Origin of the sequence: Bacillus sp. OV166 (genome assembly GCF_900177675.1) — a bacterium.
In the GTDB taxonomy this organism is placed as follows: domain Bacteria; phylum Bacillota; class Bacilli; order Bacillales; family Cytobacillaceae; genus Neobacillus.
Genome location: NZ_FXWM01000001.1, coordinates 2,465,830 through 2,523,500, shown reverse-complemented (window position 1 = coordinate 2,523,500; position 57,671 = coordinate 2,465,830). Strand labels below are relative to the sequence as shown.

The window sequence follows — 57,671 nt, the reverse complement described above, 5'->3', positions numbered from 1 at the left end:
CCATAGAGTTGTAAAAACTTTAATCCCGTCGTTTTATATAAAGTAATAACAAAAAACTGAAATAGAAAGATTACTAGTAAATCAGGAGCAGCTTCGAAAAAATTGATCCCACTTTTCATTCGATTTTTTGCTTTTTCTGGTGAGAGCATAATTATTATTGCCACAATCATAGCAAGGAAGATAATAAAAAAGAGGCTGATTAGAAGAATCGTCATCGTGTACTGATAACTCTCGGCTATTTCTAATTTCTTAAAAAAAGCTATGTATTGATCACCGTTAAATTCCACTAAAAATTGAAAATCCGACTTCATATTAATCCATAGCGTTTTAAAATTAACTATGACATGGTCTTTTCCAATCCCTAATAACGAGGGAAGATTAAAAATAAACAGAAAGCCTGCTAGTATTAATCCAATTCTGATAAGAGCCCGAAATAAACGTTTCATTTTTTTCCCACCCAAAAATTTTATTCTAAAAAAATACAGTCCTTTTCCATTTTTACATTTATTTAGTAATTTTGCAATATTCCTAATTTATTCAGATTAATAAACATCAACTAAAAGACGATTCGGATCACCGAATCGTCTTCATTTTACTAGTTTATATCCAGCTTCTTAAGTTCTGAGAATGCCTGCTCTCGTTTTAGATTATACGATTGCCACGGCAAGCTTTCAGCAAGTGCTTCCTGTTTTCGCTCTAGTAATATTGTTTTTAGTTCAGGTATATTCTTATCTTTTTCATAAAGGTTTATTAAGCCTAAAACCCCTCTATATGACAAGTTATTAAGGTAATGAACATCAATTTTCCCGCTGGTCTCGTAACGGTTCATATTTTCTTTCACGACGATCTTATCCAAGTCAATAACTGTAATCGCTGTATAATAGATTAATGAAGTAATAAAATAAAAGTGAAATAACGACAGCTTCTCCACCCAAATCTTCACTAGTGTATAGGTAAAGATGACGACTAGGAAAATCATAAACGAATGCACAAGCACCCTAGTGAACGTAAATCCATACGCTTCTTCATACATACTTAACCGTAGGAAGGCGGAACTGAGCATCACGGAGCTCGCAAGGACAAGAATGGTCAGCATAATTTGCGTTGCTCTTCGCATGGAACTGGTTGCACGATTCACGAAGGTTAATACCATTACTGTTATGGATAAATTAATTAGTGTAACAAATAAGAGCTCGAAAAATCCTTTTCTAGCGTATTCGGCAAAGGTAAAATCCGCTTGTAATGTTCCGCTGAAAAAATACCTGAATTGTACGACGGTAAACAAAAGATAAACGGCATTGATGATGACAAGTACTGTAATTGCGATAATTCCATCCATCTGAAACTGTTGCCCATTTGTTTGTTGTTTGATTACGTTCATATGTCTGTTGTATAGGATTTGCATAAATCCAAAGAAGGCGGCGGTTAAGATTAGCATAACAATTAGTCTCATGATCCGTTCAACATTAATGACTTGGAACCATTGTGGTATGCCGCCAATTAATCGTTCAAACTGAGCATCTGCCGAAATTAGTAAATTCAAGACGACAAAGAGGATTGGCAGTGAAATCGCTATCCCCAGAATTATTTTTTTCCATACTACAAATTTGTCCTCATTAACACCTTGTTTAAAGCCCTTTCCAAATAATGCCGCGAAACTAGCATTATATTTTAGTGCTTGGATTAACCTAGTCAATATATAAGTAACAAACGCGGGTTTATTCCATTGAAAATTATTCGGACTGGTGACTAACACTAAATGAAAGATAACCAACCCAGGGATCACCAATATATTCAAGACATAAAATAGCTCGTTATTATTTAAAAAATAACTGGCTGACAGCAGCCAAATACAACAAAGAATGAGGTAACCTAGTCGTTGATGTGAAAATTGAAAGCGGCGGTAGCGCCAAATAAATACCGAGTAAAAAGCTGAAATAAACACAAAATAGGAGATCCCTACCTCACTGCGAAAGAAAGCTTCTTCACCTAAAATCCCAAGCAATAAACATAAGACTAAAAAAATCCAATCAGATTTTGTAATTTTCATTTCCATCTTCATCCCCCTTTTGTATAGAAATTCTATATATATAGTTTTACTAGGTAGTTAAGCAAAAAAAACTGCTTATATCGACGCTTTTCTCCCCCAACGATAGCCAATCCAGCTGACTGGGTATAGAATGATGGTAAAAATGATACAAGCAATAATAAATGTCTTGGTTAATAACGGAGCAAACCAAGAATGTGGAATAATCTGAAAAACTGTTAGGACCATTAATAGCAAATTTGGAACAAGCGATAGTAAAAACGTTTTTCTAAGGAGCACTCTTCCATTATGCCCAAATCCCTTTCCTATTTCATAACCTAACAATGCCCAAAAGAACATATACAAAAAAGCAATTAAGGTTGGAATCGAGGTTAAATGATTCCATAGAACAGAAAGCCATTCCCACTGAAAGATATTGTGAGCCAAGGTTAGTAAACTGCCTCCTCCAAAAAAAAGAACATTTAAGAAGATAAACACCCATTTCATATTACTTGGAGTGACAGAGAACTCTTCTCTCCATACTTGGGCAATTTCTTCAGGGCTGCCAAGCCGGGATACAATCAGGTCAAAAACCGTTTCCTCATCCTGACAATCCGATTCCATTAGAATTTCATCGATATGTGACGCATATTCACGGAGAATCTCCTCTTTATCTAATTGAATTCCCAGCCCTTTTGCTAGTTGTTCAAGAAACCTATTCTTCGGCCGTTCCATGCTTCGATCTCCCTATCACTTTGTTCATCACTTTAACAAAGTCCTGCCATTCACGTGTTTTTTCACCTAATAATTCCTTTCCAGCCGTGGTTATCTTGTAATATTTTCGCGCTGGTCCCTTTTCCTGCTCCTGCCAATAACATTCAATGTACTCTTGCTTTTCAAGCTTGTGAAGTGCAGGATACAGGGTCCCTTCTTTAACACTTAAGTCATTATCACTGCGCTGTTCAAGCACTTTCACTAATTCATAGCCGTACATATCCCGCTCGTTTAATAATTGAAGCAGGATTAATGAAGTACTGCCTTTCACTAATTCACGGTTAAACATTTTATCACCTACCTAGATACATTAGGTACATAGAAATTCTATACTATAGAAATAGTATTGTAAAGAGCGTATAAAAAAATAGTGGTAATTTTTTAATCACCACTACCGAAATCTAACCCTATTTTACTCTTCCGTTATTTCTCAGAACCTTAATATTTTGATTTCGTTCTCCACCATCAGATAATTCCTCTGAAAACTCAAGTTTTGCTTCGCTCCCAACTAATTCTCCATGCTTGATTGTCTTTCGTGGCACATTATTATTGGGTGCAGCTTGTTCATTCCATTTTCCCATCTTCATCACCTCGATAAATAGTATTTGAATTTTGCTTAAACTTATCCAATAACAGAAAAAAACGCTCAATTTCAAGCGTTTTTAACATGGTAAACTATATAATCATTTTTTTATTTTCATGCAGTTGTAATTCTTGTTCACCTTCACCATCTTGTTCGCGGTTCTTTTTAATTCTAAAATGATAAATTAAATAACAGGCTGCTACAAACGGAACCCCAAGATACAGAGCCAAACGTTGTTCTGAATCAAACGCTAAACTTGCCAATACGATAACGTTTAAAGTTAAGGCAATGATTGGCAGTGCTGGATAAAGCGGCGTTTTGAATTTAAGATCCTTTACATTTCCACCTTCACGGATGAATTTTCTACGGAAGGCAATTTGTGAAGCTGTGATTGAAATCCAACCGACTTGAGCCCCTAATCCTGCGACGGAAAGCAGCCATACAAATACTGTTTCTTCGGCAAAGAAGCCCGACAGTAAGGATAATAAAGCGATCCCGATCGTCAAAACAAGCGCATTGATTGGTACTCCTTGTTTATTTACTTTTGCAAGTGCAGGACTAGTCATCTTCTCTTTAGACATCGCATATAACATTCGTGTTGCTGCATATAGTCCTGAGTTTGCAACAGAAAGTAACGCCGTCAGAATAACAAAGTTCATAATGTCTGCTGCATAAGGGATTCCAATACTGTCAAACACGACAACAAATGGACTTTCCACGACCCCAGCTTGTTTCATAGGAATTAAACTGGCTAATACAAATATCGCTAAAACGAAGAAAAATAGAGTTCTCCAAACTGTTTGTTTAATCGATTTCGGTATGGTTTTTTCAGGCTCCTCACTTTCACCTGCAGCTATCCCGATTAATTCTGTGCCCTGAAACGAAAAGTTAACTGCAATCATTGTAATAATTAAGGCAGTAAGACCATGTGGTAATAAACCATGTGCGGTGAAATTAGAGAAAAACGGTGCTGGTTGTCCACCTTTCAAGTGAATTAAACCAAACATCGCCGCTCCACCAAGAACAATAAATGCGATGATAGCTAATATTTTAATACTCGAAAACCAAAATTCGGTTTCGCCAAACGCGCGTGCTGAGAGTGCATTCAGCGAGAATAATACAACAGCAAAAATCGCACACCAAATCCAAATAGGGGAATGAGGAAACCATCTTTGCATGAGCTGTCCTGCAGATAATAACTCCAATGCTACAGTTACAGACCAGCCTAACCAATAAAGCCATCCAAGTGCAAATCCAGTTCCAGGACCAATAAATTTCGTGGTATAAGTTTGAAATGAGCCAGATACCGGCATGGCAACAGATAATTCACCGAGACATAGCATGGTTAAAAACATGATCAAACCACCGACAATATAAGAAAGAATAGCACCCGTTGGTCCTGCTTGGCTAATCGTGTACCCTGAACCTAAGAAAAGACCTGATCCAATTACCCCACCTAAAGAGATCATAAATAAATGTCTCGTCTTCATCGTTCTTTTTAATTCATGATTTGAATTATTTTCCTGCAAATTCATTAAATATCCCCCTTTTTCCCTTAAAGAATACGCTTTCAAACCTTATTAACACAAAATAATAGGATAATTTTCTGCCTAAACTGGCAACTTTACAATATAACCTTTTGCATTAGAAATTATACGGAAATAGTAGCCTATTTTCAATAGCTAATACTAGCTAATAATTTCTAAATTATCACTATATTTCAAAATATTAAAATGCAAGTTTCATGCCAAAATTAATATGCCTATTTGTGAGCATTTTTTGAACAAATAGGCAAAATATTTTTGCATGATTTATAAATATTTTGCACCTATACCGCCAAAATAATTTTTCCACAAAAAAGGAAAGAGTATCTATCTAGCAAAAATTACCGTATTGAGAAATTATCTGATAAACGCCAATATTCTTTGCAAATTTCCACGATTTCTCTATGAAACTGCAAAACTATTTTGCATTATTACGTTTTATTTGGTTAAATAGGTGCATAAGGGATAAAACAAAGGGAATGAATCACGATGGAGAAAACAAAACAAACAGCCAATTACTTACTATATGTAAATCGAATGTATAAACGGATTTTGGACGAGGTGAATGTTGGTGTTCATGCCGTAGATGAGACTGGAAAAACGATTATTTATAATAAAAAAATGATGCAAATGGAATCGATGGACCTTCATGACGTTATTGATAAAAACCTATTAGATGTGTTTATGTTTAAAGACGATCAATCTAGTACTCTTGTAAAAGCGCTGCAAGAAGGAAAAGAAACGAGTAACGTAAAACAAACCTATTTTAACAATAAAGGTCGAGAAATTACGACAATTAATAATACTATCCCAATTTATTCGGAAGAAAAACTCCAGGGAGCAGTTGAAATTGCCAATGATGTTACAAAATTAGAGCGATTAATTAAAGGCAATATGAATAAAGGATCGACTCGATACACGTTTGATAAAATCATCGGAAGTAGCCGTGCCATTAAGGAAGTAATTGAATCAGCTAAACGTGCCACCCGAACTTCCTCCTATGTTTTGATTGTCGGAGATACAGGGACCGGGAAAGAACTTTTCGCCCAAAGTATTCACAACGGGAGCGGGCGATTATCAGCACCATTTATTTCTCAAAACTGTGCAGCTCTTCCTGATAATTTAATCGAAAGCCTCCTATTTGGGACAAAGCGTGGTGCCTTCACGGGTGCTGTTGATACCCCAGGATTATTTGAACAGGCAAATGGTGGAACACTTTTGCTAGATGAGATTAATTCATTAAATTTAAATCTTCAGGCAAAGTTACTTCGTGTTCTTCAGGAAAAGACCATTCGGCGAATAGGTGATACGAAGGATACACCTGTTGATGTACGGGTTATTGCCAATATGAATGAAGATCCGATCGATGCTATTGCAAATAATCGGATGCGTAAAGATTTATATTATCGGCTTGGAGTCGTAACTATTTTTGTCCCACCCTTAAAAGAGCGCAAGGAAGATATACCATTATTAGTCCAAAACTTTATTGAAAAATACAATGAACTTTTTCAGATGAATGTAAAAGGTTTGTCAGAGGAAGTTAAACAGTCTTTCTTTGAGTATGACTGGCTGGGCAATGTTCGTGAGCTTGAGCATATTATTGAAGCAGCTATGAATATTATGATCGATGAAGAATGGATCATGTACACCCATTTACCCTACCAATATAGAAGCAAAATGCAGATGAAAGAAAGAATGATCCCTCTTTCTACAGTTGATAACTTTATAAAAGAAAATGCAGAGATAGCTGTTCCCTTAAAACAACAAATGGAGTTATTTGAAAAATCTTATATTGACCATGTATTAACTAAAAATAATTTTAATGTTTCAAAGTCAGCTCAACTACTTGGACTAAGTCGGCAAAGTTTACAGTATCGAATGAAGAAATTAAACATTACTGGGAAATAGGATGAACACGATTTTATGAAGCTGGAGAGCAATGATGCTTTCCACTTTTTTTATTTCCATTGTAAAACCACTCACAAAAATGACTTTTTTTACATAAAATTATTATAGAAAAGTATTGAAGTTTAATAAATGGAAAATTGTATATTTCAATCGTTTCCCTATATGCAATAAAATAATACAAGCATAATAATTCCATTTTTTCTACATACTAAGAAGAAAAAAGATGAGGTGAATAAAATGGGACTACTCAACTCTTTTAACCAGTGGAAAGAGACTAAATACCAAAATCATGTCTCGAATATGAAAGACCAGGGCAAATGTCCTGATTGTTATGGTCGAGGCTATACCGTGTACCCTTATAATGAATTTGCATACTTTAATTCGTTTGAATGCCCGGGATGTCAAGGCAGTGGTCAATATACAGATTGGGAGGAAATGAGGTAATACTGTACCCCATTTAAAAGAAACATAAAAAATCCCTTCATCAAATCCGTTTTCTCGGTTCAATGAAGGGATTCTGTCTGTCTTTAATGGCATCTTTTCATGTGCCAAAGTTCACATTCTTACTAGCTAGATACCTTTCTTTACTTGGTCTTGGTAGGCTGTTGATGTCCTTACCTCTATTGTTAGTGACCCATTTCTTACAATCGCCTTTAATATTAAAGGTACACCAGATGTATTTTGAAATCTAAAATCTTTGCCGCCATAGGATACGGTAGCATCTCTTCCCTTTGGCACGTAACCGACCTTTAAGGAATGATGATGTTTTTCTACATAAGTTACAGCTAGTTGATCGATTGCATTATACAAAGTAGAAGAAGTTTGGCAAATGCCTCCGCCATATCCTTCGACTAATTTCCCGTAATTAATCTCTGGTGCTTTTTGGTACCCGTGCTCCGCATCACTCGGGCCAACTGTCGTATTGTATGAGAAGTAATCATTCGTTCCAAGGATGACATTATTTATCGCTTCTGCCGATAGTTCAATATTTTTCGTTCTTCCCACAACACCACTATTAAAATAAGTAGTATATGAGGCAATTACCACTTCATCTAAATGGGCCGCGTCTTTGTTTTCATATCCACTCGCAGTAATATATAAAGGAATCTCTACATCGCCGCCTTTTTCAGAAACGTGCATAATCTTTTCAGCCAATTCCTCTTCATCAAGGATTGTTTGAGGTGTTCCTTTGATCACCTGACCATTTCTATCCAACTTATCAAGAACCATTCGTTTATCGTACCCAGGTGTCGATTGAGATCCACGCGCTAATTCTCTGGTCAATTTTGCAATTTCAACTTTATAATTTTCAGGATTCGTTATATACCCTAAATCTTTCGTATTAAAAGTTTTTACCTTGTCTTTCGTGTTCGGATCAATAATATTTACATATACAGGCCTTGCTTCTTCCCGTTTTCGTTCTTCTTCACGTTTCTTTGCTTCTGCCAGTTTTTTTTCTTCTTGTAATTTTTTCTCTTTTTCACTCTTTTGTTGCACTTCTGCTGCCTTTGCTTCTTTTTCCTTTGCGGTTTGTTCCGTACATCCAGTTCCAAATAAACAAACTGCTACTAATAGTGAAAGTACCCAATTATGCTTCGCCATTTTATCCTACTTGACCCCTTTTTTTATAGCTCTATGCCCTTTTATAAATAGTTAGACGATACCCATTGAATTTTGTTTCATATGACTCTCCTATTCTATTCCATTTTTAATTACAATTTCCTGCAAAAAAGTTGGAAATTATAATATAAAAATAATAAACAAGATGAAGTTTGTATAAATCGTAGTCTTTTTTTAAAGGTGCGTGGCAACTAAGCCCATTTCCTCATATGGTATAATTAAAGCAGAAATCAATTAAATATCAATACCACTTTAGTCCCCTCTTTGACTTCAGCACCAAATTATTCCTTGTACTAAACGATTTCTGCACCCTGGTTAGAACGAAAATAAAGGGGGAATTACCATGACAGAAATCTTATTACTTATTAGCATTCTTTTATTTTCAGTATCTCTTGTTTTAGGAGTAATTTCTCATGCCCATCGAAAAAGCAGAAAAGGAATTTATTATACTCTGGCAACAATCTGTTTGCTATGCGTTGTTTCCCTGTTGTTTTTTCACTGGAACCTGCCTGCCCTTAGGAGTGGAGAAACAATTGATCCTCCTAAAACAGAGATACCTTCAAGTTCCGGACAAAATAATGGAACAGATTCAGGAAATGAAAATCCACCCGACGCTGAAAGTCCTCCATCCGAAGAACCTTCAAAAGAAGAACCTAGTCAACCTAACCCGACTACTCCCGAACAAATTATTGTGGGTGATAATGAAACAGTTGAATACAAGGTCGTTAAAGGCGATACATTATTCTCCATCGCCAAACGAGCAAATGTGACTGTAGAAAAAATTAAGCAATGGAACAGTCTCCCTTCCGATGTCATCAATGTGGGTCAAATATTGAAGCTTTATGGGAAGAATGTAGAGCCGGCACAACCTGCAGATCCACCAAAGCAGGTTCCCCCACCTTCATTAGCTTCATCTGTGATTATTTCAAACGGCAGCCTCCATCAGAAAAAAATCGCATTAACCTTTGATGCCGGTAGTGATGCAGTTGGCATTGGGATACTCGATGTGTTGAAAAAGCATAATGTCAAAGCCACCTTCTTCCTTACTGGTAAATGGGTTGTGAAATATCCAAACCTCGCCAAAAGAATTGCCGATGAAGGACATGATATAGGTAACCATTCTTATTCCCATCCGGACGCAGTAAAAACGACAGCTAGTGCTTTTAAAAAGGATATCATCAAAGCTGAAGAAGCAATCAAGAATGCAACGGGAAAATCACCCCAACCGTATTTTCGCTTTCCATTCGGATCATATAATTCATCCGCTCTCAAAACAGCAGGTGAAGCTGGGTACCCGTACAGCATCCAGTGGTCACTTGATACGATAGACTGGCAGCAGCCGGCTACTGGGGTAATCATCTCCCGTATTAAAACTGGAGCAAGCAACGGTGACATCATCCTCATGCATATCGGTGGAATAAACACACCGGAAGCTGTTGATCAAGTAATTCCATGGCTAAAAGCCCAAGGGTACCAACTGGTTCCATTGAGCGACTTATTACAGTAAAAAAAATGGTGCCTGACACTCCATACATAAATGTACCGGGTGTCAGGCACTCCTTATTCAAAAGAATAATATTTTTGTAAAAAGAACGTTAATCTTTATCTAAAAGAACAGCACCTGCGATTCCAGGTTTGGTCATTTCATATATATTCAAAATAAGATCTAATTCCTCTTCGCTTAGGACATCATATTTCAGGCATAATTCACGAACAGACTTGCCAGTTATAGTTGCTTCTCTTGCGATTCTCGCCGCCACTTCATAGCCAAGGTGTGGATTAACCGCAGTAATAATACCTACGCTTTTTTCAACATTCTCTTTTAAGCGAGCCTCGTTAGCCTCAATCCCTACAAGACAATGATCCGTAAACGATCGGAATCCGTTGTTCATAATACTTATAGATTGAAGTAAGTTAAAGACTAATACAGGTTCCATGACGTTCAATTCAAGCTGGCCTGCCTCTGAAGCTAGACAAATGGTATGATCGTTTCCAATCACCTGAAAGGCGATTTGATTAATCAGTTCCGGCATAACAGGGTTTACTTTTCCAGGCATTATCGAAGATCCTGGCTGACGGGCTGGAAGGGAAATCTCAGCAAGGCCAGCACGAGGACCTGATGCCATTAACCGTAGGTCATTGGCGATTTTTGACATGTTCATCATACACACCTTTAATGCTGCTGAAACTTCGGTATAAGCATCCGTATTTTGCGTAGCATCAACCAAATGTTCCGCATTGACCAACGGTAATCCAGTGATTTCTGTAAGCTGTTTGACGACATCTATTATATATTTTGGGTCTGCATTTAATCCTGTTCCAACTGCTGTTGCTCCCATGTTCACTTCATATAAATTCCCACGAGAAAGATTGACCCGTTTAATATCCCGTTCAAGCACTCGAGAGTAAGCCTCAAATTCCTGACCTAATCGAATCGGAACTGCATCCTGAAGATGGGTTCGACCCATTTTGATAACGTTTTCAAATTGCTTAGCTTTATCCTTAAAGACCTTAAGCATACTCTGCATAGTCTCTAGCAATTTTTCAAGTAATCTGAGTGTAGCTATATGAATAGCTGTAGGAAATACATCATTCGTTGATTGCGACATATTCACATGTGTATTGGGACTTAAATGCATATAAGCACCTTTTTCATGACCAAGTAACTCTAGTGCACGGTTGGCAATCACTTCATTAGCGTTCATATTCATTGATGTCCCTGCTCCACCTTGGATCGGGTCGACGATAAACTGATTGTTCCATTTACCTTCAATTATTTCATCAGCTGCTTGGCTAATAACGTTGCCAAGTCCACTATACAGCCTCTTCGTATTCATATTGGCAATTGCAGCCGCTTTTTTAACCATCGCGAGGGCGATTATTAACTCCTCATGAATTCGATAACCTGTAATTGGAAAATTTTCAACTGCCCTAAGTGTTTGAATACCATAGTAAGCATCTGTTGGTATTTCTTTTTTTCCTAAGAAGTCTTGTTCAATTCTTTTAGTGTCCATGATTTTCTTCTCCCACCCTTTATAAAAAACAGTCATTTTAGAGAAATTTTTATTACACAAAGATAATACCAGTTTAATCAACTCATGTCTCTCTTTTTAGAGATATAGTGCGAACTTCCTTTCGAGAGATTTACAGAGCTGTTATCACCGCTGAAGTCCCGATAAAAAAAGAGGTTGATCCAGAAAATTGTCCATCACAACTTTTTGGATTACCTTTTTTCAATTAACTAGGACTTTCCTCTATTTTTCGTATAAAAATTTAGGAATTGAAAGACTGATTGAATTTTTCCAAAAGTATCCCGAATAATTTGCGTTCCTCATCAGACCAGTCTTCTAGTAGTTCGGTAATTCGCTTCAAACGTGCCTGTTTATAATCGATTAATTCCTTTGTACCCTGTTCAGTTAACTGAAGAGTGTACGCTCTCCCATCCAATGGATCGGGAATTCTGTACAAATAACCTTTATGCTCTAAAGCTGCTGCCTGTCTACTGACTGTAGATATATCTAGCTTGAATTCCTCCGCTAAAACTTTAACCCCTGCAGCTCCCTTCGTTTTGATGCGATGAAGGATTAAATAGGCTGATCGATCCAGATTACCGAGCTTTTTATTGCTCGAAATTGAAGTGGTTCGGCGGATCAGAATTGCTAATTCTAGTTCTATCGTTTCTAAAGAATCTACATCCATTTCTTTTACCTCACTGTCAACCTTATTTCCACATATTAATTATGATAACATACGGGCTCTATGATAAGTAATCACGGTCTAACGTACATTGCAAAAACACTATTGACGCAGTGAAAATTAATTGTATAATACAATTATATACTTTCATTATACAACTAATTCAAAAAGTTGGAAACAAGTAAAACTTAGGGGGAAATTAGATGTCACCAAGACCAGAATTTAAATTAACAATGCAACCACACAAATCGGAGGCAAACGGTAAAAAGGTTGGTTTACTTACCCAGCCAAAAGCAGTTTGGGCTGTTTTTTTTGCAAGTATTATCGCGTTCATGGGATTGGGTCTTGTTGATCCTATTTTACCAGCAATCGCCGATCAATTAGATGCCACACATAGTGAAGTAACCCTACTATTCACTAGCTATAATGCAGTTATGGCAGTTGCCATGCTTATTACTGGGGTAATCTCAAGTAGGCTTGGCATCAAATGGACATTACTTTCTGGAATCGTGATTATTGCGGTATTTTCGGCTCTTGGCGGATTTTCAAATGGTATTTGGACGCTCGTTGGGCTTCGAGGCGGCTGGGGCCTTGGAAATGCACTGTTTGTTGCAACGGCTTTATCTGCGATCGTATCCCTCTCCAATAGCGGAACGGCTAAAGCAATCATCTTATACGAAGCTGCAATCGGACTAGGAATTTCAGTTGGCCCACTACTAGGCGGCTGGCTTGGCGCAATGTCCTGGCGAGGCCCGTTTCTTGGGGTGGCCACCTTGATGGTAATTGCCTTTATTGGCCTTTTCATCCTAATGCCAAAAGCAACTGCTCAAAATGCGGTAAAATCTCGCACTTCATTATTAGATCCATTTCGCGCTTTAAAGCATCGTTCACTATTAGTTTTTGGTATAGCAGCTGCCCTTTATAACTTTGGCTTCTTCACCTTGCTGGCTTATGCACCATTTGTCATGGGCTTAGATGAACACGGTCTAGGCTACGTATTCCTTGGATGGGGAATCTTACTGGCTGTCACCTCTGTTTTTATGGCGCCAAAACTTACCGAATGGTTTGGAACCATAAAATCAATGTGTATTATGTTAATTTTGTTTGCTCTCCTTTTAGTCGTAATGGGGATGTGGACGTCGACACAATGGGTGTTAATCGCCGCTGTTATTCTAGCAGGTGCATTATTAGGCAATAACAATACCCTGATCACCACAGCTGTGATGAATGCAGCCCCGGTTGAGCGTTCAACAGCATCTGCTGCATACAGCTTCCTACGTTTTATTGGAGGAGCCATTGCACCCTATACTGCCGGAAAACTTGCGGAAATTTACAATCCAAGTGTTCCATTTCTTGTTGGAGCTGGTTTTGTAATAGTTTCGGTATTATTTATCTGGGTTAATAATAAACATGTGAAGCATGTGGATGATATTGGTTTAGGCCACTAATGATAGTTGAAGGATCTGTGATTCATTTGCAGATCCTTTTATTTATTGTTAATGAATATCCTTTTTCTTAAATCGGCCTCCACGGACTTCTGAAATGTCTGCTATGGCTAAAAAGGCTGTCGGATCAATATCCTCTACAATTGTGGTTAATTTAGATTCTTCCAACCTCGTGATAATACTGAAAATGACCTTCTTGCTATCTCCAGTAAAGGCACCTTGACCCTTAATGTAAGTAACCCCTCTTCCCAGTCTGGCATTGATAGCATTTCCAATTTCTTCTGCCTCATCACTAATAATCCAAACAGATTTGGACTCTTCTAATCCTGCAACAACAGCATCTATCGCTTTAGATGCAATAACATAGGCTAACAGAGAGTACATCGCCCGATCCCAACTAAACACAAAACCGGCAGCTCCTAAGATAAAGATATTGATAAACATGATGATCTGGCCAACTGAAAATGGGACCTTTTTAGTGATCACAAGTGCCAATATTTCTGTCCCGTCTAACGCTCCGCCATTTCGGATGACGATTCCTACGCCCATACCCAGAATCATCCCCCCAAAAACAGTAGCAAGGAGAATATCATCTGTAAATGCAGGAATCGGGTGGAAAAATGATACAAAAATAGATAAAACGATTATTCCATAAACAGTAGAAAATGCAAAGGTTTTCCCCATCTGTTTATATCCCATATAAACAAAAGGCAAGTTTAGAATGAAGATGAAAATCCCTAATTTCCATCCAATTATATGGGCAAGCATAATTGAAATACCTGTAATGCCGCCATCAATAACATGGTTAGGAACTAAAAAAATCTCTAACCCGGTAGCCATAAGAATGGCTCCAATTGTAATAGCAATGGTTCGAAGAATAACTTTTCGAAGTGGTAACTTGCGGTGTTGAATTTTTTCATTTATAAGTTCTGTCACATAATCACATCTTTTCGTTAGATTTTACCATTTTATTATCCCCTGCTTTAGACTCTCTTCTAATAGATTTATTTATGTAAGAGATATTTACATTTACACCTTTATTATAACATTTATCCTATTGAAAAGTGAACTTTAGTTCAGGTTTTAAGATCATTTATATAATATAATTCCAAATAAATAGCTAATAATCCATTGGACTATTAGCTATTGTGCTTTAATAATACTTAGAGTATTTTTAACATCCTGCAACCCGTTCAATGATGATATCCTCAATGACTCGATGTTTGCTAAGCGAACCTGTGTGGATAATTTGCTGACCAAGATTTTGTCTCATGCTGACCTTTTGATCGACTTCCTTTAAAAGTAGACCGGAAAATAATAAATAAGGAACAACGATTATTTTTCCAGTTGATTTTTTGGAAATAGCCTCAAGACCTATTGGGAACTTGGGCTCAGTTGCAGCCAAATAACAAACAGAAACAAGTTTCGTTCTGAGGCGTTCCTGAATCCCTTCAGATATCTGTGCGAAGGCAGTGTGAATGCTCAGGTCACTGCTTCCTCTTCCAACAATTAAAATGGAATCCTCCGAAGATAAATCTACGACAGTATTCCTAACGAGTTCAGCAATTCCATCGAGAATCCGCCCCTGGACACCAAAAGGATTCCTTATTTTCACTTCGATTTTCGGAAACCGCTTCTGAAGAGAAGTAAGTGCACGAGGAATATCTTCTTTAATGTGACCTGCTGCCAACAAGAACAGGGGAATGACTGTAATTTCAGTCGCTCCCCTAATCACACAGCGCCGAAAGCCTTCCTCAATACTTGGTTCGGTCAACTCAAGAAAGCTCATTTCCTGAATAGAAACATCAATTCGTTCCATTACTCTATTTATGAATGAATTTGCTTCCGCTGCTCCTTCTTTTGAGCGTGTGCCGTGGCCAATGTAAAGAATACCTCTCATTCTCGCTGCCCCTTTATTAATTCATCATTTAGATAATTTTTTTCTCTCTTAAATAAGCAAAGACTTGTTCCACTGCCTCTTCCACACTTACCTGATCAGAACGAAGTGTGATTTCCGGTTGTTCTGGCGCTTCATAAGGTGAATCGATTCCCGTGAAGTCCTTAATTTCGCCACGACGCGCTTTCGCATAGAGTTGTTTAGGATCGCGACGTTCACATTCCTCGATTGGACATTGGACAAAAACTTCAATAAATTCTCCGTCTTCAAATAAAGCCCGCACTTGCTCACGATCAGAGCGAAATGGTGAAATAAAGGCGGTGGTCACCACTTTGCCGCTGTCGACAAACAACTTGGCAACTTCGCCAATTCTTCGGATATTTTCAGTTCGGTCATAATCGGAAAAACCAAGATCCTTGTTTAAACCGTGGCGAATATTATCACCATCGAGGACATATTCATTGATTCCCTGACGGAACAATTCGTTCGATACAGTATTTGCGATAGTTGATTTTCCCGATCCTGAGAGTCCCGTAAACCAGAGTACACAGCTTCCGTGACCATTTTTTTCACGCCGATTTTTTTTGGAAATAGATGTTTCATGCCAAGTAATATTCGTTGGTTTAGACATTGATTTATTTTCCTCCTTACACTGTTGCTTTTTCTTTCATTCCCTCAATTAACACTTCAACAACTTCTTTGCGGCTAAAGGTAGACGGTGGAAGTACTCCTGCTCGTAGCATCTCTCTCACCTTTGTTCCAGAAAGAATCACTCTGTCTTCCTTGCTATGCGGACAAGTTTTATCTGAGGCCATTCCTTCGCATTTATTGCAATAGAAGCTATGTTCAAAGAACAAAGGCTTGATACCAAGTTCTTCTTCTGTAAAATTACTGAAAATATGCTGGGCATCGTAAGTTCCGTAATAATTTCCAACTCCTGCATGGTCACGACCAACAATAAAATGGGTGCAACCAAAGTTTTTACGGGCAAGTGCATGGAAAATGGCTTCCCTTGGTCCTGCATATCGCATAGCTGCTGGATACACACCAAGTTGGACTCGTTCGCTAGGATAATAATTCTCTAGTAAAACACGGTAACTTTTCAAACGGACATCCGCAGGGACATCATCTGACTTTGTTTCGCCAACAAGCGGGTTGACGAACAAGCCATCGACCGTTTCAAGGGCAGCTTTTTGAATGTACTCATGTGCACGATGAATAGGATTTCTTGTTTGGAAACCTACAACAGTCTTCCAGCCCTTTTCTTCAAAAATGGCCCGTGTTTCCTTCGGTTCAAACCACACATCACCGAATACTCCTTTTTCGGCTTTTTTTACGAGTACAACTTCCCCAGCAACGTAAACAGGTCCTCTTTCGTAAAGACGTTTCACACCCGGGTGGGCAAGTTCTTCTGTTTTATATACTTCAAGTGCTTCTTTGTCTAAATCAGGTTCATACCATTCTGAAACCCTAATAACACCATAGACTTCCTTGTTAAATGAAAGTTTGTACTCTTCTCCTTCCACAAGTGTTTCAGCAACACCGTAAGATACGGGCAATGTTACAGGGATAGACCAGATGGTATTGTCTGATAAACGCATATTGCTCACGACAGATTCATAGTCTTTTTTGCCGAGAAAGCCCGTTAAAGGACTGAATAATCCGATACCAATTAGTTCTAGGTCACTTAATGCAATTGCATCAATTTCAATTTCCTTTTCGATTGTGGTAAGATCGTAATTTGGGTCGAACGCTTGAATAAGTTTTCCTCCATGAGGTTTAGGTAAGTATGACATTTTGATCAACCTTTCTCTACAAATTTTAATTTATTCGCTACCTTCGTATTCGTGACTCCTACCTTTGAAGGTGATTTCTTCATTAGGAACAATACGCCAAATACGGAGATTAAAACACCTATCATTGCAATAATTGGATAGAAGTTCTGTTCAATCACCAATTGAATAATGGTGTATGAAAGTACCATCGATAAAACAGGAGATACAATCCAAACAGTTAATAGCTGAACCACAATATCTTTTTTTAGAACTGCTTTTCCATATTTGGCAAAGCCAATACCGATAATGGAGGAAGTCGTAATTTGCGTTAATGGGACAGGAATACCAAACAGCGAAGCAGCAGTAACAATACTTGCTCCAGTACCTGAAATTACACAACCTTCTTCTATCCTGAGAGTCGTTATTTTTTTTCCATTGGTTTCAATCACCCGGTTACCTAGAAAGAAGGCACCTAGTGCAACGGCTAGACCGCCCCAGATGACCGCATCCCCCTTATGCATTAATCCTGCGGCAACAAGTGGTCCAACTGCATTTGCTACATTATTCATTCCAGCGGAGAAGGCTTCAAACAGGCCCATAAGTACAACAATGATTGCTAATATAGGACCAGCTTTTGACTTCTCCATCCATGTTTTAATGAATGGTCGCCTCAACAGTGATGCAGCCAAAATGGCAATAACAAATGCAGCAAAAGGAGTCAGCAGCCAAAACATTGCTATCCACAAAACCTTGCCTACAAAAACCGATTGATATACTACACCAGCTCCAATAACTGATCCTACTGCCACTTCGCTGGTCGAAAGAGGAATCCCAAAAATGTTGGCTAGGAATAATGATAATGCTGCTGAGGCAAGCACAATCAAGGCAATCGCCGTCGTAAAAGTACTGCTAGGGACAATACCGCTCCCAATAGTCTTTACGACTTCCTCTCCACCTAGCCAAGCACCTAGGAAAACTGCAATGGCACATAGAGCCAATGCCTTTCTTTTTGCTATTACACCGGCTCCATAGGATATACCCATCGACGCAGCAGCACCACTAGCACCAATATTTACTGCAAAAAATAATCCTATTGAAACCGCAATTATGGTAAGCGTAGGAATGACCTCCTTTACTTAGAGTGCAAACCGCACTCCGTTTTACTGCTGCCCGTCCAACGCCCATCTCGGGAATCACCATTTGTTCCGACGGCCTGTGTACATGGGAAACAGCCAATACTTGGATAGTTTTGATCATGTAATTGGTTATAAGGGAGGTCTCTTTCCCTGATGTACGACCAAACCTCATCCCACGTCCAATGAATTAATGGACAGATTTTTATATTTTTAAATTTATCATCTTTGTTAACGAATTGCGTATCCTTCCTTGTTGGCGACTGTTCTCTCCGAAGACCTGAAATCCATGCATCTTTTGGAGTCAATGCCTCGCGCAGAGGGATGACCTTTCTGATTTGGCAGCATTGGTTTGGATCACGTTTCCATAATGCCGAGCCATATTCTGCTGCTTGTTGGTCTAAACTCAAATCAGGGGTTTTTCGCTCGATTTGTAACTCTGGAAAACGAGCTTCAATCTTATCAATCACTTCGTACGTTTCAGGAAAGTGGAGCCCTGTATCTAAAAAAACAATCTGAGCATCTTTTTTTACCTGATAAATCAAATCGATTAATACAATTGCTTCAGCACCAAAACTGGATGCATAGATAATTTTCCCTTCAGGATAATTGCTATATGCCCACTCTAATACAGACCTGGCACCCTTAGTCTCATCCTGAATAGAGAAGTTTTCCGAGATTTCACTCCAATTATTATAAGTCACTGCTTTTGTCATCCTCTATGGACCCCCTTTGTCAAATTACAAAGGCTGTCTCCCACCACAAAAAGGTGTAGACCGCCTCAAGTTTTTCTAGTCAGCGAATTTTATTTGATTGAAGACGAACCTTTTCATTTTTCTCAATTTGTACTATTTTTCCATCCTGAACTACTAGTGTAATAGATCCATATTTTAATGTGTCCAGCATACGTTCAATATGTTCCTTTACTTCTTGCCACTCTGTACCTTCCAGTTGATTCGCCTCCCTTTCAAAAACCGCCAATCCACTCAGGAAATGCGATTTAAACCTTATCTCCCACCAGGTTGCCTGGCTTAATTGGACCAGTCTCCTCAGCCAAACTTGATAAGAATATTTAATATTAAAATTAATCCTACCATACACATAGGAATTGTCAATATGATTTATTACAATATTTAAAAAATCCTAGAGTGATCACATATAAAAAAAGAGGCAGACAATTGTCCACCTCTATTGCACTAACTAAGGAATGATCTTAGTCGTTCTGGCCTTTTCTGCTGTTTGTTGAATCCGTTTGCTTAATGGTTTTTTTAATATCAATGCTACAAGAAAACTAATGAAGACAAAGACAATTAATGAAAGGATATCTTTAATAACCACCTCTTTGATCATTCCACCGACCGTTTCACGGAGCATGCTTACCGCATACGTAAACGGCATAAAGGGGTTTAACTTTTGGAAAAAGGAAGAGGTCAAACTAACCGGAAACGTAGCTCCCGAACTAGATATTTGCAGGACTAAGAAAAGGATTGCTAAACCTTTTCCAATATTTCCGAACACCGAACATAAGGAATACGTAATCGTAACAAACACGATACTGATAAAAATACTTAAAAGTACAAACCAAAGTTTGTCCACTGCATACGTGTGAATTAAAAACAAATCACCCAGGGCTACAATGGCTGCTTGGAAGATGCCGATCGTCAGAAATGTTAGTAGCCTCCCTAAATAGATTTGGTAGCTTTTGTATTTATTCTCAGGGTCATCGACATCTACTTTTAAGGAAGCGATCAGGAGAGTGGCTCCGACCCATAGTGCCAGCATCGTATAGAAAGGGGTCATCGCCGATCCATAATTCGGGATAGGAAATAACCTTTTCGTTTTCAATAGGATTGGGCTCGATAAAAAGTTACTTTCCTTTTGAGGATCATGTTTAAGTAATTGGATTAAATCATTTATATTCACACTGCCTTCAAACTTACGAATTTTATCGGCCGCACTTCTAATTTTAGTTTCAAATCCTGGTAAGTCATTTCGAGCTAAGTCCGCTGCTTTATGAACAACTTTTACAAGTTCGGGAAGCATAGTTTGAACAAGGTTCCTTGCTCTCCGAATGTCCTCCTCCACTTTTGGCAAATCATTCCGGACAAAATCAGCCGCCTTATGTAGTTTCTGTTCAACCTTGGGCAAATCATTTTTAAAAAATAAGGCTGCTGAATTAATGCCTCCGGTAATTTCGGCTACTTTCTGTTGAATGCCAGTTCGAGTTTCATGGATGCTATTATGGATTCTTACTAACTCCTCATACAATTGGTCTAGTTGCTCTTGATTTGCTGTAGTATCTACCTGTTTTGTATCCTTTACGCTATCGATTGCTTGGTTAAGTTTCGTTTCTATCTCATTTAAATTCGATCCTACTTCTGAAATGATATCGGTGGTACGCTGCATATCAGTAAGTTTCCCCTGTAGTACGATCACTTTGTCCCCGGCATCCTTTATAAGTGGCAAACTAGCTTCAACCTTTAAGATACTGGTGCCGGCCTGCTGGATTTCGGGAATTCTTTGTTCAAGCTCAATAATTTTCTGTCCCTTTGCTTGTATTTCGGGCAGCCTCTCCTCCAGTTCAATCGCCTTTTTTCCCATTTCCTCTATCTGCGGTAATGCTTTTTCCAATTCAAAGATTTGTTTCTCAACATTATGTATGGAAGGCAATGCTTGCTCAAGCTCAATACCTGCTTTATAAAATGCAGTGAATAACTCATTTCCCACCGTTTTAATAAACGCCTGACTAATTTGCGCCGTAACACTCGATGCCCCTGAGTTGGCAATTTTCGGCGCCACAGCATTGATTTTTTCGTTAACAGCGAACTCTATGTTTGGTTTTTGAGGGTTCACTTCTAAAATACTCGTAAGTTTCTTTGAAAAATCTTTTGGGATAATGAGATATGCATAGTAGTGCCCTTTCTCTACACCACTCTGTGCATCCCTCCGATTCACAAAGACCCAACCAAGCTGGTGATTTTTTTTTAGGCTTTTTACAGTATCATTTCCAACATTAAATTTCTTCCCACGAATTTCCGCTCCTTCATCCTCGTTGCTAACAGCCACCCGAATCCCCGATGTATTGCCGTAAGGGTCCCACATTGATTTGATATTAACCCATGCATAGGCAGAAGGCAGGATCATGAGTGCCCCAATTAACAAAACTACAGTTGGAACTCTAAATATATTTCTCCAATCTGTTTGGTAAATATGAAAAATCTTCCCCACTATTTCCCCCACCTTTCACTAGTAGTCCATGATCTTATCTTCCTACTATCTACAGGAAAAGATTCAGGAAATAGAAACGAAATGCACAAAGAGGGCTGCCTAAGAAAATTTACTTAGGCAGCCCTCTTTGTTTTACTTACTTATTGGGTTCCACATCAGTCGTGGGATTATAGTTATATTTTGAACGGTCGACAGGAATAAACGTTTCAGGTTTGTAGAAACGTAATAAATCTCCATTTACAACTTTATCTGATAGCTTTAATTTATATTCGACGATTTTCTGATCTTTCTTAGCTTCTTCGGTTTTAGCTTTATCTAATTTCATTCCCGTTTTGGAATCATAGAACTTACCATCAATAGAGGTGATAGTTGAACTTACAAAGCCTCCATTTCTGAAAGGAACTACATCATCATGCTGCTCAGATAATAGGTCGGTACCAAATTGGACATATTCTTTTGTGTCAGTTCCAAGCAAGTGAAGAAGTGTTGGAAGAAGATCGATTTGACCACCGTATTCGTGGTTTACTCCACCTTCCATTCCTGGGACACGAATAAATAATGGCACGCGCTGTAATCCACTATTTTCAAATGGTGTAATTTCTTTTCCCATTACCTGTGCCATTGCTTTATTATGATTTTCTGAAATACCATAATGGTCCCCGTACATCACAATAATGGAACGATCATATAAACCTGATTTTTTCAGATAGTCAAAGAATTGCTTCAATGCTTCGTCCGCATATCGTGCAGTTTGAAAATACCCATCAACCGATTTATCACCCGTTGTACCTGGTGCAATCGTTGCGTCTTCTTCATTAATTGGGTACGGATAATGATTCGAGACGGTAATAAATTTTGTATAGAATGGCTCTGGTAAAGATTCCAAAAGTGGAATCGATTGTTCATAAAATGGCTTATCCATCAGTCCATACTCAGCTAGATCTTTAGAATCTATTTGATAATAGTTTGAATCAAAGAACTTGTTAAAACCAAATGATTTATAAATTTCATTACGATTCCAGAAGCTTCCTGAATTCCCGTGAAATACAGCAGACGTATAGCCTTGCTGACCTAGTATTGCGGGAGCAGCCTCATAGGTGTTTAAACCTTTTGTCGTATACGCTGACCCTTGAGGTAATCCATATAATGAATTTTCTAACATAAATTCAGCATCCGACGTTTTACCTTGTCCTGTTTGATGGAAGAAATTATCAAAGTAAAGTGTATTTTGATCTTTCGTTAATGAATTTAAAAATGGTGTTACTTCTTCCCCATTCAACTTGTAATTAATAAGGAAGTTTTGCATTGATTCAAGATGAAGATAGATTACATTCATTCCTTTTCCAGCACCAAAGTAAGCTGGATTTGGCTTTGCATAATTCGATTTTGTATAGTTAACGACTTCAGTAATATCATCACTGCTCGCCATAACCCTTTGAGCGGATGCTTTCGTACTTTGAACGGCATCATAAATCGTGTAATTGTACATACCTAAATATTTCACGATATAGTTTCGGTCAAATCCTCTTGTTAATAATTGAGGACGGTCCGTTTCAGCTAGGGCTAAATTCGCACTAGAAATCGCAAGAGCCATTGAGAATAATGCTGCGACTTTCCCACGATTCATGTCATTAGCCTCTATTTTCACAAAACGTAAAACAAGTAAGGCAGCCAAAATAATGATATCAATGAAGAATAAAAAATCATATGGTTTTAATAGGGACGTCACACTCCCGCTTACATCGCCAAAATTTTGTGTCTGCGTTAATGTTGGTAAAGTAATAAAATCATTAAAGAAACGGTAAAATATGATATTCGCATATAATAAAATTGATAAAAGAAAATCGATGACAATCAGCCCGATATACTTTTTTCTCCCTTTTAAAAAGAAAGAAAGTCCTAAGAAAAGTAAGGCAGATCCGAGCGGATTGATAAATAATAGAAACTTCTGAAGTGAATTTTCTATTCCTAAGTCAAATTGCGTTAACTGAACGATATATGTTTTTATCCATAGGAAAAACACAGTCAAAAAGAAAAAGCCAACATATTTATTAAAAATACTTTGACCTCTTTGCAATAAGTTATTCATATAGCACCTGCCTTGTAGTATATTATTATATAATTTTAGTCATTATTTTAAATATAATGGGTGGATACTGTTCCCAATAGTCTATCATCTATATTAGCATTTAATTATGAACAATCCATGAATATTTAAGAAATAATCAAATCGGGCAACACAAGAATACTACTATACTCCATTTTTTTTAAATGTCAAGGAATCGGTAAAAAAATAAGAAACTGACCCCACCGTGAATGTTGCGTTAACGGAGAATCAGTTTCTATTCATTTTATTTTACTTATAGGCACCGTGAAACTTGCCTGTTGATTTCCGTTCCAGGCGCTTCGCTTTCCGCGGGCGGTCCGGGGAGCCTCCTCGTCGCTGCGCTCCTGCGGGGTCTCCCCTGCCCCGTCCTCCCGCAGGAGTCTTCGCGCCTTCCACTCCAATCAACAGGGTGCCAAAATCAACAATAAGTTTACCATTGCTTACTTATAAAACTTTCTCTACTTGCTTCTTATCTTTTCGCTTCATTTTCATCAGCGTTTCATACACAATCGGTACAATCACTAATGTAAGCAGCGTCGAACTTGTCAGTCCACCGATGACAGTGACACCTAATCCCTTCGAAATTAGTCCACTTCCCTCCATACCGATTGCTAGTGGTATAAGTGCACCAATTGTCGCAATTGCTGTCATAAGAATTGGGCGAACACGTGTCCCGGCTGCCTCAAGAAGGGCTTCTCGTGTCGATAATCCATCATTTTCTTTATGAATAACACGATCAATTAGTACAATCGCATTCGTTACAACTATACCAATTAACATCAAGGCACCAATCATTGCTGAAACACTTAAGGTTTCGCCAGCGATCAATAATCCTAATAACCCGCCGATAATGGTAAATGGCAACGAGAATAGAATCGCTAGTGGTGCTAACCCTCCACCAAATGTAATAACGAGAACTAAATAGACAATCGCAATGGCTGCAAGCATTGCTAAACCTAACTGTGTAAAGGATTCAGCAATATCTTCCGAAACCCCGCCTACTGAAATATCGACGGCTGATGGAAGTTTTAGTTTGTCTACTTTCTTTTGAACCGCAGCTGAAACTTTAGAGACATCTTTGGTAGTAATTTCAGCACTAACACTTGCATAGATACGACCATCTCGTCTTGTAATCGTATCAGATGTATTTCCCTGTTTTATATCGATGACATCCTTAATAGGGACTGCCATACCCATAGGGGATTGAATTGTCTTATCAGTAAGTTCATTTATATCTTCAAAATCATCTTTCTCAACTTCTAAATAAACATTCATTTCTTTGCCGTCTTTTTTAATTGTTGTCAATACTTGACGCTGTCCATTACCAGCTAGTTCCATGCCAACTTGCGCAGCAGTAAGTCCTAATTGACTTAACTTTTTCTGATCAGCTACTAAGGTATACTCTTCATAAGTGTCCGCAATACTAGTTTTCACATTTCTAAGTGAATCATTTTGTTTTAAAATTTTTGAAATATTGTTTACGACTGGTTCAATATCATTCATATTGTCCCCAAATACATTAAACGACAGAGCATTGGATGAACCCATACCTGAAAAATCCTGACTAGCCCATTCGCCTTTATCTTTTCTTTTGTTCAAATCTTTGATCACATTTTCAGTTTCTTGTGAAAAGTCTTTTGTATCTTTATTATATTCAACAAAAAACATCGCCGAATTACTTTGACCTGGATTCATTGGATTTTCTCCACCAACGGAAAACTGAATTGTTTTAACTCCAGCTCTGTTCTCGAAAAATCCCTCTGCTTCGGTTGCAATCCGTTCAACCTCATCCAATGTTTGACCTGGTGCTGGTTTATAAGTGGCAACAACCATTTTTTGTTCATCAGATGGAAGGAAACTTACCCCGATTACTGGTACAAGGAACAAACTGCCTACTAATAACAGAATAGCTAAACCGAAAGTAATGATTTTATGGTTTAATGACCAATTGAGAACCTTTTTATATCCCAATGCTAATTTACCTGGTTTATTTTCAACATGTTCTTGTTTCATTGATATGCCCTTTTTAAATAAGGAATGGGCCATCATCGGAACAATCGTAATGGCTACTAATAGAGACGCCATTAATGCGAATACGATGGTTAATGCAAAAGGTAAAAACATTTCCCCTACAGGACCTTTTACTAAGCCTAATGGAAGGAACACAGCAATTGTTACTATTGTGGATGAAAAAATGGGCATAAACATTTCTCTAGTGGCGGCGACAATTAATTCTTTACCACTTAAAGTTTCATTTTTAAGTGACATCCGTCTAAAAATGTTTTCGATAACAACAATCGAATCATCAATGACTCGGCCGATCGCTACTGTCATTGCTCCAAGTGTCATCATATTAAGCGTAATATCCATTTGTTTTAGCAGTAATATCGCAATTAATATGGATAATGGTATCGAGATAACTGAAATTATCGTTGTGCGGAAATTTCTTAAGAAAAGCAAAATTATAATCATGGCGAAAATTGCACCAAATATGGCTTTATTCAGCATTGTTGAAACTGATTCTTCGATCGGTTTCCCCTGATCAAAAATGGTAGTCACCTTTAAGCCATCAATCTGATCTTCAAAATCACCTAATTTTTCTTTTACCGCGTTCACAACATCCACTGTATTTGCGTCTTGTGCACTGGTAATCTGCACTCCGATGGACTCTTCTCCATTTGTCCTAGAAATAGATTCCGCTTTCCCAATTACCTCAATTGCGGCAATATCTTTTAGTTCTATAGTAGGGATAGCTGCAGGTGCATGTGCAGATTGTTTGCCTTGGGTAACTTGGCCTCCAGTCATACCTTGTTGTCCCTGGTTTTGTTGACTGCCCGTCATTCCTTGTTGGGTGCCACCTACCGATGGAATGACGGGAATTTTAATTGCTTTTAAGTCGTCTATTGTAGTAACATTACCATCCATAACAACGGACTTTTGCGTATCTTTAAACGTGTATAATCCTAATGGAATGGTTACATCGGAAGCTTTGATCAAATTTTTTACCGTCTCTTCAGATAAGCCATATTCCTTTAATTTAGTATGATTAAATTTCAATTGAACTTCGTCAACCTGTTGACCTGAAATTTGAACGGTAGATACCCCTTCAATACCTTCAAGTTCTGGAACAATCTCTTCATCAGCTGTTTTTGTTAATTCTGCCAAAGATTGTTTGGAATTTGTAATACTTAATGACATGACTGGGAATGCAGAAAAACTCATCCGGGAAACTTTAGGTTCCTCTACTCCGTCCGGAAGTTCCAGATTGCTCAATGCTTCCTTCACTTCATTTTGAGCTTTTTCCATATCTTTATCAAAATTGTATTCTATTTGTATAGATGAAGCATTTTGAAACGATGAGGAACTAACAACAGAAACCCCGTCTAAATTTTCGACTCGTTTTTCAATCGGTTCTGTAACTTTTTCAGCTACTTGTTCTGGCGTCGCACCAGGATATACCGCCAAAACTGAAACAAGTGGTGTGTTGATATTTGGAATAGTTTCGAGTTTCATGTTCATCCCTGAATACAATCCAGCAATTGTAATAATAATGGTTAACAGCCATACGGCAAATTTGTTCTTCAATGAAAACTGAATAATTTTCTTCATATTTCGCTCCTTCTTATACCTTGTTGACATTTTGGTCTGATTCGAATAGGATTGACTATACGGTCATAACAGATTTAATCATACTGACCAACCGGTCATAAGTCAAGAAATATTCATTATGGCATAGGAACATCAATTAATGGAGGGTTTATTTTGACAGAAAAGGAGAAAGTAATCATAAAATCAGGGATGAAGCTTTTTGCTCAAAAAGGTTTTTCCTCAACGTCTATACAAGAAATTGCTACTGAAAGTAATATTTCTAAAGGAGCTTTCTATTTACATTTTAAGTCCAAAGATGATTTATTACTCGCAATTCTGGAATATATATTTGAAACAATTGAATCAAGTAGATTAGTTTTTGAAAACCAAGATTTGTCCCCCCGAGAAAAATTCATTAAGCAAATCTCTGCTTTTTTCGGAACCTTTATCGGACATAAAGAGTTTTTAATAATGCTCTCCAAAGAACAAGCGATTCCAAGGAATGAAGAAATTAAAAAGCTATTTTTTAAAAAGCGCTTTGAATTCCATTTATTATATCGCAAAGGATTAGTTTCTATTTATGGATCAAACACAGAGCCTTTCTCAATTGATCTGGCGTTTATTCTTGAAGGGTTGTTTCAATCGTATGTAGGGTTATTGATAATGGAACCAGCGGAGTTTGAGATTGAGGAGTTATCCCACTTTTTAATGCGAAGGATGGATAGTATCGTTAAAGACATTTCAAGCGAAGTCCCCTTCTTAACTGAGGAAAAGCTAGGGAAAATAATAAAAAACTCCAAGCAATGTTTTGAACCTGCAAATGTAAATAATATTGTCCAAAAAATGAGAAATGAAATCGATCAAATAGAAAATAGAGAAGCGTTAGAAATCTCACTAGACGTGCTTGAAGAGGAGATTAACAAACAAAGCCCCCGACTTCCAGTCATAAAAGGGATGCTTTCAAATTTTAAAGGAATTTCAACACTTGAAAAATATATTAAGGAAATGGCAGCTTTTTATGGATTTGAAATATAGAGGATATGGTACAAATATCCTTTACTATAAAAATGATTGACTGACCGGCCAGTTTTATTGTATATTTTATGACGGTACTTTATTAATAACATCCAGATAGGAGAAAACGATATGGAGATAGTAGAAAAACAGATAAACACAAAATTAATCATTACCGGCTTAATTATCGGTATGTTTTTCAGTGCTTTAGAACAAACCATCGTAGGAACAGCCATGCCTACGATTATTTCAGAATTAAATGGGTTTACCATTTTTGCATGGGTTACTACTGCCTATATGATCACATCGACAACGGTTGTCCCGATCGTTGGGAAACTATCTGACTTGTATGGTAGAAGGTTCCTCTATTTAATCGGAACGATTATCTTTATTATTGGTTCAGGTTTGTGTGCAACTGCAACATCTATGGAACAACTAGTCATCTATAGAGGTCTTCAGGGTATCGGCGGCGGGATGATTATGCCCCTTTCTCAGACAATCATTGGGGACATCTTTACGGCTGAACAACGGGCTAAATGGCAAGGGATTTTTGGTGGGCTGTTTGGGTTAAGTTCAGTTATCGGTCCTTTCTTAGGCGGACTTATTGTTGATAGCATTAGCTGGCACTGGATTTTCCTGATTAACGTTCCCTTTGGACTTCTTTCCGCTATCTTAATCTTTATGGGATTCAAACACGAAACAGTTGCAAGTAAAGGCAAAGTGAATATTGATTATTTAGGGATTATCACATTAATTCCTGCCATTGTCCTATTATTGCTAGGTTTGACATTCGGCGGGGATAAATTTGAATGGGCATCAGCCACATCTTTCCTTATTTTCGGTGGTTCCATTGTGCTGCTTATCATTTTCGGTTTCATCGAACGAAAAGCAGTAGAGCCAATTTTGGATCTTTCATTTTTTAAAAATCGAACATTTGCAACGATGAATGCTTTAGGATTTTTACTTGGGCTTGGTATGTTTGGGGCCATTATGTTCGTACCTATGTACATGCAAGGTATTCTTGGCGTTTCACCAACCCAGGCTGGTTCTACTATGACTCCAATGATGATTGCTATGATTGCTGCAAGTATAATTGGCGGACAACTATTACTAAGATTTAGCTTTCGCTCTGTACTAACAGCAGGTATGCTGCTTGGTGCTTTAGGATTCTTTTTAATGAGTACAATGGGCATCGATTCAAACGAATACACTGCTTATGCATATATGGTTGTTCTTGGTTTAGGAATGGGCTTAGTTATGCCTACATTAATGATTGCGATTCAAAATGAATTTCCAAAATCCCAACTAGGAACTGTTACATCAGCTTCCACCTTCTTTCGCTCCATAGGTGGAACAATTGGGATTACCGTTTTAAATTCAATCATGAATCACACACTTAAAGGAGAAATGGTTACTGCAGCTAATGATGCTGAAAATCCAATTGCACACCAAGCCTTAACAGCTCTATCAGAAAAAACGGATTCATTATTTAGTTTACTGCTCAATCCGAGTCTTTTAAAAATGCCTGAAGATATACAAAATAGCGTGATTCATGCCATTCAAATTGCCTGGTCCGATTCTTTTTCTACGGTTTTCTTGACAGGGCTCATCTTTATCGCAGTCGGGGTTTTTGTGGCTCTTGCTGTTGGCAAAGGTCGTATAAAACGAGATAGCGAACTTAATGAGAGCGGCGAACAACAAGTGACATCGTTTAATCGAGATGCAACTGAATCATAAGATGAAGAAGATGTAGAGGGATTCAAATTGAATCCCTCTTTTTCTATGTGAAATATTCTATTTTTGCTTGCGGAAAATAGGTGTTAATATATCTGCCAAGAGTATCTTTTATATCTTCTTGCTCTTCATTCGTATAAACGAATTTACCAATCCCGTAGCGCCCCCATTTCCATTTACGTTTGGTCTCATCTAATTCAAGTTTTGTCATCGGGTAATTTTTTTGAATCACACGCTTAGCTGGTTTTGTAAAACGATGCTGAATCATTTCAAAGGTTAAATCCTGTTTAGCCGACTCCGGAAGTTCCGCCTCCAGTTTTTCTAACATTTCTTTATATCCTTCCTTCCATCCCTCATGCAGATATATCGGGGCAATAATGAAACCTAAAGGAAACCCAGCGCATGCCACTTTACCTGCTGCCTCTATTCTATCGGGCAGTCTTGATGTTCCCGGTTCAAAGTTCTTGATAATATAATCGTCATTAACACTAAAGCGAAAACGAGTTTTTCCATTGTGTTTAGCATCAAGTAAATGGTCTACATGGGCAAATTTAGTTACAAAGCGGAGCATGCCATATTCAGACTGTCCGAAAAACTCTATCGCCTTTTTTAATGTATGGGTCAAATGGTCAACGCCTACGATATCGGATGTACAGGAGGCTTCAAACCTGGTTGGTTCAGGTGCACGTTCTTTCATGTAATTCTCTGCAGCCTCAAAAATATCTTCAAGATTGACATATGTACGAATATAAGGTTTACTGCCCATAGTTGTCTGTAAATAGCAATAATGGCAATGGCCCATACATCCTGTCACAAACGGGATGGCATATTCTGCAGATGGTTTGGAGGTATCAAACTTTAATGTTTTCCTTACCCCAATGACCAACGTGGATTTAGCGTTGCGGTATTTTTGAAAATCATTATCCCCAGGTAAATTTCTTATTTGATTGTGTGAAGTTGTTTCCCTTATTTCAATGCCCATATGTTCAAATTTGGCAATTAACTCTTTCCCAAGTGGATATTCCAGTGCACTTGGTTCAACGTAAACAAGTTGAGGAACAAAAGGCTTAACCATAATAATCCCCCATCTCTGCCATTCCAAACGCCTCCTGATAAGCAGATTCCGCCTCATTAGCCGACGAATAGACAGCAATTTCATCTGTTAAAGGGTAATAGGTTTCGTAGATAAAAAGTGCTAGTTGATCAGGGTTCTCAGGATTCTGCACAACTGCGGCTTCTTGGATATTGGCTACATCCTGTGCATGCGGGTTCCGAATAATTATATGAACGATTTGTCCTGGTTGGTATGATTCCATTTTTCCACCTAATCCTTTCATATCTAGGTTTTCTATTGATATTATTCTCCAGAGGAGATTTTTAAGTGGATCGAAATATTTCCATTTCCAACGTGGAACCTACTGCTTTAATGGAAGAACATTGATTGAAGAATAAATTTAGTATCTGAGGGAAATGTAATGATAGGTTTGTAAAATATCATCTAGGGGATGCTGCAAGTGGCAATTTTTGTGTATCAGACATTTGAGATCAAACAGGATAAATTTAAGGAAGGTATTGAAAATTTAAAGGAACTAAAAACATTCAGAAATGAGAATTATGATCAAAATGTCGAGATCTTAACACCCGTTTCAGGTGAGGATCATACATATGCACTACTTACCAAATATGAAGGCTTAGCTGAAATGGAATTACAAAACAAAAAAATGTTTGAGGATGAAGAATACTTAAAGCTTATTGGAGACTTTTTCCTACAAAATATTGTTCAAGGCAGTATGTATACGCAAATTTACCGCGCTCTAAGTGAGAAAAAAGCCGACAAAAAACACGGTTAGATTCAGCCGTGTTTTTTAATGTAAATTATTATCTTCTATTACCTCGAATGGTTTTTGTTTTCTGATGAGGTACCACTTAACGTCCCAATAAGATACCCCATTATTAAACCAATTAGAGCTGGGACTATCCACCCAAGTCCTTCCATGTAAAAAGGAAGAATATCAAGTAATCCACTCCATTTATTTGCAAGGAAAGTTTTATTAATCGTATCTATGATACTAAAAACGGCAACAAAGCTTACAACATAGATATAAATCTGCGGATATCTTTTAATAAAATCATCGATGAGGCCTAAAAAGATAATTACGATCGCCAACGGGTAGATCATCCCAAGTATCGGAACGGAAATCTGTAATATTTGCGTTAATCCTAAATTTGCAATGGCGGTACTCAGTACAGATAATATAATAACCCACTTCTTATAATCTATTTTTGGAATGGCATTTGCGAAAAATTGACTGCAGGAAGTAACTAAACCAATTGACACGCAGAAACATGCAATTGTAAAGACTAATCCTAAAATAAAGGTGCCGCTTTGACCAAATAAGTGAGTCATTACATTGGATAATATTTGTGCTCCATTTTCAGTTTGTCCTAAAGAGGAACTTGCCGCACCTAAATACCCTAATATCAGATAAATCACGGTTAGCAGTACTCCAGCACCTAATCCTGCGTACATCATGTATAAAGATCTTTTTTTGTTGTCGTGGACACCTTGAGCTTTTAATGTGTTTGATATCACGATACCAAAAGCTAAAGCAGCCAGTGCATCCATAGTTAAATAACCATCTAACACCCCTTGAAATACAGGGTTTGTCTCATAATTTCCCTTCGGTACTGCAAATGTACCTATTGGGTCAATTAAGCTCTTTATAAAAATTATCGTAATTAAAGCCAAAAGAATAGGAGTCAATAATTTCCCGAAAAGGTCAATAAGTTTCGACGGAAACATACACAACCATGCCACTAATCCAAAAAAGATGATGCTATAGACTAACAAAGAAACTGGGTTACCTACTAAATGTCCTGGCAAAAAAGGAGCTAACCCCATTTCAAACGCAAGACTCCCTGCACGAGGAATAGCTAGTCCAGGTCCGATAGCGATATAAATCAAAAATGGGAAAATGAAAGCAAAAAAAGGATGTACCCTTTGGTTTAGCTCGTTAAAGCTTCCTGCCTTTGCAACCGCTATAACGCCTAAAATAGGTAGTCCAACAGCTGAAACTATAAAACCAGCAAGAGCTGTCCAAAGATGGGTACCCGCTGATTGCCCTAGAAAAGGTGGAAATATAAGGTTACCTGCACCGAAAAACATTGAAAAAAGCATAAAACTAATAAAGACAATTTGTTTGGCAGAAAAATTCATTAAAAATCTCCTTTAAGATAAAAATATTATTCCATAATAATAAACTATATTTGCCCTTTGTTGGTATATTTATTTTTAACAACTAATTAATAAAAATCCTCTTCCTTATTTTTTTGAAAGAGGAAATTAACTGTTTCTTTATCTAATTCAAAAATAATCTGAGAAATATGGAGTCTGTCGTTCAATTAAATTCTCCAATATTTCCACGGTTTGGTCATTGCTGCTTAATCTACCGATAGCTGCCAAATAGGATGGTCGTTTGTACCCGAATAACATTGTCGTCAGTGTTTGGATATCAACAGCCACTAGAGGCTGATCCTCACTTTGAGTCAGTTCTCCCTGACCTGCGGCGGAAACATGGAGTGTGAATAATCCCTGGTTCCACTCAAGTAGTGGATCATTAAGCAAGATTGTCAGGTTTATATCTATGCCTGGTGCTCTAAACGGGTATTGATTTATAAACTGTTTAACATCCACAATTCTTGCCATAAAATAGGGTGCGATTGTTTCTTTAATATCCCCGTCTTCCAGCCAAAATGCCAATGGTTCATCCGTATAGATGGCCCCTAAAACCTTTGAAACCATAGAAAAATGGGCACTGATGAAATTCCAAAGTCCAATCCGCGCCTCTTCATTCATATAGACCATTTCTTTAATATGAAGCACATCATGTGAAATCCAGTACAATAGATACCCTTGGGGCTGGTGGGAACTATCATAATATACAGCTGCTGTTAAATCCTCCAAATCCCATCTCCAATATTCCTCCCAGGCCAAATTATTTCGAATCATAGCGGCATGGCGTTTACTAGAAAAGAGTTTGTAAACCGTTTTAATATCAGGATGATCTGTAGTTAGCCGATCAACATAGCCTGACACTTTTTTTACCCTCGGCAATTGATAGTCTTTTATTTCAAAGGTCATCTTATCGGAAATAATCTCCCAACCTCTTTTCCGGTAAAAAGGTAATGAATATGGATATAAATAGGTAATCGATTGTTTTCTTTCTTTCATATCTGCGAGCGCTTGCCAAATCAACTTATTCATTAATCCCAAATTTGCGTATTCCGGATAGGTGCCTACACCTGTCAAGCCTCCCATTTCAAATGTTCGTCCAAAAATATTTACTTGAAAGGGATAGACAGCTACTTGGGAAATCAATTTTTCACCATCAAACCAACCCAACACATCTGCCTGTTCCAAAACAGGCAGTTTTGCTAATGCTATTTCACGTTCCTCCCACCCTACCGTTTGCAGGTCTTTTTTGGTTACTTGGAACACATAACGCAATAACTCGTTGAACTGACGCCAATGCTTTGGTTCCACTTTCTCCATCTTGAGCCTGTCCAATCGACTCATACCATTACCTCCAAAAATTTAAAATCTTACTCTATGTAAAGGTTTTTATATTAAATTTGTGTAATTTTCTTCTTTTTCATGCGTTTATTTTTGGTAATAATAAAGTGTTTTTGTTTTTATTGTCTATACAAAAAAAAGTTGCTCATCAATTGGAGCAACTAGTTTATATTTATTATTTAGGCTCTGTTAAACTGGGCTGTTGATTTCCGCTCCAGGCGCTTCAATCAACTCGGCTATAAAATCAACAGTGACCTTTAACACAGCCATTATTTAATTCCGAGTGCTTTTTTCGTGGCTGGCCCCACAACCCCATCAATTGTTAATTTACGTGCCTTTTGAAATTTGCGGACCGCAGTATCTGTGTTTGCTCCAAAGACACCATCCACACCTTTCGTACTGTATCCAAGTGAGGTCAGCTTGCGCTGAAGCTCTTGGACGGCAGGACCCCGACTGCCTTTTTTAAGGATTTCTCCAGTGGAACTAACAGGAACAGATGGTGCACTAGACCCGCCATTAACTTTATACCCATTGGCTGTTGCAATCGCATTGAAAGACTTCCCTGAAGATGTGATGATTACTGGAGTACCTGTTGGCACCTGATTAAAAAGCCATTCTACTTCATTATCATACATCCGGATACAGCCGCTGCTAACGTATCCACCAATGGAACTTGGGTTGTTGTTTCCATGAATCCCGTAGGTCGTTCCCCATGTTCCACGGGCATTCAGACCGAGCCAGCGGTTACCAAGCGGATTACGAGGGTCACCACCTGGTATATGTCCCTTATAGTACGGCCTGTTCTTGATCTTATTAACAATCTTAAACTTGCCTTCTGGTGTATACGATCTTTGTCTCCCGGTTCCTACTTTAAACTGTTTTTTAAACTGACCGTTTTCAAAGTAAGCAAGCCGGTTTGTTGTCTTGTTAATGATAATAAGTTTTCCTCCAGAAGCCGCTGAACCTGTCGGGACACCCACAAACAAACTAGACAATATAAAAAAAGCAAATACAAAAAGAAGCAACCACTTTTTTGGCAATTGAACCCCTCCTATACAACATAAATACTCATCCGTGTATCCTATGTCGGAGGGGCTTGTCTACATTACAATTTTATTTAAGATATAACAATATGGGTGTAAAGTAGGTAAACTACCTCTTCGGTTTCAATATCCTTTATGGATATATAGTAATTTATCATCAAATAATAAGGTAAAGAGGAAAGTAGGTGTACTCATTAAAAGGATATTCATTTTCTTTCTTATTTTTTCCCTCGTGATAGCCCTTGCTATTTTAATGGATTTGCTTCAGGGCCTCGGTGCCTATCCAAGGGGTGGAGGCCAGTTATGCTAACCTGATGGGTGAGTGTCCTTTTGTTTTTTGTCTATGAACTTCTTTCGTATTATAGCGATGAGTAGAAGGAGCATCGGAATGATCGTCATCAAAAATGGTAAATAAAAAGGTAAAATGGTTCCTAAAAAATGGCTTAGTTCTTGCCCGCTGGAAGAGGACCAAATACTAAATAGAGTCACAAGAACACCAAGTTTTGAAAACTTGTTTTATTGTTTCAACGTTTGTAGTTTTCACTTTGTTCTATATGAATCATTACTTTTATATTTTTTATAGAATGAAAGTCAAATGCTTTTATCGTATTTACATCCCATTTTTTTTGATAGTATCTATAAGATTTTTCACTTATATTTAATAAATCTGTTCCTAGTCCTTCACCTTTCTTCACTGTATCTAAAATATCTTTTTGTATTTTTTTATTTAAATCTTTTTCAATATTATTTATGCTTCTTTGTCCTTCATTTTGAACCATTAGAGCATTTGCTTTCACAACTATGCTGTACGAGGGTTTGTTTATAATGAATTAAAAAGGATGATTAAAATAGGAAATATTATTTTTCCATCATCATAAAGTAGGAATCTTCTCAAGGGTTCGCCATTAACAAACCCTACGTACCCAATAAACTGTTTTCCAACAAGTTTCTATGTTTATCAAAATGATTCATGCTGAACAATCTTTTGACTAATTTTTTATTAATTCGATAGGCGGATTTGTGAACTCTTATTTATAATCCATCAACCTTCTATATCGAGTTATACAGCCCCCGATCAAACTCTACTTCACGGTATCTAACCGTTCGATTAGTATCCTTGATATGGATCGAATAAAAGAACTTAGAGACTCAGGTGCGATAAACATATCAAACTTGGAAATTTTAATGTTAACAATTTAAGTATTCCTTTATGATTTTCAAATGATTTACTAGATAGAGAAAGAAGCATGCTCCAGTATGGATTCATGCTTCTTTCTAAAATAAATAGGTTGTTAAGGTGCTCATGCAATCCCCTCAAACACGGCATAAATGATTTATCTGTGTTTCTTAGTGAACTAAACAAATTTCACCGCTTGTAGTTGTCACTTTGTTCTACATGAGACGAATGAAGAACGATTGATGGCAACTACAAGGGGTATATTATACAGTATTGAAAATGCAGATGTAATGAATAAAACGAAGAAGGCCGTCACATTTAAGGAAGAAGGATTTGAAAATAAATTCATTAATTTGTGCCTTATGGCTTATAAAATAATACGTAATCCCCAGGTCCAATTAGGGCCACCCCAAGGACAACAGCAATCAAAATGAAGTTGTATTCATAGCCTCCTTCATTAAGCCAAAAGCCATTTTTGAGATGGACGGTAAAAATCGCGTCAATCATAACGATAATGATTAGTATTGCCCCAAGCCATGTCAGCAAGCCAGCCGAAAAAAGGAGACCGCCAATTAGTTCGAATAATCCTGCTAAAATCGCCCAAGTTATTCCACCCGTCTTGATTCCGATCGACCCTAACCATTGACCGAACTTGACTGGACCCGGTCCACCAAACCAGCCAAATAACTTTTGGGCTCCATGTCCTACAAACGTAAGACCAACAGCCAATCGAATAATGAAAAGACCTATATCTGCCATTTTTTTATCCTACTTTCAAATAGAAATTAAATTAGTAGACCTTGATTTACACTACTATTCTTTAACTCGTGACCGTTTAATAAAGAATGATAGAATCAAAGCTACAAATGCAATTCCAGTTGCAACCATAAAGGTATCATTAATTCCATCAATTGTAGCTTGTTGCATGGTCTGACCATAAATCAAAAAGGTGGCAAGCTGCCTTCCCGCATCAGCCGGCATGTGTGTTAAAGCCCCCAAACCCTGGCCAAGATGTGCAAAATTACTAGCTATAAAAGGATTGGAGGTTGTGATGACACTACCATAATCACCTGCGTGCATCCCTTGCCTTGTCGTCATGACAGTAACAAGAAACGCCGTCCCAATACTTCCTGCCACCTGCCTTGCCGTATTTGAGGCAGCCGTTCCATGCGCCCCCAATTGTCGAGGTAATTGGTTAAGACCTTCTGTCATGACTGTCATCATGATGAAGGACATACCAAACATCCGCATCACATTTAGAAAAAGAATATGGCTATAGCTTGTAGTCATACTAAGACTGGTAAATCCCCATGAAGTAATTACCGTAATTGTTAAGCCGATTACCGCAAGCCATTTTGAACCGATTTTATCAAAAAGAGCACCGGCAATTGGTGACATAATTCCCATCACGATTGCACCTGGAAGCATCAATAAACCGGATTGTAATGCCGTAAAGCCGCGAATATTTTGCAAATAAATCGGGAGCAAGATCATTGCACCAAACATAGCCATATTAACAAACATACTTATTTTAGTCGTCAGCGAGAAAATATCATATTTAAAGACCCGTAAATCAAGCATTGGTTTCTCGGCAGTCAGTTCACGCCAGACAAAGGCGATAAATGAAATGGTACCTATGATTAATGTTGATACTACGATAGTACTGGTCCAGCCATTATTCCCTGCTTCACTAAAACCATATAACAAGAACCCGAAACCTAATGTCGAAAATAAAAATCCTGGGAAATCAAATTTAGGATTCGTTACCTTGGTTACGTCTTTCATCCACATGAAGCTAAGAATTAAATCAAGGACTCCGATTGGAATGACAATGTCAAACAATAATCTCCATGAATAATGTCCAATGAGCCACCCGGATAATGTAGGACCAATTGCAGGAGCAAATATCATAACTACACCCATAATTCCCATTGCCTTTCCACGTTTTTCTGGAGGAAACAATGCGAAAAAAACAGTCATTAACAGGGGCATAATAATACCAGCACCACACGCTTGGATGATCCTTCCAATCATCAGCATACTAAAGTTGGCTGATAAGGAACAAACTAACGACCCTAAGGTGAATAGAAAAATAGCCGCAATCATTAGCTTCCTTGTTCCAAACTTTTCAATAAGATAAGCTGATATAGGAATAGCGATCCCATTCACTAACATATAACCGGTTGAGAGCCATTGAACGGTACTTGCAGAAATACCTAAATCATTCATAATATGTGGGATGGCCACATTAAGTAAGGTTTGATTTAGAATGGCAACAAAAGCACCGATCAGCAGAGCCGCAAGTAATTTCCCTGTTCCTGCATCGTTTTTTGCGTCTTTAACTTGTTGTATTGGCTGGTTCATTTTTTCTTTCTGCTGAACCTCAATTTCTACGTTTTTCAATGCTGATTCAGAAATAGCTGAATCTTCCAGCGTTTTTTCCAATTGATCTGATAAATCTTGTTGATCATTCTTCTGGACTTTTGTATCACTCTGTTCCGTTCGAGTACTACTTTCCTTAAACTCTTCAACCTTAAAATCAGCTTTACCAATATTCTCCCTAACCTCTTGCCTCATCATTTTCGTTTGATCGTAGTTGGGTTTTTTTTGTTTCATCATCCTAAAATTGATGAAAAGCAATAACAACAGGGCTAGTGCAACATAAACCGTGATATATATTGACATATTATCACCTACTTCTGAATTCGCACGGTTACGTTCATGCCGGGAACAATTGCAACACCTTTATTATCATCTATCGTTACTTTAACTGGAACGACTTGAGTAACTTTTGAGTAATTACCTGTCGTATTTGAACTTGGTAATAGAGAAAATGTTCCCGCTGTCGCTAAGCCGATTTGTTGGACTTTCCCTTTTAACGTGCTATTTGGAAAAGCATCCACATAGATATCGACATCTTGACCTACAGCAATTTCGTCGATGTCCGTTTCGTCAATATTTGCAGTAACCCATAATTTAGTTAGATCATATACTTGTGCCAGCGGCGTTCCTGCAGCAACAAAGGAATTTTGCACGGCATTATTTTGGACAATCGTTCCATCTGTTGGAAGGGTAACTTTCATATTTTCAGGTGTTCCATCTTTCCCTGTTGTTGTGATTGTTCCTATAGTAGAATCCTTCGTAAAACGGTCACCAACATTGCCCTTCCAATCAGTTAATTTCCCAGATGCAGGAGCAGCTATGGTTACTTGTTGGCCAGCAATTTGTGCATTATCTGTCGTTAAATAGTTGGCAGTTCGATTGTAATAGGCATACCCCCCTACACCTGCTCCGACTAATACAAGTAACATAATAATGTTCAATAAAAGTAAACGTTTCGTGCTCATTAACCTTACTCCTCCTCTAATGCGCTTTGATAAAACCCATTTTTGCGAATGTATTAGTTCATCCATTCATACCTCATAGCTCTAAATAAGAATTTGCCATTTGTTGGTTACGTTCTTTTCTCTGACATGTACATTATTCTCCTTTTTCATAAAATTTGTACTTAAAGTATATTTTTGTACTTTAATTATAGAACCTATCTTACCATTTTCAGAATACTCAAGCAACAAATAAATGAACCATTAGTACAAAAGTATACTAATGGTTCATTGTGGTATAATAAAAATAGAGAAAAAGTCAGACTTGACATAAGGGGAAAAAGGATGAATAAGAAAAAAAGGAATGTTATAGACAAAGCACATGAACTTTTTATTGAAAAGGGTTATCACGCTACATCCATTCAAGATATCTTGAATCATAGCGGAATTTCAAAGGGGTCCTTTTATAATTATTTTATTTCTAAAGGGGAATTGTTTAAAGCGGTTTATAATCTTATACTAGATAACATGAAAATGGAGAGAGATAAATTACTCATTGGGGAAGACATTACAGACAAGGACATTTTCATTGAACAGGTCCATTTTATGATAGAACATAACAGAAAAAATAAATTAAATCAGCTCATTGAGGATGTCCTCGTATCTAATGAACCAGAGCTGATTAAATTTATAAAGCAAGGGAGATATTTATATTTAAAATGGATATATGGACGTTTTTTAAATATTTTCCCAAACAACCAAGCAAAATACATGGTCGATTGTGCCGTTCTTTATTCAGGAATGATGGAACATATTTTGAATACAAGTAATGTATTGCACAGAACGATACCATTACGGCAAATTGCTGCTTACTGTTTGGAGCGTGTTATGACGATTCTGGATGATATAAGTAGAAAGGACATCCAATTATTCGTACCAGAGGATATAAATCAACTACTTCAAAAATCAGATTACCATGATTTTTTTAATAATGAATTTTCCATGGCCACATTGAATGTAAAAAAAGTAATTGAAAAGAAATTTGAAGCGGAAAATCCTAAAAGTGCCACGTATATAAATTTGTTATATTTTATACAAGAAGAACTGATGAATAATAAAGAAGATCCTAGAGAATTTTTAATTGAAAGTGCATTAACTACATTGAAAACAGTAAGTGAAATAAATAACACAAATGAATTTAACAGGTACGAGCAAATGTTAGCAAAAATGAATTTTTACCCAATTGTATAGAAAATTCACAGAAAGAGCATTTTTTGAAGATTTTGTTTCAAAACATGCTTTTTAAATTAGGCTCTTTTCGAATAGTTGTTTTTCGTAGTTTCTTTTCCGTTAATTCAGCTGTAAATAAATGCTTGCCAACTCCTAAAAAGATTTTAAACGAAATCTAGGATAGTCTAAAAGGAAGAAACGTTTTCTCTTCCTTTTTGATTATTTAAAAAAGAACGACACTCAAATGAGTATCGTTCTATCCGCATGTACTATAATAAAAAGTAAATATTTTAAATTAATATTTGAAAGCCTTCGTAATTATTTCCCATTGTTCCTCATCCGTTAGTTCTCGGTAATCTACTTTTACATTATAAAATAAATTCCTACAAGATTTAATCAGACAATTTTCAACTTTACCCATATCAAGTTCTCCTCTCCCAGTACAAAATTAAGCAACACTAAAAATTCATCTGAATGTGCTAGTTGTCCTTGAAAGTCTTTTGATATTCTAGGATTGATATAAACCAGATAGGCCACGTTTGCTATCTGCCTATTAACATTATATTTGTAAACGCTTACACATTCAACAAAAAATTTATAAAATTCAGATAAATTAATTGTGTTAAGAAAACTTTCATCCTGTAAAGGAAGAGTTTTCTCAATTATAAATTTTCTTATCTTATTTATGAATGGATAAAATCAACAAAATTTGAAACTCCAATGCTTTGAAATCTCTGAGGTTTTTTGACCAGCCATAAATTTCTTTTTATTTCTATCCCTGTCATTTTTATTTCATATAAAAAGCCTTGTTCTAATTCTCTTGCCACGGTTAGCCTTGGTAGTATGCTAATTCCAAGTCCCGCCTCTACGGCACTTTTAATTGCTTGTGTACTGCCAATCTCCATATAGCTTTCCATTCGATCTAAAACTCCATAATCCCTTAACGCATTTTCTACGATTAGTCGTGTTCCTGAAATGGATTCACGCCAAATCATTCGTTCATTTGCCAATTCTTCTATATTGATTTCTGTTCTATTCCTCCACGGGTGATCGGCAGGATATACAAGAACCAATTCATCATCAGCAAATTTCTCTACAATAAAATTCTTATTTTCAACCATACCTTCTACCAACGCTAAATCGATTACATTATTTGCTAAATCCTCTAAGACACTTGGTGTATTTTTAATGGTTAATGTTACTTTTATTTCTGGTGCTTGTTTTTTAAAACTACCTAATAAGCTTGGTAATAAATACTCACCAATTGTCAAGGAAGCGCCTACCATGAGGCTCGCATTTGACTCGCCAGTTACTTGATTAATCACTTCTTTTGATCGGTCGAAGTCATTGACGATTGCTTTTGCAAAAGGATAGAGCATCCTTCCTGTTTCTGTTACTGTCAATTTCCCCTCTGATCGGTCGAACAACAACGTTCCATAATAATTCTCCAATTGATGAATCTGCCTGGTTACGGCAGGTTGTGACACATAACTTAATCGTGCCGCTTGGCTTATGCTGCCTTCATCCACTACCAAACAAAACATTTTCAAGTTTTCTATGTTCAATGAAATCAACTCCAATAATTGAAAAGCTCCGTATATATGATTGTAACATACAAATAAATGAGAAAATTTTTCTTAAGTATAATAATCTGTTATACCCCATGCATTTCTTGCAATTTACCTTTTCTATTTTACCTGATAACGTTATGTATAAGAACGAATACATGATAAAAATGCAGATAGAACTAACCAAGAAAGTTGGGAATGTGATGGAGAAAGACTGGAAAAAATTGCTTCAAATTTTTTGGACTTTTTTTAAAATAGGTCCTGTTACATTCGGTGGTGGATTTGCCATGATCCCTTTAATTGAAAAAGAAGTGGTAGATAAAAAAAATTGGTTAAAAAGTGAAGATGTTACAGATATATTTGCCTTAGCTCAATCAGTGCCAGGGGCTGTTGCCATTAACTCTGCAACATTTATTGGAAAAAGAATAGGCGGGATAAGAGGGGCAATTGCCGCCCTGCTAGGTGTTTCCTTGCCGACCTTTTTAATTGTCCTTACGCTAGGAATTTTGTACAGTTTATTCCAGAGTAATCCCAAAGTAGCAGCTGCCTTCCTTTCAATTCGAGCTTCTATAGTTGCCCTAATCGTATATGCGGCTATCAAAACTGGAAAAACAGCGATTGTTGACAAATCCACATTCGGGCTTTTTGTGGTAGGGATTCCTATTCTTTTCTTTATTCATCCTATATTTGCAATTCTAGCTGGTGCTTCAGCAGGTATTATTTTAACCAATATAAAAGAAAAATTGGGCTACAAAGTCCAATTTGACAAACAGAAAGAAACGGATGTATATGATATCGATTATTTTATGGGCTCAGGAATTTAAAATGAAGGGATAAAAACAATGATATTGTGGGCACTATTCAAAATGTTTTTTGTCGTTGGTTTAATTTCTTTTGGTGGAGGATACGCTATCATGCCGGTCATAGAGCTAGAGGTGATTAAGCATGGATGGATGACAACTCAAGAGTTTACAAACGTTATAGCCGTCGCAGGTATGTCACCTGGTCCAATTGCAACAAATTGTGCTATTCTTGTTGGGTATTCAACAGCTGGAATTACGGGTTCTATCATTTCTGCCTTAGGAATCTTGCTTCCATCTATCATTCTGGTTCTTATTGTAGCAACCTGTTTTCTTAAGTTAAATCATTATCCAATTGTAAAATCAATGTTTTATGGGTTAAGACCGATTGTCACTAGTTTAATTTTTTATGCAGCCGTTAGGTTTGCACTTTCAAATAACATTATAAGTCTCCATTTTACATGGCATATATTAAGCCTATTACTTGTCTTTGGATTGTCACTTGTAGCTCTTCTAAAATTCAACTGGCATCCCGCCTATATTATTGTACTTTCTGGATTAGTAGGGATTGCTCTCTATTCATAAATTGAGCATTTTTATTATTCTGGTTCTAATGCATACATTTTTTGTCTTTCTTTACTAACCCCCAAAAAAGCATCTGCAAACCTGCAGATACTTAAAAGAGCAACAACCCAATTGACTGTTGCTCCCATTCTTTACTTTATTTTAAACCTAAAAAAACAATGAAAAAAACCGCAATACCTATCAAGGTTTTGCAGCTTTTGTATCCCAACACTTTTCAATCTATAACTTCGTACTTAAACTCCAAAGCTCTGGGAAAAATTGTTGGTCAAGTACTCTTTTTAATAGGTCACTCCAGACGACCCACCTGTCACCAGTTTATGACCAATGATTCTTTCCACCGTACTCATATGATTAAAACGCCATAATTGCTATTGATTGCCAATATCGACTAACTTCTCTGCCAACTCGTATAGATCCAATTATTGATTTACATAGCGTTATACTTGTTTGCTATGCTTCTTCAACACTGGAAATCTGTGTTTGAGTAAAAAACTATAAAACTTCTAATCACGACCCAGCAACTTTTTTTCAGTAATGCCCCTTAGCTGAACCATAATTTTTTTCATGAAAAAGATATAACAAATTTTTAAATTTACCCATTAAATACATTTGGACAATCTTGTTGACTTGGTTGATAAAAACAATGGTTTTTAAAACCTCCAACTAAACCTTGAGAATACCATTGCGGTGGGCAGGGTCCTGCCTCCCCTGGAGGGTTAAAATAAACGTATGAAAAGACCACAAACCTTATAACTAGGTTTGCGGCCTTTTGTATCCCAACACTATTCAAACTAAAGCTTCGTTCTTAAACTCCAAAGCTCTGGGAAAAATTGTTGGTCTAGTACTCTTTTTAAATAGGTCACACCAGACGACCCACCTGTCCCCTGCTTATGACCAATGATTCTTTCCACCGTACTCATGTGATTAAAACGCCATAATTGCTGTTGATTGCCAATATCAACTAACTTCTCCGCTAACTCGTATAAATCCCAGTATTGATCAACATTTCGATAGACGGTTAGCCATGCTTCTTCGACGCTTGCATTCGGCTCATAGTTTTTAGACAAATCCCGATGGCGAACCTCATGATCAACAGGTAATCCGCGTGCAACGAGTGCCTGTATCGCGGCATCATAAATACTTGGTTGATGCAGGGCCGCTTGCATTTTTTCGTATAGCTCGGTTTGATGTTGATAGACTGCTAAGGTATGGACATTTTTGTTTCCTAAGGCAAATTCAATCAAACGGTTCTGGTAAGACTGGAACCCTGACGATTGACCCAATTTATCCCGAAACTCCAAGTATTCAGCAGGTGTCAAAGTAGAAAGAACACTCCAAGACTGAATTAATTGCTGTTGTATTCTTGAAACACGCGACAGTATTTTGAATGATGGCTCTAAATCGTTGTTTTGTATATACTTAATTGCCGCTGTCAATTCATGAATGATTAATTTCATCCATAATTCACTGGCTTGATGGATAACGATAAATAACATTTCATCATGGTGATCGGACTGCCGATGCTGACTGGATAAGATTTTATCAAGATGGAGATAATCCCCGTATGACATCGCTTTTTGAAAATCTGTTTGAATCTCTTTCTCAAGCCCAGGGTTTGTGTTTTTTTCTTGTGAATTCATTCTATTAGACCTCCATCATTCTATTGTAGTTAAGTTATTTATGAGTATTTAACACGTTAATTTACCTTTTTGTTAAGAACTGCATCTGACTCGTTCTTTTCAGGATTGTTTCTTCTTTTATTAAAAATAAAGTAGGCAGCAGATAAAAACAGTAACCAAGGAATACCGAATTGAAGCATGATTTTAAAACCTGTAAACCATGTGGTGATCATTAAACTCAGTAGAAGTACCGCTCCTAAAATCGTCAAATATGGAAAACCAAGCATTTTAACTGGCAATTTCCGGCCGCCTGCCTTCTCCCACTTTTTTCGGAAAAACAAATGAGAAACAAACACCATAAACCACGTGAATATCGCACCAAACATGGAAATCCCCATCATAAATGCGTAAGACGATTCTGGTAATAATGCATTTACGGCTGCCGCAAGAAAAATACCGAGTGTAGATATAGCAAGAGCGCTTAAAGGTACCCCTTGTTTGCTTAATTTACCTAAAAAGGCTGGTGCATAATTTCCTCGTGATAGTGAAAACATCATCCGAGTTGAAGCATATAACTGACTGTTCATTGCTGACAGGGCAGCGGTTAAAATAATAAAATTCATTATTCCACTTGCACCTGGGATATTTAAGAGTTCCATAACCTTTACGAAAGGACTTTCTTCCACTCCTGCTGATTTCCAAGGAACAATCATTAGCATGATGCCAAGAGTAATAATATAAAATGTTGATAAACGGAAGACAGTTGCTTTCAGTGCTTTAGGTACCGCTACATCAGGATCCTTCGCTTCCCCAGCTGTTACTGCAATCAATTCTGTTCCTAGAAAGCTAAATAAAGATATAAAGATAGCCACCCACATTCCCCACCAGCCGAACGGTAGGAAGCCTCCAGCATTGACAAAGTTCTCAGGTCCCATTTCTGGCTTAGCCGAGCCTCCAAAGAAAACGTAAGCCCCAAGAAGAATAAACCCAACGATTGCACTGATTTTGATCATCGAGAACCAATACTCAAATGTGGCAAAAGTATTAACACTTGTTGCATTTACATAAATCAATACAGCCGCGAACAATAAGATCCAAACAAACCCAGGTACATCAGGAAACCAGAACTTCATATATACCGCAATTGCACTTACCTCTACCCCAACAGCAAGTACGTTTGCAATCCAATAGGAATAGCGGACAAGATAACCAGCGAACGGGCTAATATATTTCTCAGAAATAGTACCAAACGACCCTGATGTTGGATGGGCAACAGTCATTTCTGATAAACATCCCATTAAAAGTAAGACAATGAAAGCACCAATGGCATAACTGATTAATACACTAGGACCAGCTGTACTAATGGCAAGTCCACTACCTAGGAAAAGGCCCGTTCCAATCGCACATCCCATGGCTATCATTGTCAGTTGATTTGTTTTTAATTCACGCTTCAACCCATTTTCTGAACCATTTCCATTATTTAAATGAGTTTTATTGTTCGCCATATAATTCCTCCTCGTTCCATTAGGTTAAGCAACAACTTCTCGTTCATTCTTAAACTTTTCATATTGCTTTTCAGTCATAATTTTCTTAAGAATTTGGACCACTTCCCAAACCTCTGTATACGAGGTATAAAGTGCAACTGGCGCAAGACGTATGATGTTTGGAGCACGGAAATCAGGTATGACACCATTTTCTTTCAACGCTTTGCAAATACGTGCAGCTTCTTCATGCTCTAAACTTACATGACCACCCCTACGGATATCGTCGCTAGGATTTCCAATCGTGAATCCGAAGTCATGCAGCTCTTGGTTAATTAAATCCATTAAATATTGATTGATATTTAATGACTTGGCGCGAATATTTTCAATTCCTGCTTCTGCAAAAATCTCCAACGCACCAAGTAAAGGGGCGAGACTAAGCACATGTGGTGTTCCAATCTGATAGGCTCCTGCTGAATCAGCCGGTGTTAAAGCGTGCTCCATATCAAATTGTTTCTCTTTTTTCGAACCAAACCAGCCAGCAAGACCAGGGGCTGTTCCAAAATGTTTAGAATTCACATATAAACCTCCAACACTACCTGGACCACCATTTAAATGTTTATAATTGCACCAATAGGCAAAATCTACACCCCATTCACTAAACGAATGCGGAATTGCTCCGATCGAATGACATCCATCAAAACCGATTAATATCCCTCTTCTGTTCGCTTCAGCTGTCAGAAGCTTCATATCCAAGATTTGGCCGCTTCGATAGAGTACTGTTGGCAAAATGATAATCGCAATTTCATCAGTCATCGCTTCGATAATATCTTCTTCCTCTAAAAAGCGACCATCCCGACTTTTTACACGAATAAGATGTGTATCGGGATCAAATCCATGAATACGCAGCTGACTTTGAAGTGCATAAATATCTGATGGAAAGGTTAATTCGTCAGCCAAAATTTTAGTCCTTGTCCCTTCTGGCTTATAAAAAGTAGCAACTAACTGATGCAAATTGACAGTTGTGGAACCTGTTACAATCACTTCATTTGCTGAACCACCTACTAGAGGAGCCATCATCTCTCCTAATTTTTCCGATAAAAAGAACCAAGGGTGGTTCCCATTCGTCCAACCGTCAATTCCATGCTCTTTCCAATCATTTAAGGACTCCAACAGCGTCCGTTCTGCTCTTTTCGAAAGCAGCCCCAATGAATTCCCGTCCATATAAATGGAATTCGGCTTTATGTAAAATTCTTCTCGAAATCTGTTAAGTATATCTTCTTGATCCAATTGTTTTGCATACTCTAAAGTGTAAAGCATCGTATTCCTCCTCGAATCTTGTGTCATTTTAGTTAGGGCGTGAAGGGAAGCTATGATTTGCAGGAGAATGAGACACTGCCTAGATCTGCAAATTGTGCCAAAATCGTATCACCGGGTTGAAAGCTAATTGCCTCCGTTATCGCACCGCTAAGAACGATTTCACCTTTCTTTAATCCCCTTCCTGTTTCTCCGAGCTTGTTTACAGCCCATGCAACAGCAGCAGCTGGATCTCCTAATACGGCAGCACTGGTCCCAGTTGTCGCAACCTCTGAATTCTTAGACATGTATACGCCAATTTCTTTCAGGTTTAGAGCATCCGGCGATACCCATTTGTTCCCTACTATAAATTTGGAGGAAGAACAGTTATCCGCAACGACGTCTACGAGAGTAAACTTGAAGTCTAAGTAACGGCTATCAATAATTTCGATCGCTGGTGCTACATATTTCGTCACCTTTAAAATATCTTCGGCTGTAACATTAATTCCTTGGATGTCTTCATTAATCAAGAAAGCAATTTCCGGCTCTGCTTTGGGATGAATTAAACTGCTAAATTGGACTGGTTCCCATTCCGGTACAAGCATATCATTCATTAAATAACCGTAGATTGCTTCATGGACACCCATCATCTCTTGCTTTGCCTTACTTGTTAAACCGAGTTTCACTCCAATTCGGCGAAGCCCCTCCTGTTCTTTTTGCTCAATTAATTTTTGTTGTATTTCATAAGCATGCTTAAATGTTAAATCAGGGTAACTAGTGGTGATTTTTTCGACTTCCCGCTTTTCCTTTTCTGCAGCTAATAGGTAGTCTACGATTTCTTGTTCTGTTCCCTGCAATATTGTCATAATGGAACCTCCACTTTTAATAATTTTTATTCGAGAAAAAACTTACTTACTTAAATGTTACAGATACATTACCTAATGGGCCAAAATTTGCTAGTATCGTGTCGCCTTCTTTTACTGCAATCGCACCAGAAAGTGCTCCGGGAAGAATTAACTCACCTGCTTTTAGTGTAATCCCAAATTCATGTAATTTATTGGCTAACCATGCGACGGCTTGGGCGGGGTGTCCTAGAGCGGCCGTTCCAGATCCTGTGGCCACAAGCTCATCATTTTTATAAAGGACCATTCCTTGGGTTCGCAAATCCAAGCCTTCAATCGTGCTCAGCTTTTTCCCAACTACTACTCTCGCTGACGAGCCATTATCTGCCACTGTATCAATCAATTTGATTTTCCATTCAGAAATACGGCTGTCAATAATCTCGATGGTAGGTACTACATATTTGGTAGCCATTAACACATCTAGATAATTCACATTTGGACCAACTAAGTCTTGTTCTAAAATAAAACCAATTTCCGCTTCAACCTTCGGACTGATAAATTCAGCAATTTTCACTGTTGATTCATCAGTTATTTTCATATCATCTAATAGGTGGCCATAATCAGGTTCATCGACTCCAAGCATTTGCTGCATTGCTTTACTTGTAAGCCCAACCTTTTTCCCGATCACTTCATTTCCTGCTTTTAACTTTTTACCGATTACTTCTAGTTGGATTTGATAGGCATCGCTTACAGACAATTCGGAAAAGCGCTCCGTCAGCGGTGCGACAGAATATTGATGATTTTCTGCGTCGATTAATTCATTTGCAATCTTTTCTACTAATACTCCCATTTTTTCCTACACCTTCCTTTTCTATATTAATAGATAAAAAGTGGCCATTCAGCCACCTTTTACTTTTAATATTATAATTTCATTGTAATCGTCTTAGCCTCTGTGTAGAATTCAAAACTATGACGTCCACCTTCTCGGCCGATACCACTTGCCTTGGATCCTCCAAATGGAGTTCTTAAATCACGATAATACCAGCAATTGATCCAGAATAACCCTGAATCGATTTGAGAAGCGACACGATGAGCTCGTCTTAAATCATTTGACCAAACGACTCCTGCCAAACCATAAATCGAATCGTTGGCAATTTGAATGGCTTCCTCTTCCGTTTTAAATGGAATGACGACTAATACCGGTCCAAAGATTTCTTCCTGTGCGACTCTCATTTTGTTATTTACATCATAGAGCACGGTGGGTTCGTAAAAGTTTCCTTGTGACAATCCTGCCACACGCTTACCGCCTACAGCAAGTTTCGCACCTTCAGTAATTCCAATTTGCACATAGTTTTCAACCGTTTCTAGGTGACCTTTGGATATAAGCGCACCCATATCCGTAGTTTCATCCAATGGATCGCCCACTTTGATTTTCTTTGCTGCTGTAACAAATTTTTCGAGAAATTTATCGTAAACCGATTCTTGGACTAATAATCTAGAACCTGCTAAACAGATTTCCCCTTGATTTCTAAAAATTGCTTCAATCGAGCCTGCCACTGCTTCATCTAAGTCAGCATCCTCAAATACGATATTAGCAGATTTTCCACCTAATTCTAATGATACTGGAATTAATTGTGATGCTGCATTTCTCATAACCGTTTTCCCAGTAGAGCTTTCCCCGACAAAGGAAATTCTGCGAACGTATGGATGAGTGGTCATTGCCGTTCCTACTGTTCCACCTGGACCTGTAAGTATATTCAACACGCCCGGCGGTAATCCTGCTTCGTTGGCAATTTCACCTAACATGACTGCACTTAGTGGTGTATAGGATGCTGGCTTAACAATCACTGTATTACCTGCGGCTAACGCAGCGGAAGCTTTCCATGTCATTTGCATGAATGGTAAATTCCAAGGAATGATTAAGCTTACTACACCTGCAGGAGCGTATTTGGTATAACTCATATGCTTGGATTGTTCGTAATGCTCGTGATTGATATATTTTGCCATTTCTGCAAAGAATCTTAAGTTTGATGCTGCGCGCGGGATATCAAAATCTCTGCTTTCTCTAATGGGCTTACCCACATCTAATGTTTCAATTAGCGCTAACTCCTCGACTCGTTCCATGACCAGATCCGCCATTCGGCACAAGATCTTTGCTCTTTCTTCTACTGGCATTTTACTCCAAATACCACTATCATAGGTACGCTTTGCCACTTGTATCGCTCTTTCTACATCTTGCTCACTTGCACTAGCGACAGCAGCTAATTTTTGATTGGTAGATGGATTAAGAGTGTCAAAGGTTTCTCCTGAAAGAGCGCTTACATATTCTCCATTAATAAACAGCTTGGCATCGTTAATTTGAAGTTTTTTTTCTAGGACGTTACTCACCAAGATCACCATCCTCAACTTCAACAATCATCTCAACCTCAACAGCGTTATTGTGTGGCAACTGGGACATCCCTACTGCTGATCTCGCATGCCTTCCTTTTTCACCAAACACTTCCACCAACAAATCGGAGGATCCATTCATTACTTTAGGATGGTCTTTAAAATCAGGAGAGCTGTTGACCATACCAAGAATTTTGACAATCCTTTTCACTTTGCTAAGGTCACCCAGTTCATTCTTGACCACTGCTAATAGATTAAGCATACATTGTCTTGCTGCTTGATAGCCTACTTCTATCGATACATCTTCACCAAGTTTTCCACGGTATTCATCTGTACCTTGTCCTGATGTGAAAATAAGATTCCCTGTCCGAACACAACTTACATAATTACCAGATGCGGGGCGGAGTGCTGGAAGCTTTAATCCAAGTTCCTCTAATCTCTCTTCTGGGGTGATTACCTTGTCTATCATCTTCTCATCTCATTTCCTATTAAATTAATAAATTAACCGGTATATTTAAAAATCTTAGTGCATTTTCACCTAACATGGCTCTTTTCTGTTCTTCGCTTAGTGTTAAGGTGTCATCAATAATCTTCCCTGGTGGAGTTTCCCGCAGTAAGAATGGGTAATCCGATCCCATAATGACTTGTTCAGCACCAAATTTTTCGACTAAGAATTTAATATTTACAGGGTTATTTACGATTGAATCATAGAAAAATTTCTTGGCATAAAAACTTGGAGGATGCTCCGTGAGCTGCAAATGCGGCCAAACATTCCAACCATGATCAAGTCTAGGGAGAATGTAAGGAAGTGACCCGCCTCCATGAGAAAAACAAATTTTAAGATTTGGAAATTTCTCGATGACACCTCCTAGGATCAGACTTGCTGCAGCTAAGGCTGTTTCACTTGGCATTCCAATCGTATACATTAAGTTATGGGAGGAAAAACGCTCTCCACCCAGTGTTTCCCATGGATGAACAAATATTGGAACATTCCATTTCTCACACATCGCAAAGAAATCAATTAATGATTCATCGTCTAAATTTTTGCCATTAATGTTTGTGCCAATCTCAATCCCTTTTAAGCCAAGTTGATGTATACAGCGGTCTAGTTCACGAATCGCTTCTTCGACATTTTGGAGCGGAACCGTCCCTAAACCAATAAACTTGGTGGGATGCTGGGCGACTGTTTCAGCGATGAAATCATTTTGAAATCTAACCAAAGCTACCGCTTCCTCTGTAGGTGCCCAATAGGAAAACGTTACAGGAATTGGCGATAAAACTTGTATATCTACATTTTCTACATTCATATCGTGAATCCTTTTTTCTGGACTCCAAACTTGGTCGGTCACTTCTCGAAAAACCTTCCCAGCTACCATTATATTAGCACCGCAAGAGCAAGTAGGCTGGAGGACTGGCCACTTGTCGTTTTGGTACTTTTTCGCAAAATCAGGGAAATTTTCAGGGATAATATGTGTATGAAAATCTACTCGCATTTCCATTCACTCGCTTCTTCGGGCATAATATGTCCGCAGTTCTTACAAGACCGGAGCTCTAAATTACTGTTAAATCCATGTATCGCTTCTTTTACCTGTACTTCAATATTTGTCAATTGGACGGTAACGCGGTGCATTTCATGATCACATTCATCACAGAACCAAACAAAATCCTCTAATTCACCTTCACCTCTGTCACGTTCAATGACGATCCCGATTGTATCAGCGACCCGATGAGGGGAGTGGGGAACATTTGGAGGGAGATGAAATACTTCTCCTTCTCTCACTGTAATTACTTCTCTTTTACCATCCGCATTAATAATTTCAACGTAGCAATCACCTTTTAATTGATAAAATATCTCTTCAGATGGATCCACATGAAAATCACGTCGTTTGTTTGGACCTCCGAGGACCATGAACATTAGTTCAGAATCCTTCCAAACTACTTTATTATTTACTGGCGGCTTAAGTAAATCCTTATTTTCTTCAATAAATCCCCAAAGGTTAATTGGTTTTAATGGGTTTGTCATAAAAATCTTCTCCTCTCAACTTTTAATACAAAAGCTTATCCATTTACTGTTGCAAATTTTTCCTCGGATGATTTTAATGCCTCCTGCATGAAGACCACTTCTTTTGCTAAAGCAGTAATTCTTGTTAGAACCTCAGAATCGATGATTTCATTTTCTTCATTAAAGTGATCGTTATTAACATAGACATAGCCTGGTGCCACAAAGGCTCGGAAAAATCCTGCAATCGGCTTCAATTGATTTTCGATCACAAGGTAATGCTGGTATGTACCACCTGTTGCAACAAAACCGATTACTTTGTTGCGAATCTCCTTAGGATTGATTAAATCAAACAAATTTTTGAGTGGGCCAGATAAAGATCCCTGGAATATCGGTGTTCCGATAATATAGAAGTCAGCAGAATTAACAATATCGAGAACTTTCTTCGTGTCACCTGTATAGTTTGAAGGATTTCGTCCATCACAGAACTGAACATCATACTCTCTTAAATCTAGCAGTTCTACTTCAATGTTAGGATGATGTTTCTTGACTTCCTCTAATACCTTTTGAACAACAATACTTGTCTTTGCTCCAATAATTGTGCCTGAAATTCCTAATAACTTCATAGAGTGAACCCCCTTCTAATGCTGAGTAGTTATCACATAAACTAATTAACTTTATTCCAGTTTACATTCCAAGTAACGAATAGGACTGCTGGAAATCTCCCTCTGCAATTAACTGGCGGATTCTTGTCGATGAAATAAGTTTTCCGCCCGTACAATAAACAGGGGGGGTGATATTGATATGAAAATACTTTTCTAAAAGATTTACATCCCCTGCTCTGTTTTTTCCAAAATGAAAATCAGAACCAACTGAAATCTCTACCGGGTTAAGCTTAGATAATTCACAAATAAAATCTTCAGATGGACGGGTTGCATACCATTCATCAAAGCTGGCAACGATTATATAATCCACACCTAACTTCGCTATCCTGCTGACCTTTTCCTGAATTGGTGTCAAAATTTGAACGCCCTTAAAAAAATTTCGAGGAGGCGGGTCGAAAGTATATACAACGCTAGGAACCTGAGAGACCCGACTCTTTTCCACAGCTTGCTTAATCACGGCTTGATGTCCTTTATGAACACCATCAAATGCACCAATGGCAATCACAGAACCAGATAATGTCAAAACTCCATCTTTTAGCGTTTGCATCCTTCACACCTCCTCTTACTATCGATTAACTTTTATAAGCTAGTAACCTCATTTTTTCGATTAAATATTTTCATTGCTTCATCAGCCAGCTCAAAGGAATTCTGCTTTTTGTGGTTGTTATAGAAAATCGCTCTTTTACGAATTGGATCGCCAGTATAATAGCGTTCGTATTGAAGAACTCTTTGTCCAAATGCCTCACCGCATAAATCCCATGCTAGCTTAAAGAGATGAACGCGTTCTTCCGCTGAAACGCCCTCTCTTCCAAGATAATACTTCTCTAAATCCTCTCTTAATTCAGGATTCTCGAAATCGGCATCTGTAGGAGACATTAATAGTCCACCTGCACCAATGATTTGCATAACCTCAATCGCCCGTGGGTACATTTTTGGCAGCAATCCTCTAATGGTTTCTAGTGGTGCATAGGCTGGCATCGCTTCCCCAGTAGCAGTTACTTCATGTTCATACTCTGAAATTCTGAGTAATGCCCTAATCGATTCAACCGATTGGACTAATTCTCCTAAATCATTTTGTACATTTAGGTAGGCATCAACACCGATGGAGTCGGCGATTTTACAAGCCACTTCGGTTGCAAATTGTAGTTTGATTAACCCTCTTACACCAGACTGATGGGCTGGCTGCTGAGCGATTCCTGTTTTCGGATAGAGTAAATTTGCTGCTTCAACATTGTTATACAGGAATACACGATCCCAAGGTACTAAAACATCATTAAAGACTAAGACCGCATCCATTTCTTCGAATCTTGATGCTAATGGGTGGTCATAAACAGAACGCGTCCCATCCTGCATGGCTTCACGGCAGATAATGCGAAGACCTGGAGTATCAAGTGGTAGTGCAAACGCAAGTGCATAGCGCTCATCACCAGGCTTAAATCCAGGAAAAGAATAAACAATTACTTCGTCAGTAATCGGTGCAAGGGTAGCTAACATTTTCGCTCCTCTTACAATTAAGCCATCAGGTGTTTCTTTAACAGCACCTAGATGGGTAAACATATCCTGTTGTTCGTGTGATGATTTGCTGCGGTCATTTTGCGGATTAATAATTGCATGAGTTAAAAATAAATCATTATCGCGGATATGCTTATAATATGATCGAATGTTTTTTCCCCATTCAGGATTGTATTTGTCCAGGAACTCTGAATTGCTCGCCATGGATGTAACGACGACATTTAAGAAATCAGGTGTTCTTCCCATTAAACCAAAGGTCGCTTTGGCGAACTCTTCGAAAGTTCTTCTCCGTGCTTGTAAATCTTGATAGCTTTTTGGTACCAAGAATGCATTCGAGATCCTTTCTCCCGTTTCTTCACAAATATGAGTAATGTCCTCTTGATATTTGGAGTCATGCTGCATATCATAAAGCTTTGCAATTTGAAGAATTGGCTGATGAAAAACTGGCTCTTCAAAGATATTTTTTACTTTTTTTCCTGATAACCAAACTTCTGGATTTCGGGACTTTAATGCCTCGATATATTGTGCTCCTGTACGAATTCCCATAAAACATCCTCCTTTAATTTCATATTTTCATTATAAAATTGATTTTTTTGAGTCATTGTAGTCTGATTAACATTTTTTCTAAAAAAATAAAATTTTCATTTTATTAAAATAAATAAAGCAACTCACATCATTCTGAATTCAAATGATGTGAGCTGCTTTTCTTTTTATATATGCTAGATCTTCATATCCCCTTTTTTAGGGATAAACAAAATAGTGATTGATGCAAGGACTCCTGCTGCAGCAAAAAGATAAAAATTAATGGAAAAATCCAAATTTGAACTCATAAAATATCCAATAAGAATAGGTCCAGAAATCGCACCAATCCTACCAAATCCAAGCGCCCAGCCTAGTGCGGTGGCTCGATTTTCTGCTTCGAAATATTTGGAAATATAGGCATTGAGAATAAGTGTTGTTCCAATCGTCCCAAACCCTGCAACTCCCACTAAGCAATACACTAGTAACATCGATGATTTAATACTAAGTAGGGCAATTGAGACTCCTGCTAAGAAATAGGAAATACTGATGATCTTTTTGGATCCCCAGCGGTCAGCTGCAGTTCCGGCTATTAAGGCACCAATTGCTGCTGATAGATTGAGCATGAGTAAAAATCCTAAGCTTGGTCCGAGTGGATATCCAGCCTCTCTCATCATTTTCGGAAGCCATGTACTCAAACCATAAATCATAAGCAGACCCAAAAAGAAGGTGACCCAAAAAAACATTGTTGCCCGAATATTCTTTCGTTCAAAGAGACTTGCGATTGCTGCAAATTTGTTCGTTGATTCTTTATTTTCAACCTTTGGATTACTTTGGATAAAATCATTGGGAAGATGATATTTTTGGGCGATACTTTTAGCTTCAGCAAACTTTTTCTTTGCCATAAGGAAACTAATCGACTCAGGTAGAAATTTTATAAGAAAAGGAATCACTAAAAGTGGTGTGACACCAATCCAAA

Annotated in this window: 51 protein-coding genes and 1 pseudogene (2 of these 52 only partly in view); 9 read left to right on the top strand and 43 right to left on the bottom strand. The window is 37.8% G+C overall.

The genetic code is table 11. The features are described 5' to 3' along the window. From CCK98_RS12000 to CCK98_RS11980, 6 genes are all read right to left on the bottom strand, one after another. On the bottom strand, positions 1–446 hold the 5' portion of the coding sequence (locus CCK98_RS12000) for an ABC transporter permease subunit (RefSeq protein WP_088086795.1). It extends 430 nt beyond the left edge of the window; the window shows 446 of its 876 coding nt (coding positions 1–446); the start codon lies at positions 444–446; the stop codon falls past the left edge of the window. A gap of 149 nt (positions 447–595) precedes the next feature. Then, entirely contained in the window at positions 596–2,056 is a 1,461-nt protein-coding gene (locus CCK98_RS11995; RefSeq protein WP_088086794.1) for a DUF4153 domain-containing protein, read from the bottom strand. A gap of 69 nt (positions 2,057–2,125) precedes the next feature. Continuing rightward, complete coding sequence (locus CCK98_RS11990; RefSeq protein ID WP_088086793.1) at positions 2,126–2,761, bottom strand: hypothetical protein; 636 nt, start codon at positions 2,759–2,761, stop codon at positions 2,126–2,128. Beyond that, positions 2,742–3,089, bottom strand: coding sequence for a PadR family transcriptional regulator (locus CCK98_RS11985; protein WP_088086792.1), 348 nt, complete (start codon positions 3,087–3,089; stop codon positions 2,742–2,744). Before CCK98_RS11985 ends, CCK98_RS11990 begins: the two co-directional genes overlap by 20 nt. Positions 3,090–3,207: 118 nt before the next feature. Further along, positions 3,208–3,381 (bottom strand): hypothetical protein, encoded by a 174-nt coding sequence (locus CCK98_RS35270; protein ID WP_179195775.1) that lies wholly within the window; start codon positions 3,379–3,381, stop codon positions 3,208–3,210. Between the two features lie 94 nt (positions 3,382–3,475). Next, positions 3,476–4,918: an amino acid permease gene (locus CCK98_RS11980; RefSeq protein WP_088086791.1), complete on the bottom strand. Its 1,443-nt coding sequence runs from the start codon at positions 4,916–4,918 to the stop codon at positions 3,476–3,478. A gap of 498 nt (positions 4,919–5,416) precedes the next feature. Here CCK98_RS11980 and CCK98_RS11975 point away from each other — a divergent pair, with 498 nt between their 5' ends. Next, positions 5,417–6,835, top strand: a complete 1,419-nt coding sequence (locus tag CCK98_RS11975; protein WP_179195774.1) for a sigma-54-dependent Fis family transcriptional regulator — start codon at positions 5,417–5,419, stop codon at positions 6,833–6,835. Positions 6,836–7,405: 570 nt separating this feature from the next. Here CCK98_RS11975 and CCK98_RS11965 read toward each other — a convergent pair. Continuing rightward, complete coding sequence (locus tag CCK98_RS11965; RefSeq protein WP_088086789.1) at positions 7,406–8,437, bottom strand: VanW family protein; 1,032 nt, start codon at positions 8,435–8,437, stop codon at positions 7,406–7,408. Positions 8,438–8,798: 361 nt separating this feature from the next. Between CCK98_RS11965 and CCK98_RS11960 the strand changes: the two genes are divergently transcribed. Further along, on the top strand, positions 8,799–9,962 hold the full coding sequence (locus CCK98_RS11960; protein WP_088086788.1) for a polysaccharide deacetylase family protein: 1,164 nt from the start codon (positions 8,799–8,801) through the stop codon (positions 9,960–9,962). 88 nt (positions 9,963–10,050) lie between these two features. Here the strand turns inward: CCK98_RS11960 and aspA are convergent, their stop codons facing one another. Together aspA and CCK98_RS11950 are read right to left on the bottom strand one after the other, a co-directional pair. Further along, on the bottom strand, positions 10,051–11,469 hold the full coding sequence (gene aspA / locus CCK98_RS11955; RefSeq protein WP_088086787.1) for an aspartate ammonia-lyase: 1,419 nt from the start codon (positions 11,467–11,469) through the stop codon (positions 10,051–10,053). Between the two features lie 259 nt (positions 11,470–11,728). Next, positions 11,729–12,154 (bottom strand): MarR family winged helix-turn-helix transcriptional regulator, encoded by a 426-nt coding sequence (locus CCK98_RS11950; RefSeq protein ID WP_088086786.1) that lies wholly within the window; start codon positions 12,152–12,154, stop codon positions 11,729–11,731. Positions 12,155–12,384: 230 nt separating this feature from the next. Between CCK98_RS11950 and CCK98_RS11945 the strand changes: the two genes are divergently transcribed. Next, a complete protein-coding gene (locus tag CCK98_RS11945) occupies positions 12,385–13,599 on the top strand; it encodes an MFS transporter (RefSeq protein WP_088090380.1) in 1,215 nt (404 codons plus the stop codon). Between the two features lie 48 nt (positions 13,600–13,647). Here CCK98_RS11945 and CCK98_RS11940 read toward each other — a convergent pair whose 3' ends face one another. The 10 genes from CCK98_RS11940 to CCK98_RS11895 form a co-directional block, all read right to left on the bottom strand. After that, positions 13,648–14,532: a YitT family protein gene (locus tag CCK98_RS11940; RefSeq protein WP_088086785.1), complete on the bottom strand. Its 885-nt coding sequence runs from the start codon at positions 14,530–14,532 to the stop codon at positions 13,648–13,650. Between the two features lie 238 nt (positions 14,533–14,770). Beyond that, the gene (locus tag CCK98_RS11935) at positions 14,771–15,496 is read right to left on the bottom strand and encodes a sirohydrochlorin chelatase (protein ID WP_088086784.1); all 726 of its coding nucleotides are present in this window, start codon (positions 15,494–15,496) and stop codon (positions 14,771–14,773) included. A 28-nt stretch (positions 15,497–15,524) separates the two neighbouring features. Continuing rightward, complete coding sequence (cysC, locus tag CCK98_RS11930; protein ID WP_088086783.1) at positions 15,525–16,124, bottom strand: adenylyl-sulfate kinase; 600 nt, start codon at positions 16,122–16,124, stop codon at positions 15,525–15,527. 16 nt (positions 16,125–16,140) lie between these two features. After that, positions 16,141–17,289 (bottom strand): sulfate adenylyltransferase, encoded by a 1,149-nt coding sequence (gene sat / locus CCK98_RS11925; protein ID WP_088086782.1) that lies wholly within the window; start codon positions 17,287–17,289, stop codon positions 16,141–16,143. A gap of 5 nt (positions 17,290–17,294) precedes the next feature. Beyond that, complete coding sequence (locus CCK98_RS11920) at positions 17,295–18,311, bottom strand: inorganic phosphate transporter (protein ID WP_088086781.1); 1,017 nt, start codon at positions 18,309–18,311, stop codon at positions 17,295–17,297. Positions 18,312–18,400: 89 nt separating this feature from the next. Further along, a complete protein-coding gene (locus tag CCK98_RS11915; RefSeq protein ID WP_088086780.1) occupies positions 18,401–19,117 on the bottom strand; it encodes a phosphoadenylyl-sulfate reductase in 717 nt (238 codons plus the stop codon). Positions 19,118–19,196: 79 nt separating this feature from the next. Beyond that, on the bottom strand, positions 19,197–19,352 hold the full coding sequence (locus tag CCK98_RS11910) for a YezD family protein (RefSeq protein WP_256942549.1): 156 nt from the start codon (positions 19,350–19,352) through the stop codon (positions 19,197–19,199). 249 nt (positions 19,353–19,601) lie between these two features. Beyond that, entirely contained in the window at positions 19,602–21,629 is a 2,028-nt protein-coding gene (locus CCK98_RS11905; protein ID WP_179195773.1) for a YhgE/Pip domain-containing protein, read from the bottom strand. A 136-nt stretch (positions 21,630–21,765) separates the two neighbouring features. Next, on the bottom strand, positions 21,766–23,718 hold the full coding sequence (locus tag CCK98_RS11900) for an LTA synthase family protein (RefSeq protein WP_088086778.1): 1,953 nt from the start codon (positions 23,716–23,718) through the stop codon (positions 21,766–21,768). 462 nt (positions 23,719–24,180) lie between these two features. After that, positions 24,181–27,345, bottom strand: coding sequence for an efflux RND transporter permease subunit (locus CCK98_RS11895; RefSeq protein ID WP_088086777.1), 3,165 nt, complete (start codon positions 27,343–27,345; stop codon positions 24,181–24,183). Positions 27,346–27,498: 153 nt separating this feature from the next. Between CCK98_RS11895 and CCK98_RS11890 the strand changes: the two genes are divergently transcribed. Both CCK98_RS11890 and CCK98_RS11885 read left to right on the top strand, forming a co-directional pair. Further along, entirely contained in the window at positions 27,499–28,359 is an 861-nt protein-coding gene (locus CCK98_RS11890; RefSeq protein WP_088086776.1) for a TetR/AcrR family transcriptional regulator, read from the top strand. Between the two features lie 111 nt (positions 28,360–28,470). Further along, a complete protein-coding gene (locus CCK98_RS11885; protein ID WP_088086775.1) occupies positions 28,471–30,075 on the top strand; it encodes an MDR family MFS transporter in 1,605 nt (534 codons plus the stop codon). Positions 30,076–30,118: 43 nt separating this feature from the next. On the opposite strand, the gene splB is transcribed toward CCK98_RS11885, so the two are convergent. Both splB and CCK98_RS11875 read right to left on the bottom strand, forming a co-directional pair. Beyond that, positions 30,119–31,147 (bottom strand): spore photoproduct lyase, encoded by a 1,029-nt coding sequence (splB, locus tag CCK98_RS11880; protein WP_088086774.1) that lies wholly within the window; start codon positions 31,145–31,147, stop codon positions 30,119–30,121. Continuing rightward, positions 31,140–31,388, bottom strand: a complete 249-nt coding sequence (locus CCK98_RS11875) for a transcriptional regulator SplA domain-containing protein (protein WP_088090378.1) — start codon at positions 31,386–31,388, stop codon at positions 31,140–31,142. Before CCK98_RS11875 ends, splB begins: the two co-directional genes overlap by 8 nt. 198 nt (positions 31,389–31,586) lie before the next feature. On the opposite strand from CCK98_RS11875, the gene CCK98_RS11870 reads away from it, so the two are divergent. Continuing rightward, on the top strand, positions 31,587–31,922 hold the full coding sequence (locus CCK98_RS11870; protein WP_088086773.1) for a hypothetical protein: 336 nt from the start codon (positions 31,587–31,589) through the stop codon (positions 31,920–31,922). Between the two features lie 38 nt (positions 31,923–31,960). Here CCK98_RS11870 and brnQ read toward each other — a convergent pair whose 3' ends face one another. From brnQ to CCK98_RS11835, 7 genes are all read right to left on the bottom strand, one after another. After that, positions 31,961–33,289, bottom strand: a complete 1,329-nt coding sequence (gene brnQ / locus CCK98_RS11865) for a branched-chain amino acid transport system II carrier protein (protein ID WP_088086772.1) — start codon at positions 33,287–33,289, stop codon at positions 31,961–31,963. 147 nt (positions 33,290–33,436) lie between these two features. Continuing rightward, a complete protein-coding gene (gene eis, locus CCK98_RS11860; RefSeq protein ID WP_088086771.1) occupies positions 33,437–34,648 on the bottom strand; it encodes an enhanced intracellular survival protein Eis in 1,212 nt (403 codons plus the stop codon). Positions 34,649–34,914: 266 nt separating this feature from the next. Next, a complete protein-coding gene (locus CCK98_RS36800) occupies positions 34,915–35,685 on the bottom strand; it encodes a L,D-transpeptidase family protein (protein ID WP_088086770.1) in 771 nt (256 codons plus the stop codon). Between the two features lie 527 nt (positions 35,686–36,212). Further along, positions 36,213–36,512: a Ger(x)C family spore germination C-terminal domain-containing protein gene (locus tag CCK98_RS11850; protein WP_256942547.1), complete on the bottom strand. Its 300-nt coding sequence runs from the start codon at positions 36,510–36,512 to the stop codon at positions 36,213–36,215. A gap of 713 nt (positions 36,513–37,225) precedes the next feature. Beyond that, a complete protein-coding gene (locus CCK98_RS11845) occupies positions 37,226–37,624 on the bottom strand; it encodes a DoxX family protein (RefSeq protein WP_088086768.1) in 399 nt (132 codons plus the stop codon). A gap of 54 nt (positions 37,625–37,678) precedes the next feature. Further along, the gene (locus CCK98_RS11840) at positions 37,679–39,550 is read right to left on the bottom strand and encodes a DHA2 family efflux MFS transporter permease subunit (RefSeq protein ID WP_088086767.1); all 1,872 of its coding nucleotides are present in this window, start codon (positions 39,548–39,550) and stop codon (positions 37,679–37,681) included. A gap of 8 nt (positions 39,551–39,558) precedes the next feature. Then, on the bottom strand, positions 39,559–40,212 hold the full coding sequence (locus tag CCK98_RS11835) for an HlyD family secretion protein (protein ID WP_088086766.1): 654 nt from the start codon (positions 40,210–40,212) through the stop codon (positions 39,559–39,561). Positions 40,213–40,533: 321 nt separating this feature from the next. On the opposite strand from CCK98_RS11835, the gene CCK98_RS11830 reads away from it, so the two are divergent. Next, positions 40,534–41,439: a TetR/AcrR family transcriptional regulator gene (locus tag CCK98_RS11830; protein ID WP_088086765.1), complete on the top strand. Its 906-nt coding sequence runs from the start codon at positions 40,534–40,536 to the stop codon at positions 41,437–41,439. A gap of 662 nt (positions 41,440–42,101) precedes the next feature. On the opposite strand, the gene CCK98_RS11825 is transcribed toward CCK98_RS11830, so the two are convergent. Further along, positions 42,102–42,983 carry a LysR family transcriptional regulator gene (locus CCK98_RS11825; RefSeq protein WP_088086764.1) on the bottom strand — a complete coding sequence of 294 codons (882 nt, stop codon included), beginning with the start codon at positions 42,981–42,983 and terminating at the stop codon, positions 42,102–42,104. Positions 42,984–43,189: 206 nt separating this feature from the next. Here CCK98_RS11825 and CCK98_RS11820 point away from each other — a divergent pair, with 206 nt between their 5' ends. Together CCK98_RS11820 and CCK98_RS11815 are read left to right on the top strand one after the other, a co-directional pair. Next, a complete protein-coding gene (locus CCK98_RS11820; RefSeq protein ID WP_088090377.1) occupies positions 43,190–43,810 on the top strand; it encodes a chromate transporter in 621 nt (206 codons plus the stop codon). 18 nt (positions 43,811–43,828) lie between these two features. Next, positions 43,829–44,371 (top strand): chromate transporter, encoded by a 543-nt coding sequence (locus tag CCK98_RS11815; RefSeq protein ID WP_088086763.1) that lies wholly within the window; start codon positions 43,829–43,831, stop codon positions 44,369–44,371. 219 nt (positions 44,372–44,590) lie between these two features. Here CCK98_RS11815 and CCK98_RS11810 read toward each other — a convergent pair. From CCK98_RS11810 to CCK98_RS11745, 14 genes and pseudogenes are all read right to left on the bottom strand, one after another. Further along, positions 44,591–44,787, bottom strand: a pseudogene (locus tag CCK98_RS11810) (tryptophan 2,3-dioxygenase family protein); the annotation flags it as partial. A 375-nt stretch (positions 44,788–45,162) separates the two neighbouring features. Beyond that, entirely contained in the window at positions 45,163–46,011 is an 849-nt protein-coding gene (gene kynA / locus CCK98_RS11805; protein WP_088086762.1) for a tryptophan 2,3-dioxygenase, read from the bottom strand. Between the two features lie 56 nt (positions 46,012–46,067). After that, entirely contained in the window at positions 46,068–47,495 is a 1,428-nt protein-coding gene (locus tag CCK98_RS11800; RefSeq protein ID WP_088086761.1) for an amino acid permease, read from the bottom strand. Between the two features lie 24 nt (positions 47,496–47,519). Further along, entirely contained in the window at positions 47,520–48,791 is a 1,272-nt protein-coding gene (kynU, locus tag CCK98_RS11795; RefSeq protein WP_088086760.1) for a kynureninase, read from the bottom strand. Positions 48,792–48,841: 50 nt separating this feature from the next. Further along, positions 48,842–49,633: a 2-keto-4-pentenoate hydratase gene (locus tag CCK98_RS11790; RefSeq protein ID WP_088086759.1), complete on the bottom strand. Its 792-nt coding sequence runs from the start codon at positions 49,631–49,633 to the stop codon at positions 48,842–48,844. A 46-nt stretch (positions 49,634–49,679) separates the two neighbouring features. Further along, positions 49,680–50,459 (bottom strand): 2-keto-4-pentenoate hydratase, encoded by a 780-nt coding sequence (locus CCK98_RS11785; protein WP_088086758.1) that lies wholly within the window; start codon positions 50,457–50,459, stop codon positions 49,680–49,682. A gap of 71 nt (positions 50,460–50,530) precedes the next feature. Next, positions 50,531–51,997, bottom strand: coding sequence for an aldehyde dehydrogenase (locus tag CCK98_RS11780; RefSeq protein ID WP_373408491.1), 1,467 nt, complete (start codon positions 51,995–51,997; stop codon positions 50,531–50,533). Next, positions 51,990–52,463: a RidA family protein gene (locus CCK98_RS11775; protein WP_179196016.1), complete on the bottom strand. Its 474-nt coding sequence runs from the start codon at positions 52,461–52,463 to the stop codon at positions 51,990–51,992. The genes CCK98_RS11780 and CCK98_RS11775 overlap by 8 nt, the downstream gene beginning before the upstream one ends. Positions 52,464–52,485: 22 nt before the next feature. Then, on the bottom strand, positions 52,486–53,496 hold the full coding sequence (locus tag CCK98_RS11770) for an amidohydrolase family protein (RefSeq protein ID WP_088086755.1): 1,011 nt from the start codon (positions 53,494–53,496) through the stop codon (positions 52,486–52,488). Further along, the gene (locus CCK98_RS11765) at positions 53,481–54,020 is read right to left on the bottom strand and encodes a 3-hydroxyanthranilate 3,4-dioxygenase (protein WP_088086754.1); all 540 of its coding nucleotides are present in this window, start codon (positions 54,018–54,020) and stop codon (positions 53,481–53,483) included. Before CCK98_RS11765 ends, CCK98_RS11770 begins: the two co-directional genes overlap by 16 nt. A gap of 35 nt (positions 54,021–54,055) precedes the next feature. Next, complete coding sequence (locus CCK98_RS11760; RefSeq protein ID WP_088086753.1) at positions 54,056–54,622, bottom strand: NADPH-dependent FMN reductase; 567 nt, start codon at positions 54,620–54,622, stop codon at positions 54,056–54,058. 61 nt (positions 54,623–54,683) lie between these two features. Continuing rightward, the gene (locus CCK98_RS11755; protein ID WP_088086752.1) at positions 54,684–55,208 is read right to left on the bottom strand and encodes an FAD synthetase family protein; all 525 of its coding nucleotides are present in this window, start codon (positions 55,206–55,208) and stop codon (positions 54,684–54,686) included. Between the two features lie 32 nt (positions 55,209–55,240). Beyond that, positions 55,241–56,719, bottom strand: coding sequence for a 4-hydroxyphenylacetate 3-hydroxylase family protein (locus CCK98_RS11750; RefSeq protein ID WP_088086751.1), 1,479 nt, complete (start codon positions 56,717–56,719; stop codon positions 55,241–55,243). Between the two features lie 173 nt (positions 56,720–56,892). Next, positions 56,893–57,671, bottom strand: partial view of an aromatic acid/H+ symport family MFS transporter gene (locus CCK98_RS11745; protein ID WP_256942546.1) — the 3' portion only. The gene runs 535 nt beyond the window's last position; only the last 779 of its 1,314 coding nucleotides appear in the window; its start codon lies off the right edge, out of view; its stop codon occupies positions 56,893–56,895.

Excerpts from the sequence above, each read along its gene's own strand:
- CCK98_RS11820 (WP_088090377.1), top strand. The coding sequence starts at position 43,190 with ATGGAGAAAGACTGGAAAAAATTGCTTCAAATTTTTTGGACTTTTTTT.
- CCK98_RS11790 (WP_088086759.1), bottom strand. The coding sequence starts at position 49,633 with ATGACAATATTGCAGGGAACAGAACAAGAAATCGTAGACTACCTATTA.
- CCK98_RS11895 (WP_088086777.1), bottom strand. The coding sequence starts at position 27,345 with ATGAAGAAAATTATTCAGTTTTCATTGAAGAACAAATTTGCCGTATGG.
- CCK98_RS11990 (WP_088086793.1), bottom strand. The coding sequence starts at position 2,761 with ATGGAACGGCCGAAGAATAGGTTTCTTGAACAACTAGCAAAAGGGCTG.
- cysC (WP_088086783.1), bottom strand. The coding sequence starts at position 16,124 with ATGTCTAAACCAACGAATATTACTTGGCATGAAACATCTATTTCCAAA.
- CCK98_RS11830 (WP_088086765.1), top strand. The coding sequence starts at position 40,534 with ATGAATAAGAAAAAAAGGAATGTTATAGACAAAGCACATGAACTTTTT.
- CCK98_RS11765 (WP_088086754.1), bottom strand. The coding sequence starts at position 54,020 with ATGACAAACCCATTAAAACCAATTAACCTTTGGGGATTTATTGAAGAA.
- CCK98_RS11840 (WP_088086767.1), bottom strand. The coding sequence starts at position 39,550 with ATGTCAATATATATCACGGTTTATGTTGCACTAGCCCTGTTGTTATTG.
- kynU (WP_088086760.1), bottom strand. The coding sequence starts at position 48,791 with ATGCTTTACACTTTAGAGTATGCAAAACAATTGGATCAAGAAGATATA.
- aspA (WP_088086787.1), bottom strand. The coding sequence starts at position 11,469 with ATGGACACTAAAAGAATTGAACAAGACTTCTTAGGAAAAAAAGAAATA.
- CCK98_RS11995 (WP_088086794.1), bottom strand. The coding sequence starts at position 2,056 with ATGGAAATGAAAATTACAAAATCTGATTGGATTTTTTTAGTCTTATGT.
- CCK98_RS11885 (WP_088086775.1), top strand. The coding sequence starts at position 28,471 with ATGGAGATAGTAGAAAAACAGATAAACACAAAATTAATCATTACCGGC.
- CCK98_RS11985 (WP_088086792.1), bottom strand. The coding sequence starts at position 3,089 with ATGTTTAACCGTGAATTAGTGAAAGGCAGTACTTCATTAATCCTGCTT.
- CCK98_RS35270 (WP_179195775.1), bottom strand. The coding sequence starts at position 3,381 with ATGGGAAAATGGAATGAACAAGCTGCACCCAATAATAATGTGCCACGA.
- splB (WP_088086774.1), bottom strand. The coding sequence starts at position 31,147 with ATGGTTAAGCCTTTTGTTCCTCAACTTGTTTACGTTGAACCAAGTGCA.
- CCK98_RS11845 (WP_088086768.1), bottom strand. The coding sequence starts at position 37,624 with ATGGCAGATATAGGTCTTTTCATTATTCGATTGGCTGTTGGTCTTACG.
- CCK98_RS11875 (WP_088090378.1), bottom strand. The coding sequence starts at position 31,388 with ATGGAATCATACCAACCAGGACAAATCGTTCATATAATTATTCGGAAC.
- CCK98_RS11950 (WP_088086786.1), bottom strand. The coding sequence starts at position 12,154 with ATGGATGTAGATTCTTTAGAAACGATAGAACTAGAATTAGCAATTCTG.
- CCK98_RS11965 (WP_088086789.1), bottom strand. The coding sequence starts at position 8,437 with ATGGCGAAGCATAATTGGGTACTTTCACTATTAGTAGCAGTTTGTTTA.
- CCK98_RS11975 (WP_179195774.1), top strand. The coding sequence starts at position 5,417 with ATGGAGAAAACAAAACAAACAGCCAATTACTTACTATATGTAAATCGA.
- CCK98_RS11835 (WP_088086766.1), bottom strand. The coding sequence starts at position 40,212 with ATGAGCACGAAACGTTTACTTTTATTGAACATTATTATGTTACTTGTA.
- CCK98_RS11785 (WP_088086758.1), bottom strand. The coding sequence starts at position 50,459 with ATGGGAGTATTAGTAGAAAAGATTGCAAATGAATTAATCGACGCAGAA.
- CCK98_RS11920 (WP_088086781.1), bottom strand. The coding sequence starts at position 18,311 with ATGGGTATATCCTATGGAGCCGGTGTAATAGCAAAAAGAAAGGCATTG.
- CCK98_RS11915 (WP_088086780.1), bottom strand. The coding sequence starts at position 19,117 with ATGACAAAAGCAGTGACTTATAATAATTGGAGTGAAATCTCGGAAAAC.
- kynA (WP_088086762.1), bottom strand. The coding sequence starts at position 46,011 with ATGAATTCACAAGAAAAAAACACAAACCCTGGGCTTGAGAAAGAGATT.
- sat (WP_088086782.1), bottom strand. The coding sequence starts at position 17,289 with ATGTCATACTTACCTAAACCTCATGGAGGAAAACTTATTCAAGCGTTC.
- CCK98_RS11815 (WP_088086763.1), top strand. The coding sequence starts at position 43,829 with ATGATATTGTGGGCACTATTCAAAATGTTTTTTGTCGTTGGTTTAATT.
- CCK98_RS11770 (WP_088086755.1), bottom strand. The coding sequence starts at position 53,496 with ATGGAAATGCGAGTAGATTTTCATACACATATTATCCCTGAAAATTTC.
- CCK98_RS11760 (WP_088086753.1), bottom strand. The coding sequence starts at position 54,622 with ATGAAGTTATTAGGAATTTCAGGCACAATTATTGGAGCAAAGACAAGT.
- eis (WP_088086771.1), bottom strand. The coding sequence starts at position 34,648 with ATGAGTCGATTGGACAGGCTCAAGATGGAGAAAGTGGAACCAAAGCAT.
- CCK98_RS11935 (WP_088086784.1), bottom strand. The coding sequence starts at position 15,496 with ATGAGAGGTATTCTTTACATTGGCCACGGCACACGCTCAAAAGAAGGA.
- CCK98_RS11750 (WP_088086751.1), bottom strand. The coding sequence starts at position 56,719 with ATGGGAATTCGTACAGGAGCACAATATATCGAGGCATTAAAGTCCCGA.
- CCK98_RS11800 (WP_088086761.1), bottom strand. The coding sequence starts at position 47,495 with ATGGCGAACAATAAAACTCATTTAAATAATGGAAATGGTTCAGAAAAT.
- CCK98_RS11980 (WP_088086791.1), bottom strand. The coding sequence starts at position 4,918 with ATGAATTTGCAGGAAAATAATTCAAATCATGAATTAAAAAGAACGATG.
- CCK98_RS11755 (WP_088086752.1), bottom strand. The coding sequence starts at position 55,208 with ATGCAAACGCTAAAAGATGGAGTTTTGACATTATCTGGTTCTGTGATT.
- CCK98_RS11945 (WP_088090380.1), top strand. The coding sequence starts at position 12,385 with ATGCAACCACACAAATCGGAGGCAAACGGTAAAAAGGTTGGTTTACTT.
- brnQ (WP_088086772.1), bottom strand. The coding sequence starts at position 33,289 with ATGAATTTTTCTGCCAAACAAATTGTCTTTATTAGTTTTATGCTTTTT.
- CCK98_RS11960 (WP_088086788.1), top strand. The coding sequence starts at position 8,799 with ATGACAGAAATCTTATTACTTATTAGCATTCTTTTATTTTCAGTATCT.
- CCK98_RS11900 (WP_088086778.1), bottom strand. The coding sequence starts at position 23,718 with ATGAATAACTTATTGCAAAGAGGTCAAAGTATTTTTAATAAATATGTT.